Here is a 57,671-nt window from a genome sequence, read left to right as displayed (position 1 = left end):
ATGGCCATTGGTATCATAATTGGTGCAGCCTTCAATAAAGTCATAGACGTTTTGGCAAAGCAGGTGATTTTACCTCCATTGTCTTTGTTAACTGATGGAGTTAATTTTGGTGATAAAAAATTGGTATTACGTGAAGCGATAGCTGATGCATCTGGAACCATAACGACGACTGAAGTTGCGGTGGCCTATGGGAAATTATCAGAAGTATTTTTAGATTTTTTAATTATAGGTTTTACAGTATTTATTATTGTTAAATTTATGAATAGACTTCGGGATAAGGCTCAAGATACTAAAGATGAAACAGTGGTAACTCCAAAGGATATTCAGTTGTTATCCGATTTAAAAGAATTAATGGCTGAGCAGAATAAATTGCTTAAATCAAATATGAAAAGTTAAATCGTTTCTTACGTTCAATTTTAACATGTTTTAGCACTTAATCTAAAACTCTTAATAATTAAAAAAACATATCTTTGCACAGCTTAAAAAGCCTATAGCTATGCAAAAGAAAATCGCTAATTTCCTATTCTCTACAAAACTTACTGCGTTCTTATTTATTGCCTTTGCCGTTGCCATGGCAGTTGGGACTATTTTAGATCGGAATATGGAAACCTCACCAACCCCATACACAAGAACATTAATATATAATGCTTGGTGGTTTGAAGCCATAATGGTGTTTTTTGTGATCAATTTTGTTGGTAATATCTATAGGTTCAGACTTTATAAAAAAGAGAAATGGGCAACCTTAATACTGCACCTATCTTTTATCCTTATTCTTCTTGGAGCGTTTATAACGCGCTATGTTGGTTTTGAAGGCATGATGCCAATAAGAGAAGGAGATACTGAAAGCGAATTTTTTTCCCAGAAAACTTATATTGGTGGTCGTATTATTGGTGATTATACAGTTAATGGTCAATTACAGCAACGTAGAATAGAGGAGCATGTCGATTTTTCTCCGCGATTAGATAATGAATTTGATGAAACGTTCGATTATGGAGATACGGAAGTTAGCATTAAACTTGAAGAGTTTATTGAAGGAGCAGAAGAAGATATTATTCCTGGAGACACTGGGAAACGTTATTTAAAAATCGTTGAAGCTGGAGAAAGTGGACCACATAATCACTTTTTAGAAGATGGATCAGTGGCTAATCTTCATAATGTGTTGGTGTCTTTAAATAAATTTCAAGAAGGTGCGATTAATATTATGGAGACAGAAAATGGTCTGTCTATTAACTCTCCTTATGATGGGGAGTACATGACCATGGCCACACGTGCGACAGGTAAGTTAATTAAGGACAGTCTGCAACCCTTAATCTTAAGGTCTAGATATATTATTGGGAACATGCAGCTTGTAATGCCAAAACCGATTGTTAAAGGTGATTTTGGAATTGTTAAAAAACCAGAGCTTTTAAAAACTAAGGCAGATCCAGACGGACTCGTCTTAAGTGTAACAGCAAATGGAGAGACTAAAAAAGTAGGTATTATTGGAGGACCTGGTAATTACACAGCCTTAAAGGAATTTGAGGTTGGTGGCTTAGATATGGCATTACAATACGGTCCTAAATTATTAAAGTTACCTTTCGAAATTAAACTCAATGATTTTATAGCTGAAAAATATCCAGGTACGGAAAAAGCGTATTCGTCTTACGAAAGTAAAATCACAGTATTTGATAAAGAAGACGGTGATTTTGATTATCGTGTATATATGAATCATGTTTTAGATCATAAAGGTTATCGTTTTTTTCAAGCCAGTTTCCATCCAGATGAAAAAGGAACAGTTCTTTCTGTAAATCATGATTTCTGGGGAACCTACATTACTTATGCTGGTTATATCCTTTTATACTTATCAATGCTTGCTATTCTATTTGTGAAAAACACACGCTTTGATGATATACGAAAAAGGTTGGCTAAAATAAAGGAGAAGAAAGCCAAGATGATGACTATGATCTTGCTTCTTATTAGTTTGTCAGGCTTTTCACAAGGGCATTCAGAAGATGATGGTCATAATCATCAACAGAAAACAGAAAAAGAGCAAATTGATTCTATTCTAAGCGTTCATATAACACCAAAAGAACACGCCCGAAAGTTTTCTAAAATGGTGATTCAGGATTATAGCGGTCGTATGATGCCAATGCATACATATGCTTCTGAGATGCTTCGTAAATTAAGTAAAAGTGATGTTTATGAAGATTTTGATGCTGATCAGGTATTTCTTTCTATTCAAGAAAGTCCAATGCTATGGTACAATGTGCCAATCATTTATTTAAAACCTAGAAAAGCAGATTCTATAAGAGATATTATAGGTGTCGGTTATGACGAAAAATACTCGAGACTTGTAGATTATTTTACACCAGAAGGGCGTTACAAATTAGCACCTTATTTGGAGGAAGCTTATAGAGTGCAGGTGCCTAATGGATTTCAAAAAGAAGTTAAGGAAGCAGATTCTAGAGTAAATTTGTTATACAATGCTATTGAAGGCCGCTCTATTAAAATTTTTCCGGTTCCTAATGATGAAAATAACAAATGGATCTCATCACTAGACTTTAGAGAACAAGATTATAGAGAAAAAATAGAGGATAGTTTATATGGTAATTTCATAAATAATGGATTTAGTGCGTATTTAGTCACTTTAAACAATGCCAAACAGACTGGTAATTTTTCAAAAGCTGAAGAACTGCTTGAAGGGATAAAAAAGACACAACAACGTTTTGGAAGTGAAGTCATGTTGAGTGATGACAAAATTAATTCCGAAATTCTATACAACGATTACGATATTTTTAAGCGTTTGTTTAGCTGGTATATGTATGCTGCGACGCTGTTGTTTGTTTTAATTATTATTCAAATTTTCAACTATAAAAGCACAGGGCTTAAGATGGCAATCAATGGATTATTAGGTGTTGTTGCTTTATTATTTGTCCTGCACACCTTAGGTTTAATTTGGAGATGGTATTTATCTGGTCATGCACCATGGAGTGATGCTTATGAATCAATGATTTATGTGGCTTGGTCCACCATGCTTTTTGGTTTTATTGTGGGCGTAACTAAAAGAAAAGAAAAGATTCATAAAAAAGATATTTCAGGAATTGTAATGGCAATTTTGGGTAAAACGAGCACATCAAGTTTAACAGTGGCTGCAGGTGCTTTTGTAACGTCTATGATTTTAATGATCGCCCATTGGAATTGGATGGATCCTGCCATAGCAAACCTTCAACCTGTTTTACAAGGCTATTGGTTAATGATACATGTGTCTGTAATTGTAGCGAGTTATGGTCCCTTTACCTTAGGTATGATTTTGGGTGTGGTGTCATTATTGTTAATGATTTTCACGAACAAAGAGAATAAAGAGCGCATGCTCATTAATATTAAAGAATTAGCCATTATAAACGAAATGGCATTAACTGTTGGTTTGGTTATGTTAACTATAGGAAACTTCCTTGGTGGTATGTGGGCAAATGAAAGTTGGGGTCGCTATTGGGGTTGGGACCCAAAAGAAACTTGGGCACTAATCAGTATTATGATTTATGCGTTCGTTATACACATGCGTTTAGTCCCTGGATTACGAGGGAAATGGATTTATAACCTCATGTCAATTATAGCTTTTGGAAGTATTTTAATGACATATTTTGGCGTGAATTTCTATCTCGCAGGATTGCATTCTTATGCAAGTGGTGATCAAATATTGAGTTTTCAGTTTATCGCAATAACCCTTGTTATCATTACATTATTAGGTGTCTTTTCTTATATAAAATATAAAAAGCATTACAAATAATAAGTTAAGACTTTAAAAAATTAGTCTAAAATTGGTTGATGAATATGCGTATTTATCACCCAATTTTTGTTTTAGGTTTCTGATAAGTTGCAGCCATTTTTAGTAAATTTACAACTCTTAAAATTCTATTATGAGCAATAAAAATTTAGGTTTAAATACCATTTGTACACATATTGGCGAAGTAAAAGATGAACAATTTAAAGGTGCCGTGTCGCCAATGTATTTAAGCTCGTCTTACGAGTTTTTAGATGTTGATGTAAAACGATACCCGCGTTATTTTAACACGCCAAATCAAGAACATTTATCTAAAAAAATTGCCGCTTTAGAACACACGGACGCTGCATTGATTTTCGGTTCGGGTATGGCGGCAATAAGCACCATGTTTTTAGCATTTTTAAAACAAGGCGATCATTTAGTGGTTCAAAACACCTTGTATGGTGGTACCTTAAATTTTATTAAAGAAGAATTTCCAAAATACGGCATTGAGTACACCTTTACCAATGGTTATAACGTTGAGGATTTTGAAGCTGCAATTCAACCCAATACAAAATTGATTCATATTGAAACACCTTCAAACCCATTATTAACAATTACAGATATAAATGCCATTGCTCAACTGGGAAAATCGAAAGGTATATTAACGTCAATCGATAATACGTTTGCTTCACCTGTAAATCAGAACCCAATGGACTTAGGTATTGATATGGTGATGCATTCTGCTACAAAATATTTTGGTGGTCATAGTGATATTTTAGCTGGTGCTGTGGCAAGTTCTAATGAACATATAGAACGTATTTGGAATGTTGGTAAAAATCTAGGAGGAAACCTAAGTGATATGACGGTTTGGATGTTAGAACGTAGCATGAAAACTTTAGGCTTGCGTGTAAAAGCACAAACTAAAAATGCCATGAAGTTGGCCAAATGGTTAGAGAAGCATCCTAAAGTTTCTAAAGTATACTATCCAGGTTTAAAGTCGCATCCCGATTATAAATTAGCTAAATCTCAAATGCGTGGATTTGGTGCGATGCTATCTTTTGAATTAACGGACGATATAGATGCACTTCAGTTTCAAAAACAATTAAAATTGATTAAATCATCTATGAGTTTAGCGGGAGTAGAAAGCACCATGCTATCTCCATATTTAACTTCGCATGCTTTACTCACACAAGACGAGCGTGATGCTGTTGGAATCACCAATCAATTAATTCGTTTTTCAGTGGGGATAGAAGAAACTAAGGATTTAAAACGCGATATTAATCAGGCTATAAAGGCGTTGAAATAGTCTTAGGTGGTTTTGAGTTAGTGTTGATAGTGATACTTATCTGTATACGATTAAGATTGTTTTTATTAATGTGATGCTTAAAGTAATCAACTTCAAGTTGCGTGTTTTTTAAGATATGGATTCCGACTCCTATAAAAAAACGATTTTCATGAAATACTTGATCCTGAAAGTTTACAAACGGCTCATCTTTTAAAGCTAAAAATAAAGTCGTGTTAATTGGATATTCTAGACCCAATCGATAACGCAATCTATTCTGCATGTTATGTTGGTCTGCTAATTTTAAAAAGCGCTGCTCCAATCTAAAACGATGTTGAATACTAAACCTTCCTGTTTTGTGTAGGTAACTATATTGCTCATAGATGCGGTTTTCTTTGGTGTTGGGTTGGTTGTCTTCATCTATAACGCTATCAATATCTAAAAAAGCGTAAGCAATACTTATAGTTTGGTTAGGTTTAAAATGATAATTTCCTGAAAGACTAGCAAAGGTTAAATTATAATTTGAAGCGGTTTCATAAAGATGTAATTCTGCATAAGGAGTGATACTGAAGTGTTCCGTAAATTTATGGTTAATACCCAAAGTATACCAAGCCCCTAAATAATCTTCAGCTGTATTTTGGGCAGTTAGTTGAGTTTGCGTTAAAAGCAAAATGAGAATAATAGATAAGAGGGTTTTCATATGTATGTGAATAAAAAAAGAGCCCTAATTAGGGCTCTTTTTCAGTCATGGAAATATTAAATGTGATCGTGTAAATGATGGTGCTCATCAATTAATGGACCTCCTTCAATAATTTGTTCTGAAGCTTCGCTTGCAAATTTTTCAAAATTCAAGTGGAATGAATGTGCTAATTGAATGGATTTGCTGATGTATTGCGCTTTATTTTCCCATGTATTCATTGGGTCTAGTATCTCTTGAGGAACATTAGGACATGATTTTGGCATAAATAATCCGAAGATTGGATGTTGCTCAAATTCAACATTGTCTAATTGTCCATCTAAAATAGCGGTAATCATAGCTCTTGTATATTTTAATTTTATACGAGATCCCACTCCGTAAGGTCCTGCACTCCAGCCTGTATTTATTAACCAAACATTTACACCTGCATCTTGCATTTTTTTACTTAACATCTCAGCATAAACTGTTGGGTGTAATGGCATAAATGGTTCACCAAAACATGCAGAGAATGATGGAACTGGTTCAGTAATACCTGCTTCTGTACCTGCTACTTTAGCGGTGTAACCAGAAATAAAGTGGTAAGCTGCTTGTCCTGGTGTTAACTTAGACACTGGAGGTAATACACCAAATGCATCTGCAGTTAAGAAGAAAATATTTTTTGGGTTACCAGCATAAGATGGTTCCTGAATATTATCAATATGATAAATAGGGTAACTTACACGTGTATTTTGTGTAATACTACTGTCTAAATAATCAACTTCACCGTTGTCTTTAAAAACGACGTTCTCTAAGATAGCACCTGGTCTAACCGCTCTAAAAATGTCTGGTTCTTTTTCTTCTGATAAGTCAATAACTTTTGCATAACAACCCCCTTCAAAATTAAAGATGTTGTTTTCTGCTGTCCAACCGTGTTCATCATCACCAATTAACTTACGTTTAGGGTCGGCAGATAACGTTGTTTTTCCAGTTCCTGATAATCCAAAGAAAATAGCAGTATCACCATCTTCACCAACATTGGCTGAACAGTGCATTGGTAAAACATCTCTTTCAACAGGAAGAATAAAGTTTAATGAAGAGAAAATTCCTTTTTTAATTTCACCTGTATAAGCAGAACCTCCGACTAAAGCAATTTTCTTAGTAAAGTTTAAGATAGAGAAGTTTCCTTGGCGTAAACCAACAGCTTTTGGATCTGGTGCTTCATAGCCTGGCGCACAAAGTACTAACCAATCTTCTTTAAAATTTTCTAATTCAGATTCATCAGATCTTAAAAACATATTGTAAGTAAACATGTTTGACCATGGTAATTCAGTAACCGTTCTAACATTGGTTTTGTATTCAGGATCAGCACAAACGTAAGCATCTCTAACATAGATTTCTTTGTTGCTTAGATATTTGGTGATTTCTTCTTGTAATTTATCAAAATTATCAGGAGAAATAGCTTTATTGGTTTTACCCCACCATACTTTATTTGCTGTGTAATCGTCTTTTACTATAAAACGGTCTTGAGGTGAACGTCCAGTATATTTACCTGTATTGACAGCAAGTGTACCATTAGCTGTTTCTTTCCCCATGCCTTTTTCAACAGTAATACGTTGTAATTCTTCAGGTGAAAGATTCCAATGGGCTTTGGTGTCTTTCAGTCCGTACTTTGTTAGGTCTCTAGTTTTCATAATTGAATTGTTTAATAACGTTTCCATGATTTAAATAGTTTTTAATTCCAAATTGTTTTTTAATATGGCCATTTTAATGGCACTATTATTTAGTATGATTTTTTCGTTTAATAGTCCTAAAAAAAGTAAATTAAAAAAGACGTTAATTGCAATACTGCCTGTTATAAATTGTCTCATATTAAATAGAGGAGTCGTAATAATTATTTCAGGTAACATTAAGGTCATAAGGACTTTATCATTTTTTGATACTGTAAAGTTATAGTCTATATAGGGTGTTTTTTATGACGAAAGTCATACTTTGGAAGTATTGAGGATTTTTCAATTATGACTACTCATTTTTGAATAAAAAATGGATTAATTCAATCGAAACCGTTTGCGAATTAAAAAGAACGTGATATTCTATCTTCTTTTTAATATTTTTGATATCTAGAAATGAATAAAATGAGCATAAAACATCTCTAATTGAGATTGTCTGTCAGAATATAAAGACGATTTTGATGTTCTTTGACCTTATTTAAATACTATACATATGCAGATTAAATTAGATATACTAGCTATTGGTGCACATCCAGACGATGTTGAATTAGGCTGCGGTGCAACATTAGCAAAAGAAGTTTCAAAAGGAAAGAAAGTAGGAATTATAGATTTAACGAGAGGAGAACTAGGAACAAGAGGAACAGCTGAAACACGTGATGAAGAAGCTTTCAATGCGGCTAAAATTTTAGGGGTTCATTCTAGAATTAATATGCGGTTTGCGGATGGTTTCTTTATGAATGATAAAACGCATCAACTCGAAATTATAAAGATGATTCGCTTTTACCAACCCGAAATAGTTATTTGTAATGCCATTGACGATAGACATATTGATCACCCAAAAGGAAGTCAATTAGTGAGTGATGCTTGTTTTTTAAGTGGCTTAAAAAAAATTGAAACCTTTTATGGTGATGACAATCAATCACAAGCACAATGGAGACCTAAAGTCGTTTATCATTATATACAATGGAAAGATATTGAACCAGATGTCGTTGTAGACGTCTCTGGTTTTATGGATAAGAAGGTAGCATCTGTCTTAGCTTATCAAACCCAATTTTTTGATCCCAATAGTAAAGAGCCTGAAACTCCGATTTCTAGCAAGAATTTCACAGACAGCGTTGATTACCGCGCAAGAAATTTAGGGAGATTAATTGGTGTGGAACATGCTGAGGGTTATACTGTTGAGCGATTTGTAGCAGTAGAATCGTTATTTGATTTAAAATAATTTCAAAAACTATTTGCAAGAGATAACAAATAAATTATCTTTGCAATCCAATTTAAAATGGTGGTTGTAGCTCAGCTGGTTAGAGCGTCGGTTTGTGGTACCGAAAGTCGCCGGTTCGAACCCGGTCTTCCACCCAGAATACAAAGCTTCTCTGAAAAGAGAAGCTTTTTTTGTACAATGAAATATAATGATTTAAAATAGGGTGAGAGGTTTATACTGAGTGCAGTTGAACTAAACCTGGTCTTCTACCCAAATTACGAAGCTTCTCTCAACAGAGGAACTTTGTTTATATACTTAAAAGTAAAAAAGGTCCCCCAATTAGATGAAGGACCTTTTTTTGTATTTGGTGGCGTTTATTTATTCCGTAACTGCTTTATCAACCACTAGTCGTTGGTCTCTATTAGCCACTTCCCAGGCTGTGTAGAAAACGAGTTTTGCTCTGGTTTCTAATAAATCATATTCAATTTTATCTGGTGTATCAGAAGGTTTATGGTAATCAGCGTGAGTGCCATTAAAATAAAATATAACCGGAATATTATTTTTAGCAAAGTTGTAATGATCCGATCTGTAATAAAAACGATTAGGATCATCTTCAGCATTGAATTTATAATCCAATTCCAAATTTGTATACTTGCTATTTACATCTTCAGATAGGTTATGTAAATCGGTACTAAGTTTATCACTACCTATTAAATATACATAATTTCTTGTTCCAATAGTACGCTCAGGATCGGTTCTTCCAATCATATCAATATTTAGGTCGGCTACGGTATCTTCCAAAGGAAAAATGGGGTCATTATCGGTGTAGTGTCTCGATCCTAAAAGCCCTTTTTCTTCGCCGGTAACGTGTAAAAATAAAATAGAGCGTTTTGGTCCATGTCCTGCTTTTTCTGCGGCTTTAAAAGCCTGTGCAATTTCTAAAATCGCTACAGTGCCAGAACCATCGTCGTCTGCGCCGTTATAAATTTCTCCATTTTTTATGCCTTCGTGATCTAAATGAGCTGATAACACAACGATTTCATCTGGCCTTTCAGAACCTTTTATATAGGCTACAACATTCTCTGAAGTGATTGATTCAGATTTGTTTTCAATCTCTAAGGTAACATTTGTTTCTATTTCTTTAGGAGTAGATTCTTCAATAATTGACGCATGTAGCGCTTTACCTAAGGTTTCATTTATCATGAGCATAATAAGTCCGTTGTCATTGGTTTTTAAGGACAAACGACCTGCTACTCCTGATTCTGCTTGACGTTGATAAAAATTAGAATATCTTGAAAATAAATCACCATCCATATAAATGAGTCCTAGAGCTCCATTGGCTATGGCAGCTTCTCGTTTACTAGATAAGGATTGACGTCCATTAGTCCATTTTGTAGCGTCGGTTGTACCAGAAGTAACAAAATTACCTCCAGTGTCTTTAGGCTCTCCTGATTTAGCAAGAACATATTTTCCTTTAACATCAATAGTTTTATAATCTGAATAGTTCTCATCGTCGATACCGTAACCTACGTAAACGATATTCTTTATAGTCGTATCAACATCATTAGAAACCATTAAAACAATCTGATCTTCGAAACTCTTAAAAACATCTCCGTTAACGGTTAATTTAGCTTTAGCAACCTTCTGTTTTTCTAATGGCACTTCTTGAAAATAATCATCACCACCTAATGGAGTAGGGATGTTCATATCAATATACTTCTGCTTTAAGTACTCTACAGCCATTTTTTGTCCTTTTGCACCTGTATCTCTACCTTCAAATTCATCTGAAGCGTACTTGTATAACATGGTTTTTAATTCAGCCGAAGTTATTGTAGAAGCATATACAGAAGGATCTATTTGTTCTGATATATTCGTTTGAGTTGTGTTTGCACTGCTTTTTGAAGAGGTGCCACAACTTGTTACTATTGCGAATGCAACACCTAATAGTAGCGATTTTTTCATGTAAAGAAAGTTATTGGATAGTTAGTGTGAAAGGAAGGTAATTTCAATGATACCTTCAAATAAAATTAGCTTTAAAATTACAAAAATAGAATAGGCTTTATGTTTGGTCTAGTTTCTTTTAACAAATTTTAACATCAGATAATTTCTTTCTTTAGTCGTGTGTCAGAATTGGCTAAATACCAAGCTGTAGCAAATATTAATTTGGTGCGCTTTGCTAATAACGGATAATTAATTTTTTCTGCAGTATCTGTGGGTTTTGTATAATCTTCGTGTTCACCATTAAAAAAGAAAATGACAGGGATGTCTTTTAATGCAAAATTGTAGTGGTCTGACCGATAATAATATTTATTAGGATCGCTATCCTCATTATATTTATAATCGAGATGAAGATCGGTAAACGTCGTGTTCGCTTGTTCTGCAATATAATAGAGTTCAGAGCTCATTCTATCTGATCCAATGAGATAGATGTAGTTTTCATTGTCGTTATGTCTTTTGTCAATACGACCAATCATATCTATATTTAAAGTAGCTACTGCGTTTTCCAAAGGAAATATTGGGTATTCTGTATAGAATCTAGAACCATATAAACCAACTTCTTCTGCTGTAACATGAAGAAAAACAATGCTTCGTTTAGGAGGATGACCATCTTTGGTCGCTTGTATAAAAGCCTCTGCAATTTCTAAAACGGCAGCAGTACCAGAACCATTGTCATCGGCCCCATTATAAATTTCACCGTTTTTAATGCCTTCGTGATCTGAATGAGCAGTAATATAAACATATTCGTCTGGAAATATAGATCCTTCAATATAGGCTATAACGTTTTGTGAATCATTTAAATTATCCGGTAAATTCTCTTTGGGCACCATTTGAAAATAATCAGGATTAGATTTTGGGGCACTAATACTATCCGTTTTGTACTGTGCTCTGATGTAATTGCATACTAAATTATGACCTTCTTCTCCTGTCTTCCTACCATTATACTTATCTGAAGAGACTTCTACGACATGCGTTTTTAATTCTTCGGATGTAATGGTATTTAAATACGATGTAACAACAGTTTTATCTTTAAAAGAAATGCTGTTTTTGAGGTTATTAATTTTCTCACTATGTCTAATTGTGGCACAAGAACCAACAAAAAGCAGAACAGAAGCATAAAATACTTTCATGTAACTAATTGATTTCAGCAAAAATAAGACAATTTGCTGAAAATTTTTCTTAGAAATTTTTAAAAGTCTTCATCAATTTCAAGATCTTCAAGAATTTCTTTTGAATCTTCAAGGTTTTCTTCATCTCTTTGCTCTAATTGTTCTGTATCACCTACTTCTGCAGTATTGACAACACCTTTATATATTGTTAAGCTCAAAGAAATAATAACGAGTAAAAATATATATTGAATAGTTTTAGGTTTGGACGACTCATTTTTTGACAAATAAATTAGAAATAAACCACTCAAGAACGCAACTATAATTGGTGCAAATGCTAAGTTATATAAAGGTGTTACTGAGATTATAACAGCAACTATTGCGCAAATAAAACCTAAAATGATGATTGCTTTTTTCATTTTCTTTTAATTTTTTAAACCCGTTGCAGAAAGAATATTTAATTCGCCATTACCTATAGGAATTTTAAATTTAGCATAAACAGGAATTTTGTTTGCATCGGCGGTTAGCCATAAGAGATTAGAATTGTCCCCTTTTAATAAATTATGGTCCTTTAAAGCTATAGCTAATTTATAACATTCCTTACTACCTATTTTGGTTTGAATTGTTTCTTTACTAATATATTTTACGATTAAGATTATTTCTTTATTATCAAATAAAATTGAAAACTCTTGTTGATCGCCAGGCTTAGCTTTGTGAATATCTAAGTTTCTTATACTGTATAGTGTACTAATTATATCTTTAGTCGAAGCACCGATTTTTACCGTTTTATTTTCTTCCCTAAAGGTATCATCACTATTTTTCTTTCGTTTTAGACTTGATACAAGTTTTGAGGAGTGTTTGTACTTATACTGCATAAATTTATAGTAACCTCCTTCATTAATATCTCGCTTATATAAATAAGGTGTTAATGTTTTAGGATTTACATAGCTTTCATACAAATCTCTGATTTTAAAAAAATCATCCCAATCTTTATAAGATGTTGCTGTACATTTTAAGCGTAGCAATGTACTTTTGGATGTTGTAACCTCACTAGTTTCCATTTTGACTTCAGCAATATCGGTTAATAGGCCTGACATATTATAAGATGCGCTAAAAACAAGTTTTTCGCCAGCTGCAATGGTTGTATTCTGTGCATTACTTTGTAATGAAAAAAGGAATATAAATAGAACTATAAGAGGCTTCATAACGTTATTATTTAGGTGTGAAATTTGCTTTATGCCATTAAGACATCGAATGTACAATGCTTTCTTAAATCTTGCAATACTGATGGTTAAATCTATCAATTAAATTTTTTTAAAAAAACTATGCAAAAACCTTTGTGTAGAACAAAAAGGATTTTATATTTGCACCCGCATTCAGGGAATACCTGATGAGACACTTGGAGAAATGGCAGAGTGGTCGAATGCGGCAGTCTTGAAAACTGTTGAGGGTCACACCTCCGGGGGTTCGAATCCCTCTTTCTCCGCAAAAAAAACCCATAACTTATGTTGTGGGTTTTTTATTTTTAATACTTTCCCTCTTCAAGAAATAGTATGAATATCATATAAAGTTTTGTATTGGTTTGATTTTAATTGTATTACCCTTAGTTAAAACACCAACGGATTTGTTTCATACTTCTTTAAAACAGATTGTAAATCTACTAACGGAACTTCTATAGAATAGGTGCCTGTATATGATGGACAAACCACACAATCATCAAAATAGAATTCAACATAAGTTTGATTAAGTACAAAGTTGTTTTTATTTGCAATGAAATCATCTGTTGAAAGCTCCCAACATTCGTAATATAAATCCCCTTTTCCTATTTTCTTAGTGATATTTTCGTTAAGAATGACTACTAATTCCGGTTCTGAATCTTGATTAAAAAAATCCTCGTAAGTCATAAATACTCCTCGGTTTAAATCAAAATTAAATCCATCAAAAGAATAGCTAGGATGTACGGCACCAGAATAAAAATTTTCTTTGTAAAACAACACGCTTATCAGTTGATCGTTAAGATTATAAATTTTATAATCTATATAGCGTTCTTCTCTAAACGTTTTGGCTTCAATACTATCGCATAACAATTTGCTTTCTAATATATCTTGCTCTGTTTTTGAAATGTTGATATAATAGTCATTAATAAAATCGTTGAAATTGCTATGCGTAGTTTTAAAAGAGGTGTTTAGTAAAGGATATTTAAAATTCATGGTGTAATCAGTCTTTTCAACACTATAAGTTTTATCGATGATTAATTCTTGGAGTTCATCACTTTCATCTTTTTTCTCAATCAGTTGCTTTTGTTTAAGTTCAATTGCAATGGACTTGTTAAATGTTTCTATCTCAGAATCATCAAATCTTAATGTATCCACAACTGCTGGCATAACAACTTCAAAAACATCGCTATTGCTATTGCTGTCTTCTTGCTTATCATTTTTACAATTTGAAAACAGTAAGATGAAGATGAAAAGATATAGAGATTTCATAGCGTTTAATTTTTTCAGTTTTGTCATCAATTTTAGGTTTAAGAATAATTCTAAAGGGATTTTCATGATTTTATAGCATCATCCCGTTTAATTTTTAAATCGGGAATCTTAATTAATTCAACAGTAGTAGAGGCTAATATAATTTTACCGTTGGTTTTTTCAATTTCCGTCAGAATTTTTTCATTCAATATATGTTTTGTGAGGCGTCGTTTTTTAAAATCCACGATGTATCTCAAATTGAATTGAATCCAGTTATCAGTCAATGAAATCGCTAATGTAGGATCTACTTGAGCATCTTCAATATAAAATTTATTAACCACGGCCTCCCATTGGGTCTTTGAGTTTGTTGTGTATTCAGAAAGTGTTTCAGAAGCTATTGTAATGATAATTGATTTTGCTAATTCAATATCAGAATCATAACGAATAGGCAAATTAAACTCATCCCATATAAATGGAAAATCTTGAGAGTAATTATAAATAGGGCCTTTAAAGACAAACGCGTTACTCAATTTTACAATGCGTCCGCTATAATTATCGCTACTTACCCATTGACCAATTTCCATCATAGTAGTATAAATACTATCTACATCAATCACATCTCCTTTAATCCCGTTAATCTCAATGCGATCTCCAGGCTTATAGACTTTGACGAGAAAGATATAAATTGAACCTGCAATACTAAGAATCAATTCTTGTAAGGTAAAAGCCAATCCTGCAGTAAATAAACCAATAATGATAGAGAAGTCTTTAATGGAGCCAGAGAAATAAACGATAGCTAAAAAAAATAAGAGCGCATAGCCAACGAGCTCAATTCCTTTTTGAGCTTTGTAACGGATTGCAGTACTCGATATTTTCTTTTTTAAATACCGTCTTATCCAGTGAATCGCAATTAAAATAAGAGCTAGTATAATTATAAATTTAATAATACTAACCCATAAGGGATTCGTGTTAATCCACTCGTTTATGACTTTTAAGTCTATCATTAAAAATTGATTTAAGCACCTAATTACAGTTATTGTTTGTTATGAGTTTTGGTGTATTGTTTAAGCATTTGCTTCAGCGTTTCTAGATACTCTTCCATAATAGTTACCGTCATATCTGGATGCGCTGATGAAGGAACAGTAATAGGACTTTCATCTAAGGTTTTGTATAATTCGGGATAATTAACCTCAATACTCGTCGTCAATCTTATAATTTGGTTTTCTATGGTTTGTAAGGTCTTCATGATTTTATAATTTAATGAATACAAACTAAAGGTAGCTATTATACGACTGGTTTAATATGATAAATATCAGTGCTTAAGGATGAGTTATACTATTATTTTTCCATCTTCCATTTGAATAATTCGATCGGTTTTTTTTGCAAAATCTTCATCGTGGGTGACTATGAGTAGTGACAAATTTTCTTCTTCACTTAATTGTTTAAAAATGTTAAATACATTTTCTGCATTATGACTGTCAAGATTTCCTGTAGGTTCATCTCCCATAATAATTGATGGGTTATTAATTAAGGCACGGGCAATAGCAACCCGCTGTTTTTCACCACCTGAAACACGAGAGGCACGTTTTGGTGCTAAATGTTCAATATTCAACATTTTTAATTTTTCCATAGCATCATGCTCAATTTCTTGATTTGATTTTTCTCCTAATTTTTTAGCTGGAAGCATCACGTTTTCCAAAATTGTAAACTCAGTGAGTAAGTAATGAAACTGAAATACAAATCCAATGTGCTTATTTCGCATATAGGATAGATGCTTGTTGTCGCTTCCGGTTATGAGGTTATTATCTAAATATAATTCGCCATCATAATCAGTATCCATGGTAGAAAGAATATAAAGCAATGTCGATTTTCCACAACCCGATTTTCCCATAATGGAGGCAAATTCCCCTTTTTTAACCTCAAAGTTGATGTCTTTTAGAACATGAAATAATACTGGATTTTTAAAGTATTTATTAATATGTTTTGCTTCTAGTACAGTATTCATGTTATAGGCCTCTAATAATAGTTACAGGATCAATTTTTTTAGCTTTTCTTGAAGGTAAATAACCCGCAAGAAACGTGGAAAGCATCGCAAATGTAAATCCAATGATAAAGAATGAAGGTTGAATATCTATTGGGTAGGTTTCTACAGTAGGCATCGCTTCAGTTTCAAATGGAATTGTAGCAATTAAGCTAGATAATCCGTAGCCAATTAGTAAACCTAAAACACCGCCAACAAAGCCAATAATCATTGCTTGACTCATAAAAATGAGCTGCACATCTTTTCCTGAAAAGCCAATAGCTTTCAGTATGGCGATGTCATTCATTTTTTCGTAAATAAGCATGTTTAAAATATTATAAATGCCAAAACCTGCAACAATTAATAGGGTTACAGAGACCGCGTAAGTAATTAGATTTCTAATATCGGTTCCTGTTTCAAATTGCGCATTAGCTGTTTTAATATCCACTGCTTTTAAATTGAATTGTTGCTGAATATCTTGAGCAAGCGTCATTGCATTTTCGATATCATAAAGTTTAACATTAACATCGGTAATGTAATTATTAGCTTCACCCAAAATACGTTGTACTGTTTTTATATTACTAAAACTTTGAACAGCATCTAATTCACTAATGCCACTCTGATAAAAACCTACAATTTTTAAAGGAAATACACCACCATTAATGGGGCTAACTTGTATGCGATCGCCTACTTTTAAAGCCATTTTTTTTGCTATTTCAATACCTAATAGAATACTATTATCTGTATTTTGTAAAGCTTCCGCAGAACCGTCAACAATATAATCTCCTAAATTGAAAAATTCGACTTCATCTAATGGATTAATACCTGTTAAATTCCCTGCTAATTCTATGGAACCAGCCATATAGAAAATTTGAGTCTTAACTTGTGGAAGTGCGCCTTTAACCTCCTTATTTTGTTCTAAATATTTTATAATTGGTAAGCCATTATGAATTTTTTTCTGACTCAATTTTGGCTTAATAGAATGAACAATAGTAAAATTATCTTTTAATTTATCGTATAAAGAAATAGGTTGTGTTTCGGAAGGCTCTATTTTATTGTAGATATGAATGTGAGGTGTTTGGTTTAGAATTAAATCATCTAACATGGTATTTAAGCCTGTCATAAAAGACACTAACGTAATGTAAGAGCCAATGCCAAAAGTTACACCAAGTGCAGCAATAGAAGTTTGCTTTATTTTAGTGAGCAAATGCGTTTTTGCAATATTTAATATAATGCTCCAGTTTACCATCAGTTTTGTTTATAAACATAAGTGTCTTTACTAATTCCGGATATAATTTCGATGTCATCCATATTTTCTAAACCGGTGGTTATAATTACAATGCCTTCGTCTGTTTTAACCTTGTTCCCCTCTATGATATAAGCTTTAGGCAAGGTTAATACCTTTTCCTTTTTAGCAATAATGATACTGGCTTCTCCTGAAAGTCCAGGATACAATACTTTGGGTTGTGCTTCAAAAATAGCTTCCACTGTAAACGTTTGGTTACGTTCATCTTTTTTAGGGTATATCTTTGAAATTTTACCTTTAAAAATCTGCTTTTCATAAGCATCTAAATTGAGAATTACTTCTTGGTTCACTGAGATTTTAACAATATCAACCTCATCAACTAAAAGTTCAATTACAAATCGATGCGCACTGCCAATACTAGCTAAAGGTTCCATGGTAGTTACAATTTCACCAGGTGCTTTGTACAAAGCATAAACTTTACCATTAATCTTGCTTTCTACAGTAAAATCTTTGTTCACAATTGATGAGGATTGGTAATTATTTTGAGCTTGTTTTAAGGCTGTATTTAGCTCATTTTTTGTTCTGTTATATTTATTCTGTAATAGTTTTAATTGATTTAATGCCAACTCATAATTTAATTTTTTGGTATCGTATTGCACTTTAGATCCAATATGCTGATCCCATAAGTTTTTTTGTCTGTAAAAATTTATAGAATCATTTTTATAAGTCAATTTTGCGGCTGTTATTTCATCCTCTATACTGCTTAAAATTGCGGCATTACCAGCGTAATTTTCTTGAGCTAAATTGAGTGCTAGTTTCGCATTGTCACTATTTATTTTTGGTGTGCTATTACTAATTTGAATTAGCGGCTCATTCTTTAAAACCAAGTCGCCTTCTTCAACTAAATTAGCATCTAATATTCCAGAAACAATAGCATAAACTTGATATAAACTATCAGGTTGAATAATCGCTGAAGCATACACAGCCTCAGTTAATGTACGTTCTTCTGGTAGAATTTTATTCTGTTTATGTTTGCATGAGATAAAGATTACTAAGACAAATAAGACAGTATTAAATTTCATAAAACGTAGTTTTTACTTTATTCTTTTTTTAATTCTAAATCAAGTTTAGCGAGTTGTATAAGTTCTGATTTATTCTGCCCAGAAAAACTCGTTGTAATAGCATTTGCTGTTTTTAGAATTTTTGAATTGAGTGTGGCATTGAACAGTTCACTATGGGTTCTTTTAAAACTCACAAAGCGTTTAAAACAACGCTCGGAATTTGAATGTTCATCTTCCCATAGTTCCTTAAACGTCTCTAAAATAGAGGCTGCATTCTTATTTATGGGCAGCCAATCTTTGTTAATAATACGTTCAAGAGTCTTAATTTCTTCATCTTTTACACAATTGTCTGTTGCAGCAATGGCATAAAATAGTTGACCTAAATTCTGATCAAATTCTATGTTCGTATGGCGTTCCAAGATTTAGCATTTTATACACTAAAATTAAGCGATTTTAGGTATTCATTCTATGATATTAATCAGTTCAAAAAGGTCTTGTATAAACTTTAGTATTCTTGTATTAATATTTATCTTAGTCGCATTAAAATGAGCAACCATGTTTGAACAAGATCAGAATATTTTTAACGTCCTTTTAGATTCCATTTCAGAAGGTGTTGTTGTGGTTGATGAGCATCAAAAAATTGTACAGGTTAATAAGGCAGGGGAACAGATGTTTGGCTACGGTGACAATGAACTTACTAGCCAACCCTTAAATGTGTTGATTCCAAAAAATTACCATGCTAATCATGGCGCTCATTTTAAAGGTTTTGTTCAAGAACATGAGCGGCGTAGTATGGGGCATGGTCGCGATATTTATGGTGCAAAAAAAGATGGAAATATTTTTCCTATTGAAGCGAGTTTAAATCCGTTTAGCTTTCATGGTAAAAATTATATCATGGCATTAGTCATTGATATCACGGAACGGAAAAAATTAGAGCAAGAAAAAAATCATTTAGCTAAAATATTTCTTGAATCGCTAAACGAAATATACGTGTTTGATGCCAAGACTTTAACCTTTGTGAATGCGAATCAAGGAGCTCAAAACAACATAGGCTATAGTTTAAAAGAACTGCAGTCTATGACACCTTTGGATATTAAACCCAGTTATACGGAGGCTGAATTTAGAAAGGAAATCGAAGCACTTAATAACGATACTATTGAAAAAATAGAATTTGAAGCTGTACATCAACGAAAATCAGGGAGTACCTATCCCGTTAGTATTCATTTACAACGTTCTAAATTGGGGAATAGAGATGTATATGTCGCGATTATTTTAGATATAACAGAGCAAAAAAGTTATACCGAAAGATTAGAAAAAACTGTTGCGATTAGAACGGATGAATTAAAAACGGCTTTAGCAGCAGAAAAAGAACTCAACGATTTAAAAACGAAGTTCTTATCTATGGTGTCTCACGAATTTAAAACACCATTGAGTGGCATTTTAACATCAACAATGCTGTTGAGTAAATACAAGCTCACCGAGCAACAAGATAAACGCGAAAAACATATTTCAACTATTACAGACAAAGTGCAATATCTTAACGTTATTCTTAATGATTTTCTGTCTGTAGAAAAACTCGAGAAAGGAAAGATTAACTATAAATTTTCAAACTTTAAAATAAGTAAAGTTTTAAACGAAGTGATTTATAATGCCAACATGTTATTAAAAGGCGGTCAGCATATCAACTACCCAGAAAACATCGATGATTTATCACTGTTTCAAGATGAAAAAATTGTAGAATTAGCTTTATCTAATTTAATATACAATGCTATTAAATATTCATCTGAAAACACAATTATAGATATTGAAATTTCTCAGAATGAGTTGACCACCATTTTTAAAATCAAGGATAATGGTATCGGTATTCCTAAGAAAGATCAAAAAAACATATTCCATCGCTATTTTAGAGCCGAGAATGCATTACTCATGCAAGGCACAGGTATAGGGTTGAATATTGTTAAAGACCATTTAGAAAATCTTAATGGTAATATTACATTTACAAGTACTGAGCACAAAGGCTCAACGTTCATTATTGAACTTCCAAACAAAGCACAACTATGAAAAAAGTATTACTTATAGAGGACGACACCGTATTAAGAGAAAATACAGCTGAATTACTTGAACTTTCTAATTACGAAGTTCTTACAGCCGTTAATGGAGAAATGGGTCTCGAAATGGCAAAAGTTAATAAACCAGACATTATTGTTTGCGATATTATGATGCCTATTCTCGATGGTTATGGTGTTTTGGAAGGCTTATCGAAACATACGGACACAAAGTTTATCCCGTTTATATTTTTATCTGCTAAGACTGAACGTCAGGATGTAAGGAAAGGTATGGAATTAGGGGCAGATGACTATATTACCAAACCGTTTACGGAAGAGGAGATTATAAATGCTATTGAAAGTAGAATTGCAAAAGTTGCCCTATTAAAAGAAGAGCAGGAACATTTTCAAAATACCATTGAGCCCAAAGATGATGAACTAAGAACCTTGAGTGACTTAAAAAACTTCTTTGATGATAATGGTAAAATTTTTAGTCTTTCTAAAAATGACATTATATACAAAGAAGGCCATAACTCCAATTATATTTATTTAATTCTTAGAGGAGTGGTGAAATGTTATAAATTTGATGATAACGGAAAGGAATTGACTACTGCGCTCCATTCTGAAGATGATCTTTTTGGTTACACGTCCTTTACTCAAAATATTCCTTACCGCGAGACAGCAATTGCCATGAAAGATGTTGAATTGGCTGGTGTTTCTAAAGCGGAATTGACTGATGTTTTAGAAAATAACCATAAACTAACGTTAGAAGTTATTCAATTATTAACAGAGGATATTACTGGTATTAAGGATCAATTACTACAGATGGCTTACAGTTCAGTGCAGCGTAAAACAGCCGCTACAATTTTGAGATTTGCTGAAAAGTTAAATGTAAAACCAGGAGATCCCATTGTAATCTCTAGGAATGATTTGGCAAGTGTTGCTGGTATTGCGACCGAAACATTGATAAGAACAATGTCCGATTTTAAGAAAAAAAGCCTCATAAAAATGGAAGGCAGAAATGTTAAAATTTTGGACATTGAAGGACTGCAAGAGATCGCATAAATTTCAGCTTATTTTTTTTTAAAATCCGTTCGCTTTATTTGTTGTAATGATTTAAAAAGGTCAAATGTGTTTAATATGACCGATATCATATTTTAGTAAGCACCATCGATTTAGATTTGTATATCCTAAGAAATTTAAACGATGAATATTTTACTACCAACAGATTTTTCTGAAAACTCGTGGAATGCGATTTCTTATGCTATTGACTTATTTGAGCCGGTAGTGTGTAATTTTTATCTCCTTCATGTCAATAGAGCGGATACTTTTATGGCAGGTGATAGTGGCTATGTGCCAACTGCAGATCAAATAGAGGAGATATATGTTAAACCTTCTAAGCAAAAATTAAGAACCTTACTCAACGACATTCAAGACCATCATAAACCCAACAACAATCATAAGTTTTACGCCTTAAGTGATTATGGGTTTTTTATAGAGTCCATTAGAAAGTATGTTACTAAGAAAAAGATAGACTTATTAGTCATGGGTACAAAAGGTGCTTCAGGACTTAAAGAATATATTGTGGGGAGTAATACAGGAGATATCATTACAAAAGTAAAATGTACCACTTTAGTTGTACCAGAAGATGCTAAGTATAATACAATTAAAGAAATAGCGTTTCCAACAGATTACAACCTGTCTTATGATTTAATGGCTCTTCAACCATTTACGGATATCCTAAAAATGGTAAACGCGAGTTTACGTGTTGTACACATACAAAAAACAGGTGCGGAATTAAATACAGAACAACTTGAAAATAAAGATGTTTTAAACGATTATTTTGAAGAATTTAAGCCTAGTTATCACTTTCTAACGAATGCTAAAGTTGAAGATGCCATACAGTGCTTTGTGGAGAGTAGAGATATTAATATGATTGCTATGGTGGCTAAGAATCTCAATTATTTTCAGAGTATATTATTTCATTCTAACGTAGAAAAAATCACCTATCACACCAATATACCGTTTTTGGTATTACATGAATAAAACAGTTTGATTATGGACAATTCAATTTTTTTAGCAAAGTTTTGGGGTTGGTACCTTATTATTTTCTTTTTAATTCTTAGTCTGAATCCAAAACGTATTAAACAAATTTTTAGCGATCTTAAAGATGAAAAATTTCTAATCATTTTTTCGTTTGTAGCTATAATTATTGGCCTTTTAAACACACTATTCCATAATATTTGGGAGCCTAATTATAAGCTCATCATAACGCTTATAGGTTGGTCTGCTTTATTTTTTGGGTTAGCACTCTTTATGTTCCCAAAACCAACTGTGTATTGGCTAGAAATTATTAATATTAAAATGGTTCAAGTTATATATACCTTATTATTTTTAATGGGTATCTTTTTACTGAACATAGCTTACAATATTGTGCCTATTTAAAATTGGCATTTAAGCCAAACTGATTATGAATTTAAGGCCCAATTAATTTCCTTACGCATCGGGTTTTAGTTGAGGTGCATGACAATTGTATTCATAATACATAGTGATTTCAAAATTTAAGTAATCATATTTTAGTGGTATATTTTTTCTATAGTGATCACATCTGACATATATCATTGTTTTTTGTTTTTCAAGATCTTAACTTTAGTTAAGTAATTTTAAAACAAGCGTTATGTTCTCTGTTCTACTTCCCACCGATTTTTCCGAAAATTCTCGGAATGCAATTGATTATGCTGTACAATTGTTACAACATGAAGAATGCACATTTTACGTGTTCAATGCGTATACCCCTGTAATTTATCACGTGGAATATGTTTTGGGCTATCCGGCTCAATTTGGCTTAGCAGATGCTGTTAGAAATACATCACAGAATAATCTGAATGAGCTCGTAACATCCCTTACGGATACGTACAATAATCCGCACCATAAATTTGAGACCTTTGCGAGATTTGATACGCTAGTGTTTGGTATTAAAGAATTTGTTGATGAGCATAAAATTGACTTTGTTGTTATGGGAACTAAAGGAGCAACAGGCGCAAAAGAAGTGCTATTTGGTTCTAATACGGTACACGTTTTTAAAGAAGTCAAATGTCCGGTATTGGCTGTGCCGTCAGACTTCGCTTTTGAAGCACCTCACGAAATTTTATTTCCTACCGATTTGGACGTCTCATATGATGATTCAAATCTTAAAATCCTTAAAGAATTAGTAGCCTCAAATCACGCCAGATTAAATGCTTTGCATGTGTCAACGGGTTATGAGCTTACAGAGAAGCAAAAAGGTCATAAAGAAAAATTAGAATTCTTATTTAAGGACTTTGCATTTCTGTATCATGAAGTTAAAACTACAGAAATTCCTAAGGCTATACATGAATTTCAAATTAAGCATAAAATTAACCTCTTAGTAATGATAAACAATAAGCATTCCTTCTTTGAGAATTTGTTCTTTAAAAAAACAATTAATCAGATCGGTTTTCATCTTAATGTTCCCTTTATGGTAATACCTTCAGAGGTGTAAGTTGACTCTGAATGAAATCAATTTGCTAATAATAAATTCGATACAGTCATGACAAAACACATACTATTACCCACGGATTTTTCAGATAATGCATGGAGTGCAGCTGTTTACGCCATAAAACTATATGCTAAGGTTGAGTGTAAATTTTATTTCTTACACGCTTGGTCAGTAGCCAACCATATCGCCAGAACTTATATTACAACAAATTATGTAGAGTCTGTAAAAGGCGAAGCATTACGGCAATTGGTAGAGTTAAAACAAATGTCTATGAATGCTGATCGTAACGCAAATCATAGTTTTGAAATTATCCTAAGCAAAGATAAATTGCAGAAAGCTATAGCTACAGCCGTTGAAAAGTATAAGATAGATATGGTGGTTATGGGTACAAACGGAGCTTCAGGAACTAAAGCGTTATTCTTTGGAAGCAATACCGTGAACATTATAAAAACAAAAGTGTGTCCAATTTTGATTGTTCCTGATGAGTTCGATTTTATTGCGCCCAAACAAATTGCATTTCCTACAGATTTTAATCGGTTTTACGGTGAAGAATTACAACCATTAAAAGACTTAGCGGATTTAAATGATTCAAAAGTTAGAGTTGTTTATATTACTAAAAATAATAAGCTATCAAGTATACAAGATTATAATTTGTCTATGCTAAAAATGTATTTGGAAAACCATCCGCACACCTTTCATTGGATGCCAGATTACGCGAAAAAACATGAAGAAATAAATGATTTTATTGACGAGTTAGATATTGATATTCTAGTAATGATAAACTACGAACATAGTGTAATTGAAAATATAATGAACGAACCTGTAATACCTAAAATAGGGTTTAACCCCAAAATCCCATTTTTGGTAATTCCTTGTACAGTTTGATGTATCCGCGATTGATGACTCTATAGGTAATGATACTTTTAAAACTTAAATTATGAATGTTGAAGCTATAGATATTATTAAATACTCAGGTGAAAAAGTAAAATTTTCACTGGATAAATTACGGACGTCTTTAAAAAGGACTGGAGCTGACGATGACATCATTAATCCCGTTTTAGATAAAGTACGAGATGAATTATATCAAGGTATTTCAACTAAAGAAATCTACAATAGGGCATTTGCATTGTTGAAAAAAAATAAAACTCATTTTGCTTCAAAATATAAACTGAAAAGAGCGATTTATGAATTAGGACCGACAGGTTTTCCATTTGAACGTTTTGTCAGTGCAGTTTTGAAGTATTCAGGTTACAAGACAGAGGTTGGTAAAACGTTACAAGGCAAATGTGTCTCTCATGAAATCGATTTCATCGCTCATAAAAATGCTGAATCAACCATTGTTGAATGTAAATTTCATGGTGAGCAAGGGCTTAAATGTAATGTGAAAATTCCTTTATATATTAATTCAAGATTTCAGGATGTAAAAGCCAACTGGAATAAAAACTCTAAAAATAAAGTATCACTTACACAAGGTTGGGTGGTGACCAACACAAGGTTTACAAAAGATGCCTTGCAATATGGTAAGTGTTGTGGATTGTATTTATTGAGTTGGGATTATCCACCAAATAACGGTTTAAAAGATAGGATAGACCGATTAGGGTTGTACCCAATAACCGTTTCGACATTGCTAAGTCAAAGAGAAAAACAATTTCTACTTAGTCGATCTGTAGTATTGTGTAGAGATTTAATAAATGACAAGTTTTATTTAGACCATCTTGGAGTTTCCGAGACGCGGAAAAAGAAAATTCTAAGTGAGATTTCTCAATTGTGTGGTTAATTAAATAATTGAATCATGGAAAAATTTGTAAAAATCAATTTCTTGGGTGCAGCAGGAGTTGTGACGGGATCAAAATTTTTAATTGAAACGTCAGAACAAAACATACTGATTGATTGCGGTATGTTTCAAGGTCTAAAAGTATTAAGAGAACTCAATTGGGAGGATTTACCTATTGATGTGTCTTCTATTGATGTGGTGTTGTTAACGCATGGGCATTTAGATCATGTTGGTTATTTACCTCGCTTATTACAACAAGGATTTAAAGGTAAAATTAAAGGGACAGCACCAACACTCGCTATAGCAGAAATTATTTTAAGAGACAGCGCTAAAATTCACGAAGAAGAAGCTGATAAAGCCAATAAAGAAAAATTGAGTACGCACATTCCTGCGTTACCATTTTATACCATTAAGGATGCTGAAAACACCTTAAAACAATTTGAGATGGTGCCAGAAGATAAATGGATTCAGTTATCAGAGCATATGTCATGTCGTTTTCAATATAATGGTCATATTATAGGTTCTACATTCATAGATCTAGACATCAATGGCAAACGATTTGTATTTTCTGGTGATATAGGAAGACCCAATGATTATTTACTTCATAAGCCCAAAAAACCAGAGTGGGCCGATTTTCTATTTATGGAAAGTACCTACGGTAATAAATTACATCCAAAAGACAATATTGAAGATGTTTTAACAAATATTGTTTTAGAAACCTTGCATAAAAAAGGTAATCTTATAATTCCAAGTTTTGCCGTAGAGCGATTACAAACGCTCATGTATATCCTTTGGAAGCTGTATGAGCAACATAGAATTCCTAATATCCCCATTTTTGTAGATAGTCCAATGGGTAATAATGTGTTGGATGTTTTTAAACGTTTTCCTAAATGGCATAAATTATCGGTGCAAGATTATAATGCCATGTGCAATCATGTCAATATTATTCAATTGTATAAAGAAACCTGGGAAACCATTGACGATAAGCGATCTAAAATTATTATTGCTGGTAGTGGTATGGTTACGGGAGGACGCGTACTTACATATTTGCAGCAACTGATAGATGAGCCCACAACGACAGTAGTGTTGGTTGGTTATCAGGCAGAAGGAACACGTGGTAGACAATTGTTAGAAGGTGCACACGAGATTCGCTTTTTTGGTAAATACTATCCTGTAAAAGCAACTATAAAAAGTATTGAAAGTTTATCCGCTCACGGAGACCAGAAAGATTTATTAGATTGGGTAAGCAATATTAAAAATATACCCGAACATGTCTATTTAATTCATGGAGAACCCACAGCACTCGATGCGTTTAGAGTAAAATTAAAAGATGAATATCATTGGAACGTTACTATTCCAAAATTGTCAGATGTTCAAAAAGTTATACTTTAAATGAAATTGTAAATAATTAATTGAAAAGCTGACAATTGTCATGGAAGTTTTTAGATATAGACAGTAACTTAGTAGTGGAATTTTTTAACCTTAAACTCTTAAAAGTCATGAAAACTTCACAAAAACAATTACGCTACGCAGAATGGTTAAGTGCAGAAGAAATGCATTTAGACTCTAAAGAATGGTTGTCCGAATTGAATTTTACAAAAGATGAACATTTGTTTTTTGAAGATTTAGTCACACAATTTACATCGCAATTAATTGCATCCGAGAAGTTTTCTGATAGCATAGAGCTCGTAGACGCCATTAATAAATCAGAAAAGTATAACAATGAACTTATTGAGGCTGTTAACAATCACGAAAATGAATTGCAAATAATGTTGGATGGCATTGATCAAAAAAAAGAAGAGAAAGCCTATACTAAAGCACACCTGGATTTAATTGTTTCTATTACAGCATTCTTAAAAGAGTATAAGTCATTAAAAATGCAACTTTTTGAAATTATAAAAAACATTATAAAAGAAGAAAAAGTAAGTCATTTGTTAGATAGGGAATAAACTTTTGAAAATTAAGCTTCTATTAATTGTATGACGTTACCTCACAAACGTTTTTAGTCCCAAAAATAAATGGCATATTTCTGTTATATATTTTCATTATAGACGACATGGAATACTATGTTGTAACGACTTCCTGTATACCTTAAAAATTTCGATGGTCTAAACCGAACATAGAGCAAATCAACGAAAATTAATTCGTTATGATTTAAATTGTTTAGCCCACTTCATTAGGTCTAAATTATTTGAATATTAAATTTTAAAATATTCAAATAGCATCAAAAAAGAAACTATTTCTCAATATTCTCTAAGTTTTAGGGAATGTTTCCTGTTTTATTGTAATCTATTCATTTTTAGTGTTTTGTGGTTGTTTTATAGTTTCAAATTTCCGTAAATACCAAATATAGAATCTTTTTTAGCGCACGTTCTTATTATATATTAGAGCTCAGAAGAGTTGTATTCCCATAGAATATAATTAATACTAACTAATTATTTAAATCCTAAATTCAATGAAAAAAATTACACTTTATTTTGTGATGCTGTTTAGTATCTCAGCATTCTCACAAGTTGAGATTGTTGACAATTTTAATAGTGAATCTAACAACGCTGTACCATCAAACTGGACTGGTGACATGCTTGCCGGTTCTAGTTTTATTTGTGATGGAGAAGGTCTTAGTGCTTGGACGTTCTTACCAGCAGGACAATCAGCTTCATTAGTATCGCAAAATTATACAGGAATATCTAATGGTACAAATCTTACAGCTAATTTTACGTATAACATTTTTGAGAGATCGAGTCAGTTTCCAGGAGCATTGAGTACTGCGCCTGCTGCGGATTGGGGAAGTTTAGTGTTAGAGTATTCCACTGATGGTGGTACAAATTGGATATCTATTTCTACTATAGACGATTCTAATTATACGTTTAGTGATGCAGCGACATGTCAGAGTATTAGTATTTCCGCCGGTACAATTGCAGATGGAAGTGACGTTCAAATAAGGTTTGTGGCAGATATTGTAAATGTTGCGGGATTTAGAACGGTTGTGCTTATAGATAATGTATCAATTACTCAAGAGGCTGACGCAATCCCTAATTGTGACGCGACGTTAACATCACCTTTAAGTGGAGCGACAGACGCCGATGTTGATATGGCTTTAACTTGGCAAGCAGCTACAGGATTAGCAACAGGTTATACAGTATCGGTTGGTACAACTTCCGGTGGTACAGATATCGTTAATGCACAAACAACTACAGAAACGAGTTACCCATTAACAGGTTTAGATTACGTTACAGAATATTTTGTAAACATCGTACCGTTTAATGGTATTGGTGATGCTACAGGTTGTACGGAAGAAAGTTTTACAACACGTACTGCGCCTTTAGCAGGTGCGACATGTGGTAGTCCAATAGAAGTGTCTTCATATCCCTTTGTAGTAGCTTCTGGAAATACTGCAGATTATGAGAATAATATTGATGATAACCCATGTAGTTCATCTTATATGAACGGGAACGATGTCTTTTATAGAATTTCACCGACAACAGATGTTTCTGTAAATATTGAAGTCAACGGAATTATTCCAGCTACAAGTAATAGAGCTGGTTTAATGGTGTTTCAAGACTGTCCAGATGTGGCAACAGAATGTATAGCTGATAACACCTCGTACTCAGGAGATTCAAGAAGTTTGACAGACGTAGTGCTATTAGCAGGTAATACCTATTTTGTAGTACTGAGTACGTCAAACGCCAATAATACATTTGAATACACTTTAATTATTACAGAAAACAGTTGTATTAATCCAACAATCGATTCATTAACTACTGTGTCAGATTGCGATAATGGACAGTTTACAGTAGCTGTAGATGTGTCTTACTTAGGGAGTGCAACATCTCTAACTTTAACTGATGATGATGCCACTTCAGCAGATGTTACTGGCATTACTACTACAGGTCTTTACACAGCTGGGCCTTACGCATCAGGAACAATAGTTAATTTCTCATTAACGAATGATGATGATAGTTCATGTTCTTACGCGGATTCAACTTATTTCTATTGTCCACCGACTAATGATGAGTGTGGAGCTCCAATTAGCTTAACTGTTAATACCGATGATACTTGTACAATATTTACAAGTGCCACTAATGCAGGTGCAACCCAATCCACAGCAGATCCAGATACATGTGGGTTAGCAACGAATAATACTAACGACGTTTGGTTTAGTTTTGTGGCAGCGAGTGAAACGACCATTTTAGAATATTTAAATATAGAATCGACGCCTGGTTATAATACAGGTGGAACTATACAAGCTACTGAATTATTAGAAGGAAGTTGTGGAGCGTTAACAAGTATTAGTTGTTACATTACAAACTATGTTACGTTTACTGGTTTAACTATTGGAAACACCTATTACATCCGTAACAACACTAGATTATCTGGAGAATATGCTCAGAACTATGATATCTGCTTAAGAAACGCTCCTGCACCACCCGCTAACGATGCGTGTGCAAGTGCAGCTGTATTAACGGCATCAACTGATGATATGTGTAATAATGCTGTCTCTGGTACTACAGTCGGAGCAACATTATCTTCAGACAACTCTTGTAATACAGAAGGCTATGGTGATGTTTGGTATGTGTTTAATCCTACAACTACAGCGAATTACGAATTTCTTTTAACAAGAGGTGCTACTTCACCTTCTACGTACTATTCAATTTATGAAGGAACTTGTGGATCTTTTACAGAAGTAACGACATCTTGTAATACTAATTCAGAACAAATTGTATTGTTAGATAGTAGCTCAACTTATTATGTAATGGTTCAATCTAGCCAAGTAGGTGAAGGTATAACTTTTGATTTATGTGTTACGGAATTACCTCCTGCGCAAGCTAATAGTGATTGTTCTGGAGCTATATCATTTAATGAATCTCCAGATTCAGCAGGTGCGAACAGAATTTCAGGAAATTTAGATAATGCTTATTATTCACCAGAAGGGGCTTGTAGTAGTTCTTACGCATCTCTATGGTACGAGTTTACTCCTAGTATAACAGGTGTTTATAATTTTGAATTAATTAGAACGTCAGGATCAGCGTATTATACGGTATATGATTCTAATGTATGTTCAACGGATTTAGATTATTTAGGTGGTGATATAAACAGTTGTTTTGAATCTGGAACTGATTCAGGTCCTGTTGAAGCAGGAACAACTTACTTAGTGAGTATTCAAGCAAGTAGTGCAGCTGAATTTGAGTTCTTTGCGTATCCAGATCCAGCCTTAAGCTTAGCTTCCAATGAAGTAGATTCATTTAAGTATTACCCAAATCCGGTAAAGAATGAATTAACTGTTGAAGCAAAAACGTCAATATCTCAAATAAGCATTCATAATATTGTAGGTCAAAAAGTTAAGGGAATGACCCCAAATAGCTTAACGACAACAGTGGATATGAATGAATTGAATACAGGTGTTTATTTTGTAACCGTACAAATTAATAGTTCTGTAAAAACATTTAGGGTTATTAAAGAATAATCTTGAATATAGTGATTAATAGCAGAAAAGGGCAACATGAAAATGTTGCTCTTTTTTTTATTCCTAAAAAATAAGAATTATAGAATATTTAAAAATTTTACGATTTTAAATGTCATAAAAAGATTTTAAGCAATGTTATGATGTTTTATTTAAGAGTATCAAATATTTAAGCGATTTACACCGCTGTTTCATGCAAGCTGGATAAGGTTGGCTATGGTTATCCTATAAGAAAGTTTAGTATATTTACTATCTCACAATAGTTAAATGAACCTTATTTTTAGTTTAATTATTGTTAATCTTTGAGTTAAGAAGACAGTTTTTGACGAACTAAAAATGAAACAAAAAGACTCCTCTTGTTGCAAAATAATTCGTTCAATTATTGTTTGGGCTGGTCTTTTATTGGTCTGTTTTAGCCATGCACAAGACAACAAGCTTATCACTAAAGCGCAAGAATTGGTGTTTTCAAATCCAGATGAATCACTCAAAATAGCAGAACATATATTAACGACAAGTCAAAAACCAGAACACATAGCTAACTCTAATCTGTTAATTGCTAAAGCTCAAATTGTGAAAGGTGATTATAACGAAGCAGTGATTCACGCTTTTGATAAAAATAATCTTGTAAAATCCATTAGTAAGCACACACAATTAGAATTAAACCTACTCAAAGCGCAACTGTTACGACGTGTTTATTTAGATAAGCAAGCTCAAGAATTTATAGAAAAGAGTAGCACACTGAGTGAGAACTTACCTCAAAGTTCATATAAAGATTCCATACAATGTTTAATAAAATTAGAGCAAATCTATACGTATAATACAAGGAGAAATAGTGATAAAGCGATACACTTAATTGAAAACACAGAACGTCAATTCAATACATTTTTAAAAACAAATACTATTGAAAAACGGGCTTTATATCTCGCTAAAGAAAGAGCTTTTAATAATTTATCTCAGTATGATTCAGCTGTAGTTTATATAGAAAAAACTTTAGATTTATTAAACGTATCCGAATTCAACGACCTTTACCAAAAAGCTTTAATATATAAAGAATTAGGGTATTTATATTTACAGAAAAAAGAATTTAGCAAAAGTGAAGAATCGCTTTCAATTGCCTCAAGATTTGCAGAGATAATTAATAATCCAATACTCTTAATGGAGATAAATAGAGATTTGTCTATTAGTTATTTAGCTTCAAATCAAAATGCGAAACATAAGATTTTTAATGAGAAATATTTGAGTTTAAATGCTGAAGTTGAAAGGACAGAACAAATGGCTGTAAATTCATTATACACACTACTTTCAGATCAAGATAAGGATTACTATAGCTCTCAAAAAGAAACCCATAATAATTATTTATATCTATTAATTGCTGGTTTACTTGGAGCGATAGTTATAGGTGGTTATTTGGTTTTAAAAGGTCAAGCAGTAAAAAAACGACGTAAAGAAATTATTAAGTACTTAGAAATTGTTAGAAATAAGGATATTAAAAGTAAGCCTGTAAAAAAAGCAAAACCAAAGCGCATTCCAATTCCAGAAGAAACAGAACAGTTAATTTTGTCTAAACTGAAACGGTTTGAAGCTTCAAAAAAATTTTTAAACAAAGATATTTCACTAGCTGTATTGGCAGGACAGTTTGATACCAACACTAAATACTTGTCTGGTGTAATTAATAAACACTACGATGATAATTTTAACACCTTTATAAACAAGCTCCGTGTTAATTACGTCATCGATAAATTAAAAAATGACCCACATTACATAAATTATAAAATTAGTTTTCTTGCAGAAGAAAGTGGGTATTCCTCTCATAGTAGTTTTGCAACTGTCTTTAAGTCAATTGTTGGGATGTCTCCGGTAACATTTATTAAGTTGATTCAAAAAGAACGCGCAGCATTAAAAAAGAATACGACTAGTTAAGTGAAAAAAAGTAGATTGCATATTAGTCTTATTTTGGTACTTAGTGTACCCTTCTTTTCATTCGCAATGTTATCTCATCCGCAAGCTAAAGAAATAGATAGTATTCTAGAATACAGTTATCAGAAGGTGTATGATAATCCTAATGAGTCCATTGATTTAGCGCTTTCGGTTTATGAAAATCCAGATTATTCCGCAAAAACTAAGGTGAAGGCTTTAATGCTTTTGTCATTTGCTTATACTTCTAAACGAAATTATCAAAAAGCGCTAGAATATATTATAAAAGCAGATGAATTTTCTAAACCACTTAATGATAAAGTACTTCAAATAGAAATCTTATTTAAAACAGGAATCCTTTACCAACAGCTCAAAATCTTTGATAAATCAATTGAGTATTTGGAGAAAACCGAACAAATGGCGTTGTTGTACCCAGATCGTGAAGCGGTAAGTAAATACATTGCTAATAGTTATTCCGTGAAAGGTTTTATTTATAAGGATAATCTCAATTGTGATATTGCTTTAGAATTTTTTGATAGAGGTATTGCAGAATATCAAAATGTTAAAAATGAAGAAGTAAATACCAACCTAAGTATAGTTTATTACAACAAAGGTAACTGCTATACCTTGCTATCTGAGTATGGTAAAGCTAAAAACAGTTTTAATAGAGCTATTGCCTTAGCCGAATTATCTAAAGCCAATAGTCTCATTGCATTTGCTAAAAAAGGCTTGGCAGCTGTGTCAACGGCACAAGGTGATTATCAGAATGCGATTAATTACTTAGAAGATGCCCTAGAACAATCTAAGAATGTTGGTGATATTGTGCTCAATTCAAGTATTTACAATGGTTTGTTGGAGAACCATTTGGCGTTAAATCAGTGGGAAGACTATCAGAAGTATTACGACCTTTATACTAACAGCCAATTACAGATTAAAATAGCAGAACGTAACTCAATAAGTGATTCATTAGGTGATAACGCCAAACGTAAAAATGAAAATGTTTCCGACCTTGAGAAACAGACTTCAAACCGATTAAAAATCTTCCTTTTATTAGTTGTTCTTATTTTTTTAAGTGTCTTCTTTATTGTAAAAAAGAACAGAAAAACGATTGCTGCATTGCAAAAACGAATAGAAATACTTCAAAATCTGAAATCGGGTTCTTAAACGCTGAATAACTTCTTTTTAGTTCTTAATTACCTGTTTTATAGTTGTTTGTCGGGCTTTTTAAACTTTCAAATTTCCGTAATTATCAAATGTATAGTCTTTATATACACTAAACCTGTTTGTATATTTATAAAAATTCAACTAGAAAATATTACAGCATGAAAACTGAGTTACATCCCGAGATAATGAATAATCATTTTTTTTCGTTATTTCAATCTAACAATCACGACAAGCTTAAGCTAAGTTTTAAAAGCACTAAATCAAGACTGATTTTAATGCTTTTTTTCATGTTACTTTATTCAAGTTATAGTTTCGCACAATTAGCAGAAAACTTTGATAGTGGCATTCCAACAAACCCAGGAGAATGGACCATTATTAATAATGGAGTAGGTACTCTAGATTGGTCTTCAACAACAGACGGGTATTTAAGTACAAATGGAGCTTCTATAAATCCAAGTGCAGAAAATATTGGCGACCAAAATACGGCTCAGTATTTTTTAGTAACGCCTCAAGTTACCGTTCCCGAAAATGGTGAAATTCAATTTTACACCAAACAAGGTAGTGAAGCTGATAATGGTTCACAATATGAAATAAGGCTTTCTACGGCAGCCCAACCAGACGTCAATGGGTTTAACATTACAATTCAATCGTATACCGAAGCGAATCTAAATGTTGGAGCTCAAACCAATTATGAAAAAAAGGTCATAGAGATCCCTACTTCAATTCCAGCAGGATTAAATATTTATATAGCATTTGTAGCTATAAATACTCAAAATGGAGCAACACCTACTGGTGATGAATGGTTTGTAGATAGCGTTTCTATTTTAGAAGGTTGTGCAGAAATTGAGGATGCAGATGTTACCATTAGTGATATTACAGTTGATGGTGCAGAAGTCACATGGTCACATCCTACAGCTTCAAATTTTGAAATTCAAATTTTACCTGTTGGTGGAGTTCCTGCAGATAGTGGTATTCCCGTAACAGGTACATCTTATGCTCTGAACAATTTAGATGAAGATACAGAATTTGATATTTACTTATCTGCCGTATGTGATAATGATACACAAAGTGCTTTTACAGGGCCTTATACGTTTAAAACATTAAAATTTGGTTTGTCTTGCGAGGCACCAATTGAAATTGGAGATATTTCCACAACTCCTTATGTGCTAATAGATAATTTGGATAATTGGAGCAATCCAGATGTAACGTATACAACTCAAGGAAATAATTGTGTAGCAGGTTCTACAACAACGAATTATTTAAATGGGAATAAGATATTCTTATCTTATACACCAACTCAAGATGGTTTATTAAGCTTAACACAAGAAACAGGAACTGACGGTGGAGCAAATGGTAACAATTGCTATAATAGTAGAAGTTCGTTATTTGTTTATGACAGTTGTGCAGATGTTGGTGTAAATTGTACTGCAGGTGTTATAACGACTAGTGCTTTCGATCCTAAAACCATATCTAATCTATATGTAGAAGCAGGACAAACTTATATAATTGTTGTGTCATCCGAGTTAACAACGACTGCAGGAATCTGTTTTGAACTTGAAATATCGGCGCCTACATGTGCACCTCCAGGCGATATTGCGTACAATAGTCTAACCGAAGATAGTGTTAACTTTTCATGGAGTAATATTGGCGGATTTTCAGATTCTTGGGAATATGCAATTGTGTCAACAGGTGCAGGTGAGCCAACTGGTTCAGGTACTGCTACAATATCAAATACAGATAACCTAATTAATTCAGGATTAACACCAGCAACTACTTACGATTTTTATGTAAGATCTGTTTGTAGTGGTACACCTGGTGTTTGGAGCACTCCAATAACTTTTACAACGCAATGTACTGTATTTGATACTCCATATTTTACCGATTTTGCTTCTGCTACAAATGCAACTCCAGAGCCTTGTTGGACAACTATTGATGCCAACGGCGATGGTACTCAATGGGCTTTTATTGGTGGTTATGCAACTTTGCAAACAAGGGTGAATAATGTCAATGGAATAAGTACTGACTATTATGTCTCTCCTCAAATTAATTTCGATGGAGTTCAAAAAAGAATACGTTATAAGCATAGAACAACTCAAGGCACTTCAACGTATACTATAAAATTATCCTCAACGGGTGTTGGAGTGGATGACTTTACTACAGTTGTTTTACCTGAAACCTCTATAAACAATACAGGGTTTATTGAAAATATCGTTGATATTCCTGACGGTATTACGGGTAATGTAAATATTGCATTTGTTATTGAGCCTAATACATCAGAAACGGCTTTAAGGCTGTCTATCGATGATGTATATATCGAAGATAAACCGACCTGTCCAGATCCTTTGAATCCATTTGTTTTACCATCACAAATAACCACCAATTCAGCTTGGTTATTTTGGTCAGCTGGTGATGGGGAAACGCAGTGGGAAGTAGCGATACAAGATTTAGGTTCTGGAGTGCCAACAACAAGTGGCATATTGGTAGATAGTAATTTACCTTATATTGCAACGGACTTAGATTCAGGAAAACGATACGAGTTTTACGTAAGAGCGTATTGTGGAGAGGATGATCAAAGTCAGTGGGTTGGACCTGTTGCGTTTACAACTTTATGTGAATCTTATGATACTCCGTTCGTTGAAAGTTTCAATGATGACGATTCAGAAACCCAAAAGTTTTGTTGGAATACAGACAATGGTTCTTGGATAATTGACGAAACAGATGCTTACATCAATGCAGCAACGGATTATGATGATTATTTAATTTCACCTGCCATTGTTTTAGACGGAACACCAAAACTTTTAAAATATAAGTATAGATCTGAATTTTCATTCTTTACTGGGTCTCCACGATTTGGGCTTCAGGTACTCATGTCAACAACCAATTCCAATCCAACAAGTTTTACTGAAATTTTACCTTTAGAAGTTTTTACAAATCCTAATTATATTGAAAACTCTGTTGTTATAGAAGGTACAGGTACTGTTTATATTGCGTTTAGAGTGCCACCAGAATTTACAGGTGCTGCTTCTATTCTAAGTATAGATGACGTAAGTATTACTGATGCTCCATCTTGTCCAAATCCTACAGATTTATTGGTTGATGGATTGTATACTACAAGTGCAGATTTATCATGGACTGCTGGATATGACGAAGCCGATTGGAATATTGTTGTGCAACCACAAGGCACTGGTGTTCCAACGGATTCTGGAGTGGCAGTAACTACAGCAAGTTATACAGCAGACAATTTATCTGCGGACACAACTTACGAATTTTATGTCATGGCCGATTGTGGTGATGGTACCAGTGAATGGGTGGGGCCAGTGATCTTTACAACGCTATGTAACCCGCTCACATCTCCATTTGTTGAAACCTTTAATTCTGATTCGGAATCTGAAAGTTGTTGGAGAGTTGTAAATAATAATAATGATAACGAGACATGGGAATTAAATACGACAGGCTTTACCTATGAAGGAGACCAAGCTGCTGTAATGTTCACAGGTACAAATGGTCTAAATGACGATTATCTTATTTCACCAACCATTACTATTACAGAAAATCAACGACTACGATATTATTATAGAGTAAATGATAGCTTCTTTACTGAAGATTTAGACGTGCTTCTTTCAACTAATGGTGCGGCTTTAGATCAATTTACAACCGTACTTTACGATTCTGATGCGGATCCTGTCCTCATAAACAATGTTGAATATAAGGTGAAGATTGTTAATTTCCCTGCAGGTATTTCGGGGGATATTAACATTGCATTCCATGTGCCATTTTTTGCAAGTACAAATACATACAGAGGACAAACATTAGCAATAGATAATATAAATATTGAAGACGTACCAGAGTGTGCCGAACCAACTAATGTATTTATTGATAATATTACGGATACTCAAGTGCAGGTCCATTGGGAAGCTAATGGTTCTGAAACCGCATGGGAAATATCAGTGCAACCAACCGGAACTTCAGCTCCAATTGGAGATACAGATCCTGAGTATTTGTATAATGCCACTACAAATCCTTTTACCGTAACCGGGTTAGAGGCTTCAACAATGTACGATGTCTATGTAAGAGCAGTTTGTGACGGCAATGATGGTGAATGGACAGGTCCAATAGTAGTTACTACCAAATGTAGTTTCGAAAACTTATGTCAATATACATTTTTATTGACCAGTGAAACAGATGTGTCTGCAACCTTAGATATTACTCAAAATAATCAAGTCGTACAATCATTGCCATTCGAAGGAAATGATGCAGAATCATTTACGGTATTTTTATGTTCTGGTGCGGAGTTTTCAGCATATTTTGATACCATAGGAAGTAATCAAGATCAATACTCTAGTTATCAGTTTGATGTGTTAGATAGTGATGGTGTATTAGTGTATTCTAGTCCAGAAGGTATTGCTTTAAGGACAACCGTTTATACCGGTACTTCAATATGTGGAACGATTACTTGTCCACAACCAACGGATTTATCAATCGATGACCAATCCGTATTCTCATGGACCGCAGGTGGCTCTGAAACGCAATGGGAAGTAGCGATACAGCCAATTCAAAATGGTACAATTCCACAATCAGGAACTATTGTGTCAACAAACTCCTTTACGCCATCTGACGCTGATTTCAATGATCCAAATGCAGCGACATATGAATACTTTGTGAGAGCAGTTTGTGGTACAGATGATGAAAGTTTTTGGTCTGGTCCTTTCGGGTTTATTAGAAATGATGATATTTCTAATGCCATTGCGATTCCAATTAATGACAATGAAATTTGTAACGAAGCTATTGTTGAAGCTTCCTTTATCGGAGCTACAGTGTCATCGGAAACTATGAGTTGCGATGGTACAAATGGAGGTGATGTTTGGTTCGAGTTTACAGCGGAATCTTTAATCCATACTATAGAAGTTAATAATTATAGCGGTGGCTTTAGAGATAGTAATGGAGATCCGTTATATCCGGAACTTACAATGACCTTATATAAAGATAATGGTGGCGGTAATCTTGAAGAATTAGCGTGTACATACGACAACCTCTTAGTCGCTATGTATGCTTCTGAATTAGTTGTAGGTGAGAATTATAAATTAAGATTAACCCTAAATAGTAGTAACCCTACCGCTTATAGATTTAGCGTATGCCTTAAAACACCAGACGATTTATGTAATGGAAGTACGATAAATGGTGGTTTTGAAGAGCCTAATCTAACCGGTTTAAGTGGTGTTACTACCATTATTTCTATGAATACGGTTCCAGGATGGCGTTCTAATTTAGATTCTTCTAATGATATTTTTTATTGGGAATCTTTAAACGCACCAGGTTTTCAGCCGTACGAAGGTGGACAGTGTGTACAACTATTATCAGATCAAGGTGTCGCTATTGATCCTAATGATACTGTAAATGTTAAAGGATTTTATAGAGATTTTGATACGTCTGAAATTAGCTTAATGGATTTCAGTTATGCGCATTTGGCAAGATTTGATGATAATTCAATTGAGTTATTCGCTGGTCCAATTGATGGTCCTTACACATTGGTAAACGAACACCTTGGGGCAACCTTAGCATGGGATGTAGTTACAGGTGAATATAGTGTGCCAGCCGGACAAGAAATAACACGATTTATATTTAGATCAAAAGATAACGCCATAGGTAACGTCATAGATGCCGTTCACATCGTTGCTAATAATGAAATTGTAACAACATCTTTCACTGTTGATTGTACCGATGCCTCTGCTACACTTATGGCAAATGGAACAGGCACATGGATTGCTGGTGAAAACAACCCTGGTCCAGTAACTATTGTTGACTCTAATAATAGTACAACTGATGTTATTAATTTTGTGCAAAATGGTACTTATATATTCACTTGGCAGGCTGGTTACTGTTTTTACGACATCGAAATCACGTACAACGGCATTTCAGACACACCAGAAGTGACGAGTCCAGTAGAATATTGTCTAGGAGATGCAGCATCACAACTGACAGCAACATCATCAGATACCTACAGTTTAATGTGGTTCACCCAAACTGTAGGAGGCACAGGTGCTGCCACCGCACCAACACCAGATACCTCAGTAGTAAGCACAATTACATATTATGCTGCTTATGTAGATGCCGAAGGCTGTGAAGGCCCACGCGCAGAAATAGAAGTGGTTGTGAGTGAATCCTTCACACCAGAACTGACATTTACCTATGATACAACCTGTGTAGTTTCAACAGTAAACCCAACACCAAGTTTGATAACTGATTTTGCAACAGGAGGTACCTTTACATCCACAACGTTAACAGTAGATGCCACAACGGGAGCTGTAGATATGACTTCAGCTAGTGTAGGACAACACGATGTGACTTACACTTACGAAGGAGATGAAGATACCTGTACATCATCAGGTTCCTATGCAGCGACAATAGAGTTTACAGCAGCCTCAGTACCAGTCACAGGATTCAATTACGGCACCACAGCGTACTGTGTATTATCAAGTACAGTGATAACACCAATACTAGATCCAAGCTTTACAACAGGAGGTACGTTTAGTGCCACAAGTTTAACGGTTGATGCCACTACCGGAGCTATTGATTTAGCTACAGCCACAGCCGGAAGTCACGAGGTAACTTACACGGTTGAAGCCGATGAGACCAACTGTTCAGGTTCAGGTATGTTCACAGCAACCATTGAAATTACAGCAAGCACCACACCATTAACAGACTTCAGTTATGTAGAAGATATTTACTGTGCTGATAGTAGCTCTATTTTGCCAGAACTATCTGCTGGCTTTACCACAGGAGGAACGTTTAGTGCAGAAAGTGGTTTGTCTATCAACGCAACAACAGGAGAAATTAATGTTTCATCAAGTACTTTAGGGAATTATAATGTTTCCTATGAAATTTCAGAAGATATTTCAAACTGTATTGAAAATAACACAAGCACCTTTAACATCACCATCCTCGATGCGATCGAAGTCGGAGTAGAAGGTGAGTGTAACGATTCAGACTATATCCTTACCGCTTCACCATTAAATGGTTCATTTGAAAGTAATGAAGCCACTTATACCTGGATGGATGCCAACGGTACTATTGTTGGTGAGAATTCAGAAACGTTTAATGTTTCGGATTATGCAAGTCAAAACACTGATGTAACAGTGCCTTTACAATTTTCAGTCACTATAGACTTCGGAGGTTGTTCTGTAACCACGAGCTACACCACCGAACGATTATCTTGTCGTGATATCCCAAGAGGAATCTCACCAGATGGAAACGGTAAAAACGACGACTTCGATTTATCAGGCTATGGAGTTAAAGAACTCAACATCTTTAACCGTCATGGAGTCAAGGTTTATAACTTTAATGGTACATATACCAACCAATGGTACGGACAAACCAACAACGGAGACGACTTACCAGATGGCACGTATTTCTATACGATTCATAAAGAGGATGGCAGTTCATTAACCGGATGGGTATTTATAAACAGAGCACAGTAATCATAAATGAAAACACAGCAATATAAAATACAAATGGAAAAAGTATATTTTACACTCGCCTTTACACTTATAATCTTAGTGAGTGCCAACGCACAGCAAGACCCTCAGTACACGCAGTACATGTATAATATGAATGTTGTAAATCCGGCGTATGCAGGTTCTAATGAAGCTTTGTCCATAGGATTACTGTACCGCTCACAATGGGTTGGTATTACAGATGCACCAAAAACAGCAACCCTTTCGCTGCACAGTCCAGTAGGTAAAAATGTAGGATTGGGATTATCGGTCATTTCAGATAAAATAGGACCCGTAGAAGAGAATAACGTGTATGCCGATTTCTCATATACCTTAAATTTAGGAGGAGAGCATAAATTAGCCTTCGGAATAAAAGGAGGAGCCACATTCCAAAATATCGGTTTGTTTAGTGATATCGGTAATGGCTATGTACCAGATGCAGGTGATGAAGCCTTTAGCGAAAACACGAGCAATACCTATTTAAACATTGGAGCAGGAGCCTTTTATTATACAGACAATTACTATGTGTCTTTATCTGTACCAAACATGTTAAAGAGTACCTATTTAGATGTGACTAATAACGGTCAGCAATATGAATACGGATCAGAAGTCTTACACTATTTTTTATCCGCAGGTTATGTGTTTGATCTATCAGCCAATACAAAATTTAAACCGTCGTTCTTAGTGAAATCAGCATTTGAAGCACCTACCTCATTAGACGTATCGGCTAACTTTTTGTTTCATGACAAGTTTGAAGTGGGAGCGACCTATCGCTTAGACGACTCAGTAGGAGCAATGGCCAATTTTGCGGTCACCCCAGAGATTAGAATCGGCTATGCTTATGATTACACGACCTCAGATTTAAATATAAAGTCTTCAGGTTCCCATGAGATTATGTTGTTATTCGACCTAAATTTCTCTAAAAAAGTATCCATTTCACCAAGATTTTTCTAACAAAATAAACGTTTTAAAATGAAAAAAATATACAGTCTTTTCAGCCTTTTTTTACTTGTAACTTTAGGCTACGGACAAAATAAACAAACCGAAAAAGCGGATAAGCTTTACCAAGGCTATCAATATGTAGATGCGATAGATGCGTATCTCGAAGTGGTTGACGATAATGAAGCAGATGCTTATGTGTATAAGCAACTCGCTGATAGTTATTACCATTTGTTTAACATCAAGGAAGCCTCAATTTGGTATAAAAAAGCTTTAGAAACGACACAAGATGCGGAAACGTATTTTCGATATGCACAAGTTTTAAAGTCAGAAGGGAAATATGATCAGGCAAATGCACAAATGGATAAATTTGCAGAATTGGCACCAAACGATCAACGCGCTAAAGCGCATTTAGCAAACCCGAACTACATTCCAGAATTAGCAGATATCACCAAAACTTTTGAAGTAGAGGGTGTTTCTATTAATGATGAAGCCCAAAGTGATTTTGGAGCGGTATTATCAAATGATAATATCTTATACTTTGTAAGTACAAGAAAAACGTCTGGCAAAGAAGATGCGTGGACCAACCAACCGTACTTAGATATTTATCAATCCACTAGAGATGAAAACGGTGATTTATCAGCACCAGAAGAAGTCAGTGAGTTAAATACAATCTACCACGATGGTCCTTTAACGATAAGTGCTGATGGCAAAACGATGTACTTCTCACGAGATGGTCATAGTGATGGTACCTTTAAAAAGCTAAAAAGCAAACGCGTCAAAGTCGCTCAGCAAGGTATTTATAAAGCGACGCTAGTTGATGGAAAATGGGGCAACATCGAAGCCTTACCAATCAATAGTATAGACTATACAGTCAGTCACCCAAGTATTAGTAGTGATGGAAAGACGTTGTATTTTGCCTCTAATATGCCTAATGGACTAGGAGACTCAGACATTTGGAAGATCAGTATAAATGGTAACAGCTATGGAGACCCAGTGAATTTAGGCCCCAAAGTGAATACTTCAGGCAAAGAAGGTTTTCCTTATATCAGTGAAGATAATATATTATATTTTGCATCAAGCGGAAGACAAGGTTTTGGAGGCTTGGACATTTTTAAATACGATTTAAAAATCAATGAGACTTCCGTAAACTTGGGAAACGCAATTAACACTACTAGAGACGATTTTGCTTTTAGTGTTAATACCACTTTAAAAATCGGCTATTTTACATCAAATAAAACAGGAGTAGATCAAATTTATCAGGCCATTCCTATATGCCAGTTTAAAGCCATCGCGCTTGTAAAAGACCAAATTACAAATACGATACTTTCAGGAGCTCAAGTTACCATTTCAGATGCGCAGTTAAATGAAATAGCAGCACAAGCAACGGATATAAAAGGAAACACAAGTTTTAATGTGGGCTGTGAGAACACGTATACCATAAACGTATCAATGGATGGCTATGAAACGGCATCGTTTAAAGTTGCAGCTTCAGAAGGTGAGGATGTTACGGTTCATGCGGATTTAAAACCTATAAATGAGATGATTACAGAGACTGAAGTCAAGTTAAACAACATTTATTTTGAGTTCAATAAGAGTAATATTACCAATCAAGGAGCCTTAGAGTTAGATAAATTGGTAGAAATAATGAAGGATTATCCAGAGATGAAAATCATGGTGAGATCACATACAGATTCAAAAGGTCAAGCAGATTACAATTTAAAATTGTCCGAAAGACGTGCCCAATCTACGATGCAGTATGTGATATCAAAAGGCATCAGTAAAGATAGATTATCAGCAAAAGGTATGGGAGCAACAGCACCAAAAATCGATTGTAAATCTAACTGCACAGAAGATGAAGACGCACAAAACAGACGCTCTGAGTTTTTGATTGTGAAGGGTTAAAAGTCATTTGTTATAAGTATAGTATTGAATTATTTATAAAAAATGCTTTAGGTAGATGTACTTAAAGCATTTTTTTTTGTTAAAAATTCACGTCTATTGTCATGATAAATTGATGCTGTCGTTAAAATTTTTTCTATCTAATCCTTGTGTATTTATGGACTATTTCAATAAAATTTCAAGATTTAGCTTAGTTTGTGTCTAAAGTAATATAAAAACTTAATTTTTATTTAAACCATTGTTTGTTAGGTTTTTATGTGTGGTTTTTGTTTTTAATATTTCGGGAAATATTACAAACAATCACTTTATATAATGTATTTCTAGTTCTATATTAGAGTTTTGAAAGATTAACCTAATAATAATCACACTATTAATTAAAATCCTAAAAACCAATGAAAAAAATTACTTTGTACTTTATGATGCTCTTAAGCATTACAGCATTCTCTCAAGTAGAGATTGTTGAAAATTTTAATAATGTTCCAGACTTTGAGCTTCCGACAGATTGGACTCAAACAGGGGATTTTTTCACTACAGCTGGTTTTGTATGTGATGGATCAGGTAAGGGGCTAGTTGCAGGTTTTGAATTTGCGGGGTCAGCAACTGTTACAACTCAAAACTACACTGCTATAACTAATGATACAGACCTTACTATTAGTTTTTCTGTAAATATATTAGAACAAGCTACATTTTGGCCACCTATTACATATAGTGCACCAGCAGAAGGTTGGGGCAGTGTCGTTCTTGAGTATTCATTAGATGGCGGTGTCAATTGGATTACTGCATATACTGTAGATGATTCAAATTACACCTTTAGCGGAGTTGATAATTGTTATTCAATACCAGTGACTAATTTAGGCGTACTTACTGCAGGTAGTGATTTTCAAGCGCGATTTGTGGCAACGGCAACTACAATTGCAACGGCTAAATTATTTGTGGTAATAGATAATATTTCAATGACGCAAATAGCAACTGAAGTGCCAAATTGCGATACAGTATTATTAAATCCTTTAAATGGATCTGCAAGTGCTGATTTAAATACCGTTTTAACTTGGGAAGCTGCTACAGGTTTACCAACAGGCTATTCGGTTTCTGTCGGTACGACTTCAGGGGGAAATGAAATTGTGGATGCTGTTACTACAGCAACTACAAGTTATTCATTAGATGGCTTAGGCTTGGTTTATGAGACAGAATATTTTGTAAATATTGTACCATTTAATGGTATTGGTAGTGCAACAGGTTGTACAGAAGAAAGTTTTACGACACGTTTAACACCAATAGCAGGAGCAACATGTTCTAGCCCAATAGATATAGCTACACTTCCATACATTGTTGCAAATGACGACACTGCTAACTATGAAAATAATATTAATATAGGACCTTGTGGTGGTTATCCTGAAGCGTTTATGACAGGTAATGATGTATTCTATCAAATTACACCTGATGCAGATATGTCAATAGATATTAGTCTTGCCAATGTATCTGAATATGCAGCTGCCATTCACGTTATGGAAGGGTGTCCGGATACGTCTTCAAATTGTGTTGCAACCTTAGGAGATAGTTATGCATCTGCGCCACCTTATACAATGGAACTTACAGATGTTGTTTTATTAGCTGGTCATTCTTATTTTATTGTATTGAGTCGTGCAAGTTATGACGGTACATTTTCTTATTCTATGATTATTACTCAGAATGATTGTATTAATCCTGAATTTACGGTTACTCCAGTTGCTGAATGTGATTCAGGTGAGTTTTCTGTGGATGTTGATGTTAATTATTTAGGTGATGCATCAGGGGTGACTTTAACGGATAATTTTGGTTATTCAAACGATGCTATTGCTTCTACAGGAATCGTAAATGTTGGTCCTTATGCTACTGGAACTACAGTTGAGTTTACATTAACTAACAATGATAATAGTGACTGTTCTTATTCAGACTCAACGTACTTTTATTGTCCACCATCAAATGACGATTGTGTAAATAGTACGGTTTTAACAATTAATACAGATGATACTTGTACGATTTTCACTAGCGCAACTAATGCTGGAGCTACAGAATCTACTAGTAACCCTATAAATTGTGATTATACAAATAATAACGATGTTTGGTTTAGCTTTGAGGCTACTCAAGAAACGATTATATTAGAATACTCAAATGTTGTTGCGGCAATTGGTGATGGGGGTATAATTCAGGCGACTGAATTATTAGAAGGTAGCTGTGGTTCTTTTACAAGTTTGGCTTGTGTAACATCATTTAGCAACTACATTACATTAAATAATTTAACTGTAGGTAACACGTATTACTTAAGAAATAGCGCGAGTACAGATGGAGAATATGCTCAAAATTTTGACATCTGTTTAAAAGAGGCACCTGCAGCACCAATTAATGATGAGTGTGCTAATGCTACAGTATTAAACGTGTCAACTGATGAAAGTTGTGATAACCAGATTACTGGAACTACAGTAGGAGCAACAATTTCGGATGATAATAGCTGTAACGCTGATTTTACAGCGTTTTATAAAGACGTATGGTATGTTTTTACAGCACCTGAAACTGGTTTATACAAGCTTTCTTTCGAAAGAACGCAGTATGATACAAGTTCATATTTCTCTGTTTATTCAGGAACTTGTGGAGCTTTAGTTGAAGAAAGTACAAATTGTTACAATACGGATCCTTATGTGCTTTCAGCGACTAGTGGTGAAAGCTATTATGTAATGGTGAGATCTGGAGATGATGGACCTGGTATTGACTTCGATTTATGTATATTTAAATTGCCACCTCCTGCTGAAAATGATAGTTGTGCTACACCAACAATCTTATCTGAATCTACAGATGCAACAGGTGATAATTTGATTTCAGGTGATTTTGCTAACGCTTATTCTTCTTCTGAGTCTTGTGCATCATCAGCTAAAACTATTTGGTATAGCTTTACACCTAGCTACACTGGTACTTATCACTTTAACCTTACAAATACTGTAGGTTATCCTAATTACACAATATTCAATACAGATGATTGTTCATTAACAGCTAATAATTATGTTGCCGAAACCTATTGTTATAATTCAGGTGAACGCTCTGTAGAATTAGTTGGAGGAAACACGTATTTAATATCAGTTTTTAGTTTTGACAGTAATATTATTGAATCTTTTGATTTATTAGTTTATCCAGACGCGACCTTAAGTACAGCATCAAATACTTTAGACACATTTAAATACTATCCAAACCCTATAATAAATACTTTAACGATTGAAGCGAAAAGCACAATCTCAAATGTAAGTGTGCACAACATTGTTGGTCAAAAAGTGCAGGTGGCTAATCCTAATAGCCTAGAGACAATAATTAATATGGAGAATTTAAATAGTGGTGTGTACTTTGTTACCATAACTACTAATGATTCTCAAAATACGATTAAAGTTGTTAAAAAATAATCTGTAGTGACCTCAATTAATTAATAGCAAATTAAGTACATGGGTTGTATGTAAATTATAACCCATGTTTAAAACAACATTGTTTTTTAGAAAAAGCAGCCTTAAGGCTGCTTTTTTTTTATGCGTTTTTTAAAAATTTTAGAGCGTAAAAAAAAATCTATATTTATATTGTGACGTTGTATAGATATAGTTTAATACATTTATGGCTATATTATGGTGCTACAAAGTAGTTCTAACTGAAAGCTAATTCATTTTCTAATCATTATAGGCTTGAAAACTATATTTGTATTATAGTTATTACATGAAATTAAATTTAATAAATATAAAGTCATTTTATCATAGTAACGGATTTCCGCTAAGAAAAATTTGTGGATTTGTAATGCTTAGCTTGCTATGGTCAATACATGTGCATACCCAGCAAAATGATTTGGTTTTAAAGGCAGAGGAGCTTGTTTATTCTAATCCGGTTGAAGCTATTAAAATAGCAGACCATATCTCAAATATTAGTCAAGGACCAAATGAGACTGCAACTGCAAATTTGCTATTGGCCAAAAGTTTTTTAGCTAAAGGAGATTATGATAATGCTATTATTTTTGCTTTTGATGATATCAACCAATCCAAAGAAGTCGATGTACAGACGCAAATAGAAAATAATATATTAAAGGCGACATTGTTACGAAAACTCTATTTAGATACCCAATCTATAGAATGCCTTAATATAGCGAGGACTTTAAACTCTGAAAATTTAATTGATAAAGAAACTTTTGAATTTAATATTTTTTTAGAGCATATAAATATGCTGTTAGATCGGCTAAATATTGATGAAGCCATAGCAGAGGTAAAAGCGTCAGAAATTCAATTTAACAGTTTTTTAAATAACAATGTAAATAAAAAAAGAGCCCATTATTTAGTAACTGCAAAAGCTTATAATAGTTTAACTCAATACGATTCTGCTTTTGCATATATCGATAAAACATTTGAGTTATTAAACACCACTCAAAATAATAATTTGTACGAAAAAGCCCTGATTTATAAGGAGTCAGGATTATTGTTTCTTCAAAATAAAGAGTTTAAAAAAAGTAAAGAAACCTTATTTATTGCGTTACAGTTTGCTGAAATTTTAGATAATCCATTTTTATTAGAGCAGATTCATAGAGGGTTGGCAATTAATTATTTAGCTTCAAATCAGAATAATCAACATAATGTTTATTATAAAAAATTTTTAAATCTAAATACGACAATTGAGGAGATTGAACAGCAATCGGTTAATACCTATTTCAATATTATTAGTAGTCAAGAAGAAAGTCAATTGGATCGTTATAATTCAAAATACAATCAGTACTTATTCTTTTCATTTGCAGTAGCCATATTCATTGTCATTATTGGGATTTTAATTCTAATAAAAAGTGAAAATAGAAAAAAGCGTAGACGAGAGATTATTAATTATTTAGAGGTAAGCCGTAATATTGTTACAACGGTTAAGCCAACACAAACAGTACAAAGGCAAACCAATAAACGTTTAGTAATACCAGAAGAAACAGAGCAAAATATACTCCTAAAATTACAGCGATTTGAAAGATCTTTAAAGTACTTAAGCAAAGACATGTCGCTTGCCTTATTAGCCGGACAATTTGAAACCAATACCAAATATCTTTCTGAAATTATCAACAAAAACTATAACGATAATTTTAACACCTTTATAAACAAGCTTAGAATTAATTATATAATTGAGAAATTAAAAAACGATACCAATTATATTAATTATAAGATTAGCTTTTTAGCGGATGAAAGTGGTTTTTCTTCTCACAGTAATTTTACAACGGTTTTCAAGGGAATCGTTGGGATGTCGCCAGCGACATTCATCAATTTATTAAAAATAGAACGAGAAGAAATTATAAATAATAAGAAAACTTAATGTATCTAAAATTAAAATATAGCCTTCTGTTGTGCGTGTTACTCTTTGTTACATCGTCTCTCTTCGCTATGCAAATTGTAGACAAAGAAGGAGATAGTTTGGTTATTGAAGCAACAAAGGCAGTATTTAAGGATCCTAATAAAGCAATTTCATCAGCTTTAGCTATATATGATAATAGCTCTTTTTCTAAAGAAATAAGAACTAATGCGTTAATGATCGTTTCTACGGCGTATACATCAAAAAGAGATTATCAAAAAGCTTTAGATTATATCGTTAAAGCTAGTGAGTTTTCTAGTCAAATAGATAATAAAAAACTACAAATCGAAATTTTATTTAGAACCGGTATTTTATACCAACAAATGAAAATTTATGATAAGTCGATAGAATATATGGAGGAAGTTGAAAAGAGATGTTTCAATTACCCTGATAGAGATGCTATTGGAGGAACCTTGGCATCCAGCTATTTAGTAAAAGGCTTTGTTTATAAAGATAATTTAAATTGTGATATTGCTGTAGAGTTTTTCAAAAAAGGATTAAAGGAATACGAAAGACTTGGTAGACATCATCATAATAGAAGTATAGGACATTATAATATAGGAAATTGCCAGATATTGCTTTCAGAATATGCAAATGCAAAAGAGAGTTTTAATAAATCTAGAGAATTAGCAAATCTAGAAAATGCGAGTAGCTTAGTTTCTTTTGCGGAAAAAGGCATGGCAGAAGTACAGACGCTCGAAGGTAGATACCAGGAGTCTGTTTTACTTCTGCAATCGGCATTAGAAGAATCTAAAAATGTAGGGGATTTAGTTTTAAATTTAGGAATATATAAGGGGTTATTTGAAAATTATCTAGCCCTAAATAATTGGAGTCAATATCAAAAATACTATGAACTCTTTCTAAAAACTCAACTAGAAATTAAAAAATCTGAACGTAACTCTGTTAGTATATCGATTACTGAAAATTCTAAAAAATTAGATGATGACCTCAATGGTATTCAATCGAAATTTAAGAATAGAATTTTCATTTTAATTGCTCTAGTATTAATCTTCATTAGTGTTGTGTTTTTTATTGAAATAAAAAATATTAAAGCGATAAAAGCACTTCAGCAAAAAATAGAAAGCACTCAAAACATAAAACCTTCCATTAAAATCAATTAAGATCTATTTTGGTATTATTTTGTTGTCAGTCAGTGTTTTGAGTGTTGGTTTTGACTGTTAGATTTCGGGAAAAAATAAAGACTTAAGCTATATATATAGATGATATAGATATATATTTAGCAGTAAATTATTAATTCTGAAATTGATCCACATGAGACACAAGTTACAAAAATCGGTAGCAAAACAATCCCGTTTTTCTTCGATTATAATGTTTAAAGACTTAAAAATTTGTTTTGCCTTAACGCTTTTTTTATTTATTTCACTCAAAGGATTTGCACAATTAGATGAAAGTTTTGATAGTGGTATTCCAACAAACCCATCAGAATGGACGCTTATAAATAATGGTATCGGTTCTCAAAATTGGTCGTCTACTACAGATGGGTATTTAGGTACAAGTGGAGCTTCTATAAATCCATCTGCAGATAATATAGGTGATCAAAATACTGCTCAGTATTTCTTAGTCACTCCGCAAATTGAGGTGCCAGAAAATGGTGAAATTCAGTTTTATACTAAACAAGCAAGCGCTATTGATAATGGAGCGCAATACGAAATTAGACTTTCTACGGCTGCGCAGCCAGATGTGAATGGCTTTAATATTACGATTCAGTCGTATACAGAATCAAATTTAAATGTAGGTGATCAAACAGAATATGAAAAGAAGGTGATTGAGATTCCTACTTCAATTCCAGCAGGACTAAATATATATATTGCATTTGTAGCTGTAAATACGCAAAACGGAGCAACACCGACAGGCGATGAATGGTTTGTAGATAGCGTTTCTATTTTAGAGGGCTGTACTGAAATTGACGATAGTACGGTTACCATAAGCGATATAACGGTAGATACTGCAGAAGTCACATGGTCGCATCCAACTGCTAATGATTTTGAAATCCAAATAATTCCTCAAGGTAGTGTACCTGCTGAGAGTGGTATTGCAGTGTCAGGCACAAGTTATATCTTAATGAATCTTGACCCTGAAACAGCCTTTGATATCTATTTGGCTGCAATCTGTGACAACGAAACACAGAGTGCCTTCACGGGACCATACACGTTTGAAACTTTAAAATATGGATTGTCTTGTGAAACTCCTATTAGTATTACTGATGTTTCATCAACGCCTTATGTATTTGCAGATAATTTAGCTAATTGGGCAAATCCAGCTGTTAGTTATACCACTCAAGGAACCAACTGTATTTCAGGTGCGGATGGAACTAACTATTTAAATGGAGATAAAGTGTTTTTTACATACACTCCAACGCAAGACGAGTTAATATCCCTAAAACAAACTACATTTGATGGAGGTGATCAATCTGATAACTGCTATAATGCGCTTAGTACCCTTCTGGTATATGATAGTTGCTCTTCTGTTGGTGTCAACTGTATTGCAGGTGTAAATACGACTAATGGTTTCGAATCAAAATATATAAATAATTTATTTGTAGAAGCAGGTGAAACCTATGTTATCGTAGTCTCTACTTTATTTTCATCTGGAGCAGGTATGTGTTTTGAATTAGAAATTTCTGGCGGAACATGTGCTCCACCAGCTGATTTTACTTATAACGGTTTAACAGAGAACAGTGTAGAGTTTTCTTGGGATAATATTGGTGGTTTTGCAGATACTTGGGAGTATGTTGTTGTTCCTACAGGTGCTGGTGAACCAACAGGTGCTGGTATAACGACAAATACAAATATTGGAAACGTTATTAATACAGGATTGACAACTGCTACAACCTACGATTTGTATGTAAGATCTATATGTGATGGTTCACCTGGTAGCTGGAGTAATCCTTCAACCTTTACAACACAATGTACATCATTTGACACACCATATTTTACTGATTTTAATAATGCTACAAACGAAAATCCAGAACCATGTTGGACAACCATTGATGGTAATGGTGATGATGTGACATGGAATTTTATTGGAGGATGGGCAACTGTAAGAACATCAACCGCGCGCTATGAGAATAATGATTTTTATGTGTCACCGCGTATTAATTTCGATGGCACACCAAAACGTATTCGCTATAAGCATAGCTCAACTCAAGGAGCGTCAACATATACCGTAAAATTGTCAACCACAGGTGTTGGTATTGATGATTTTTCAACTGTCGTTTTACCAGCAACCACAATTAATAATACAAGTTTTCAAGAAATCATTGTGGATTTGCCAGAAGATATCGTTGGTGAGGTTAATATCGCATGGATTGTAGAACCAAATACGACGGAAACGGCGTTAAGGGTTTCTATAGATGATGTTTACATCGAAGACAAACCAACGTGTCCGGATCCATTAAATCCATTCGTACTTCAAATTACAGACGATTCTGCGTGGTTATTCTGGACTCCTGGTGATGTAGAAACAGAATGGGAATTAGCGATTCAAGATTTAAATTCAGGTTTGCCTACTGAACCAGGGATTATTACTTCTAGTAATTTTCCATATATGGCAAATGATTTAGAGTCTGGTAATAGATATGAATTTTATGTAAGAGCAGTTTGTGCAGAAGATGACCAAAGTCAGTGGGTTGGTCCCATAGAATTTACCACCTTGTGTACGTCCTACGACACTCCATTTTATGAAAGTTTTGATGATGAAGATTCAGATACTCAAAAATTTTGTTGGAAAACTACAGACGCAAACAATGATGGAACAACTTGGATTATTGATGATTACCATGCCTTGTTGCAAACATCCATATTTACACCTCCTACAGGTTTTAATGATTATTTAATTTCACCAGCTATAAATTTAGATGGGACTCCTAAAGCTTTAAAATTTAATGTTAGAGCAGATTTTTCATTATTTTCTAGTGCCACACGTTTTGGTTTAGAAGTGTTAATGTCTACAACTAATACGAATCCTGGTAGCTTTTCTGTGATTTCACCATTAGAAATTATATCGAATAGTACGTATGAAGAAAAAACGATAATAGTAGAAGGTACAGGAACGGTTTACTTCGCGTTTAGAGTGCCACCAGAATTTACAGGTACGTGGTCAATATTAAGTATTGATGATGTGAGGATTACCGATGCTCCTACATGTCCTAATCCATCTGACTTAGTGGTAAATACTACGACTGAAACTACAGCCGATGTAACTTGGTCTGCTGGATATGACGAAGAAGATTGGAATATTGTTGTGCAACCTGCAGGATCTGGTGTGCCAACTGAAGATGGAACAGCTGTTGAAACAACTAGTTATTTGGCAACCGATTTATTACCAGATACGGAATATGAATTTTACGTTATGGCTAATTGTGGTGATGGTACTAGCGAATGGATTGGCCCTATGCAGTTTAGAACATTGTGTGCATCATTTACAAGCCCTTTTGTTGAAACTTTTAATACAGATTCTGAGTCTGCTGACTGTTGGCAGATCGTTAATAACAATGAAGATTATTACTTCTGGAATTTAGATAGTGCGATTGAGCCATACGAAGGAGATCAATCCGCAGGTATTCCTACAACCACCAATGGAAATAGTGACGATTGGTTGATTTCTCCAACAATTACGATTACAGAAAATCAACGTGTACGTTTTTATTACAGCGCATATAGCGGTTATTATATAGAAGATTTAGAAGTGCTATTATCAACCAACGGAAGTGGTTTAGATCAGTTTACAACGGTTTTATACGATTCAGATGAAGATCCTGTGACCATTAATAATGCAGAATACAAGGTGAAAGTATTAAATTTTCCTCCAGGTATTTCTGGTGATATCAATATTGCGTTTCACATCCCTTATTTTCCACCGAGCCCTGAAGGTTATAGAGGTCAAGTATTTTTCTTAGATAATGTAAATATTGAAGATGTGCCAGAATGTGCACAACCGACTAATATTACCATTAACAATATTACCGATACTGAAGTCGATTTGGGCTGGGAAGTAAATGGAACTGAAACAGAATGGGAGATTTCAGTACAGCCATCAGGAACTCCGGCACCAGTAGGTGATACAGATCCGGCTTATTTATATAATGCTTCAACAAATCCATATACAATTACAGGATTAGAGCCTTCAACAATGTATGATATTTATATTAGAGCTATCTGTGATGGCAGTAATGCAGAGTGGACAGAACCAGAGGTCGTTACAACTAAATGTAGTTTCGATAATTTATGCCAATATACGTTTATACTAACTAGTGATTGGAGTATATCTGCATCACTAGATATCACTCAAAATAATCAAGTAACACAATCATTGCCATTCAATGGAGAAGATGCTGAAGAGTTTACGGTCTTTTTATGTTCAGGTGTCGAATTTTCTGTATTCTTTGCGACTTTAGGTAGTGCTCAATCACAATATGAAAATTACCAATTTGAAATTCTAAATAGTGAAGGAGTTTCAGTGTACTTAAGTCCTTTAAATATTCCTTTAAGAAGAACCGTTTATGAAGGCACTGCCATTTGTGGCGAAATTTCTTGTCCGCAACCTACGGATTTAGCTATTAGTGATACCAATGTAATGTCATGGACGCCGGGCGGAAGTGAAACGGAGTGGGAAGTTGCTATTCAACCGATTGAAAATGGAACTCTTCCAGAATCAGGAACCATTGTTTCAACTAATTCATATACACCAACTGCGGCAGATTTTAATGATCCTTATGCAGCGACCTATGAGTATTTTGTAAGAGCCGTTTGTAGTGCTGATGGCGAAAGCTATTGGTCTGGTCCTTTCGATTTTGTAAGAAATGATGATGTGACAACCGCTTTAACCCTTCCTATAAATGCAGATGAATCTTGTGATCTTAAAGTCACAGAAGTTTCATTCGTAGATGCAACAGTTTCTGCTGAAGCTCTAAGTTGTGATGGTGAAAATGCTGGTGATGTATGGTTCGATTTTACGGCCGAATCATTAGTGCATATTATTGAAATCAACGGTTTTACAGGTAGTTTTTATGATACAAGTGGAGATATGCCCTATCCTGACATTACTATGACACTTTACAAAGACAATGGAGGTAGTCTTCAAGAAATAGCTTGTACTTATGATAAAGTGTTAGTGGCAATGTATGCTTCAGAGTTAGTTGTTGGTGACAACTATAAATTAAGATTAACATTAAATAGTTCAGAGCCTAATGATCGTAGATTTCAAGTGTGTTTAAGAACTCCTTTAGATTTATGTGATGTTGAAACGGTTAATGGAGGTTTTGAAGAGCCTGGTTTAGATTATTTAAGTGGTATTACTTCAATAGCTGCTATTCAGCCGATGCCAGGTTGGAGATCTAATTTAGATTGGCAAGCTATTTTTATATGGGAAGGAATAAATGCACCTGGCTTTGATGCTTATGAGGGCACACAATGTGTTCAATTACTATCCGATGAAAACGAACCGATAGATCCTGAAGATCCAAACGTCAAAGGGTATTATAGAGATTTTGATACTTCTGAAATAACGTTATATGATTTTAGTTATGCACACCTTGCAAGAGCTGAAGAAAATATTATACAATTATTAGCAGGTTCTCCAGGTGGACCTTACACGGTCATCAGTCAAAATTTAGCAGAGGTACAAGCTTGGACATTAATATCAGGTGAATACCAAATTCCTGAAGGGCAGTCCGTGACGAGGTTTATTTTTAGAGCTGTTGGTGACAATGTCATTGGAAATATTATAGATGCGGTTGAATTTTCTCCGAATAACACTATTGTAACAGAGCCATTTACAGTAGATTGTGATAATACAATTGCCAATATAGAAGCTAATGGATCTGGTATATGGATGCCAAGTGATTCTAATCCAGGGGCAGTTACAATAGCCGATGCTACTAGTAATACAACAACTATTACTAATTTTGTACAACCAGGAGTTTACACTTTTACATGGCAAACGTCGTATTGTTCATATGACATCGAAATCACGTACAACGGTATTTCAGACACACCAGAAGTGACGAGTCCAGTAGAATATTGTCTAGGAGATGCAGCATCACAACTGACAGCAACATCATCAGATACCTACAGTTTAATGTGGTTCACCCAAGCTGTAGGAGGCACAGGCGCTGCCACCGCACCAACACCAGATACCTCAGTAGTAAGCACAATTACATATTATGCTGCTTATGTAGATGCCGAAGGCTGTGAAGGCCCACGCGCAGAAATAGAAGTGGTTGTAAGTGAATCCTTCACACCAGAACTGACATTTACCTATGATACAACCTGTGTAGTTTCAACAGTAAACCCAACACCAAGTTTGATAACTGATTTTGCAACAGGAGGTACCTTTACATCCACAACGTTAACGGTAGATGCCACAACGGGAGCTGTAGATATGACTTCAGCTAGTGTAGGACAACACGATGTGACTTACACTTACGAAGGAGATGAAGATACCTGTACATCATCAGGTTCCTATGCAGCGACAATAGAGTTTACAGCAGCCTCAGTACCAGTCACAGGATTCAATTACGGCACCACAGCGTACTGTGTATTATC

Annotated in this window: 36 protein-coding genes and 2 tRNA genes (1 of these 38 running past the window's edge); 25 read left to right on the top strand and 13 right to left on the bottom strand. The window is 33.9% G+C overall.

Translation table 11 applies throughout. From position 1 onward, the window contains the following. The 3 genes from mscL to KO515_RS10410 form a co-directional block, all read left to right on the top strand. Positions 1-396, top strand: the 3' portion of a protein-coding gene (mscL, locus tag KO515_RS10420; RefSeq protein WP_215936301.1) for a large conductance mechanosensitive channel protein MscL. 54 nt of this gene lie to the left of the window's left edge; the window shows 396 of its 450 coding nt (coding positions 55-450); the start codon falls outside the window, past its left edge; it ends in the stop codon at positions 394-396. Positions 397-496: 100 nt separating this feature from the next. Then, the gene (gene ccsA / locus KO515_RS10415; protein ID WP_215936300.1) at positions 497-3,766 is read left to right on the top strand and encodes a cytochrome c biogenesis protein CcsA; all 3,270 of its coding nucleotides are present in this window, start codon (positions 497-499) and stop codon (positions 3,764-3,766) included. Between the two features lie 130 nt (positions 3,767-3,896). Further along, positions 3,897-5,048, top strand: coding sequence for a trans-sulfuration enzyme family protein (locus tag KO515_RS10410; protein WP_215936299.1), 1,152 nt, complete (start codon positions 3,897-3,899; stop codon positions 5,046-5,048). Here KO515_RS10410 and KO515_RS10405 read toward each other — a convergent pair. Beyond that, positions 5,029-5,724, bottom strand: coding sequence for a DUF2490 domain-containing protein (locus KO515_RS10405; protein WP_215936298.1), 696 nt, complete (start codon positions 5,722-5,724; stop codon positions 5,029-5,031). The genes KO515_RS10410 and KO515_RS10405 overlap by 20 nt on opposite strands. A gap of 56 nt (positions 5,725-5,780) precedes the next feature. After that, positions 5,781-7,391, bottom strand: coding sequence for a phosphoenolpyruvate carboxykinase (ATP) (gene pckA / locus KO515_RS10400; protein ID WP_252723842.1), 1,611 nt, complete (start codon positions 7,389-7,391; stop codon positions 5,781-5,783). A 535-nt stretch (positions 7,392-7,926) separates the two neighbouring features. Here pckA and bshB1 point away from each other — a divergent pair. Both bshB1 and KO515_RS10385 read left to right on the top strand, forming a co-directional pair. Next, the gene (bshB1, locus tag KO515_RS10390; RefSeq protein ID WP_215936346.1) at positions 7,927-8,649 is read left to right on the top strand and encodes a bacillithiol biosynthesis deacetylase BshB1; all 723 of its coding nucleotides are present in this window, start codon (positions 7,927-7,929) and stop codon (positions 8,647-8,649) included. Between the two features lie 59 nt (positions 8,650-8,708). After that, positions 8,709-8,784 (top strand) — tRNA-His (locus KO515_RS10385). A 222-nt stretch (positions 8,785-9,006) separates the two neighbouring features. On the opposite strand, the gene KO515_RS10380 is transcribed toward KO515_RS10385, so the two are convergent. The 4 genes from KO515_RS10380 to KO515_RS10365 form a co-directional block, all read right to left on the bottom strand. Continuing rightward, positions 9,007-10,590 (bottom strand): M28 family peptidase, encoded by a 1,584-nt coding sequence (locus tag KO515_RS10380; RefSeq protein WP_215936295.1) that lies wholly within the window; start codon positions 10,588-10,590, stop codon positions 9,007-9,009. A gap of 134 nt (positions 10,591-10,724) precedes the next feature. Continuing rightward, on the bottom strand, positions 10,725-11,756 hold the full coding sequence (locus KO515_RS10375; protein WP_215936294.1) for a M28 family metallopeptidase: 1,032 nt from the start codon (positions 11,754-11,756) through the stop codon (positions 10,725-10,727). Positions 11,757-11,815: 59 nt separating this feature from the next. Then, complete coding sequence (locus tag KO515_RS10370; RefSeq protein WP_215936293.1) at positions 11,816-12,151, bottom strand: FUSC family protein; 336 nt, start codon at positions 12,149-12,151, stop codon at positions 11,816-11,818. Between the two features lie 6 nt (positions 12,152-12,157). Next, a complete protein-coding gene (locus KO515_RS10365) occupies positions 12,158-13,036 on the bottom strand; it encodes a DUF3108 domain-containing protein (protein WP_252723840.1) in 879 nt (292 codons plus the stop codon). Positions 13,037-13,133: 97 nt separating this feature from the next. Here KO515_RS10365 and KO515_RS10360 point away from each other — a divergent pair. Then, positions 13,134-13,218 (top strand) — tRNA-Ser (locus KO515_RS10360). A 121-nt stretch (positions 13,219-13,339) separates the two neighbouring features. On the opposite strand, the gene KO515_RS10355 is transcribed toward KO515_RS10360, so the two are convergent. The 7 genes from KO515_RS10355 to KO515_RS10325 all read right to left on the bottom strand — a co-directional run bounded on the left by KO515_RS10355 (position 13,340) and on the right by KO515_RS10325 (position 18,943). After that, positions 13,340-14,245 (bottom strand): RsiV family protein, encoded by a 906-nt coding sequence (locus tag KO515_RS10355; RefSeq protein WP_215936292.1) that lies wholly within the window; start codon positions 14,243-14,245, stop codon positions 13,340-13,342. Positions 14,246-14,280: 35 nt separating this feature from the next. Next, on the bottom strand, positions 14,281-15,201 hold the full coding sequence (locus KO515_RS10350; protein ID WP_215936291.1) for a mechanosensitive ion channel family protein: 921 nt from the start codon (positions 15,199-15,201) through the stop codon (positions 14,281-14,283). Between the two features lie 29 nt (positions 15,202-15,230). Then, entirely contained in the window at positions 15,231-15,443 is a 213-nt protein-coding gene (locus KO515_RS10345) for a hypothetical protein (RefSeq protein ID WP_215936290.1), read from the bottom strand. 84 nt (positions 15,444-15,527) lie between these two features. Further along, positions 15,528-16,202, bottom strand: a complete 675-nt coding sequence (locus tag KO515_RS10340; protein ID WP_215936289.1) for an ABC transporter ATP-binding protein — start codon at positions 16,200-16,202, stop codon at positions 15,528-15,530. 1 nt (position 16,203) lies between these two features. After that, the gene (locus KO515_RS10335) at positions 16,204-17,466 is read right to left on the bottom strand and encodes an ABC transporter permease (protein ID WP_215936288.1); all 1,263 of its coding nucleotides are present in this window, start codon (positions 17,464-17,466) and stop codon (positions 16,204-16,206) included. Beyond that, the gene (locus KO515_RS10330) at positions 17,466-18,545 is read right to left on the bottom strand and encodes an efflux RND transporter periplasmic adaptor subunit (protein WP_215936287.1); all 1,080 of its coding nucleotides are present in this window, start codon (positions 18,543-18,545) and stop codon (positions 17,466-17,468) included. Before KO515_RS10330 ends, KO515_RS10335 begins: the two co-directional genes overlap by 1 nt. A gap of 17 nt (positions 18,546-18,562) precedes the next feature. Then, positions 18,563-18,943 (bottom strand): hypothetical protein, encoded by a 381-nt coding sequence (locus KO515_RS10325; protein WP_252723839.1) that lies wholly within the window; start codon positions 18,941-18,943, stop codon positions 18,563-18,565. 136 nt (positions 18,944-19,079) lie between these two features. On the opposite strand from KO515_RS10325, the gene KO515_RS10320 reads away from it, so the two are divergent. The 19 genes from KO515_RS10320 to KO515_RS10230 form a co-directional block, all read left to right on the top strand. Beyond that, entirely contained in the window at positions 19,080-20,585 is a 1,506-nt protein-coding gene (locus KO515_RS10320; protein WP_215936286.1) for a sensor histidine kinase, read from the top strand. Further along, positions 20,582-21,634, top strand: coding sequence for a response regulator (locus KO515_RS10315; protein ID WP_215936285.1), 1,053 nt, complete (start codon positions 20,582-20,584; stop codon positions 21,632-21,634). Before KO515_RS10320 ends, KO515_RS10315 begins: the two co-directional genes overlap by 4 nt. A gap of 141 nt (positions 21,635-21,775) precedes the next feature. Further along, positions 21,776-22,615 carry a universal stress protein gene (locus tag KO515_RS10310; protein ID WP_215936284.1) on the top strand — a complete coding sequence of 280 codons (840 nt, stop codon included), beginning with the start codon at positions 21,776-21,778 and terminating at the stop codon, positions 22,613-22,615. A 12-nt stretch (positions 22,616-22,627) separates the two neighbouring features. Then, a complete protein-coding gene (locus KO515_RS10305; RefSeq protein ID WP_215936283.1) occupies positions 22,628-23,014 on the top strand; it encodes a hypothetical protein in 387 nt (128 codons plus the stop codon). A 232-nt stretch (positions 23,015-23,246) separates the two neighbouring features. After that, a complete protein-coding gene (locus tag KO515_RS10300) occupies positions 23,247-24,089 on the top strand; it encodes a universal stress protein (RefSeq protein ID WP_215936282.1) in 843 nt (280 codons plus the stop codon). Positions 24,090-24,137: 48 nt separating this feature from the next. Continuing rightward, entirely contained in the window at positions 24,138-24,971 is an 834-nt protein-coding gene (locus KO515_RS10295; protein ID WP_215936281.1) for a universal stress protein, read from the top strand. Between the two features lie 52 nt (positions 24,972-25,023). Beyond that, positions 25,024-25,863: an ATP cone domain-containing protein gene (locus KO515_RS10290; RefSeq protein ID WP_215936280.1), complete on the top strand. Its 840-nt coding sequence runs from the start codon at positions 25,024-25,026 to the stop codon at positions 25,861-25,863. A gap of 15 nt (positions 25,864-25,878) precedes the next feature. Beyond that, positions 25,879-27,252, top strand: coding sequence for an MBL fold metallo-hydrolase RNA specificity domain-containing protein (locus KO515_RS10285; RefSeq protein WP_215936279.1), 1,374 nt, complete (start codon positions 25,879-25,881; stop codon positions 27,250-27,252). A gap of 107 nt (positions 27,253-27,359) precedes the next feature. Beyond that, positions 27,360-27,809 carry a hypothetical protein gene (locus tag KO515_RS10280; protein WP_215936278.1) on the top strand — a complete coding sequence of 150 codons (450 nt, stop codon included), beginning with the start codon at positions 27,360-27,362 and terminating at the stop codon, positions 27,807-27,809. A gap of 506 nt (positions 27,810-28,315) precedes the next feature. Continuing rightward, complete coding sequence (locus tag KO515_RS10275; RefSeq protein ID WP_215936277.1) at positions 28,316-31,324, top strand: T9SS type A sorting domain-containing protein; 3,009 nt, start codon at positions 28,316-28,318, stop codon at positions 31,322-31,324. A gap of 333 nt (positions 31,325-31,657) precedes the next feature. Then, positions 31,658-33,241, top strand: a complete 1,584-nt coding sequence (locus KO515_RS10270; RefSeq protein WP_215936276.1) for a helix-turn-helix domain-containing protein — start codon at positions 31,658-31,660, stop codon at positions 33,239-33,241. Continuing rightward, positions 33,242-34,399, top strand: coding sequence for a tetratricopeptide repeat protein (locus KO515_RS18930; protein WP_215936275.1), 1,158 nt, complete (start codon positions 33,242-33,244; stop codon positions 34,397-34,399). A 287-nt stretch (positions 34,400-34,686) separates the two neighbouring features. Continuing rightward, on the top strand, positions 34,687-41,874 hold the full coding sequence (locus KO515_RS10260) for a choice-of-anchor J domain-containing protein (protein WP_215936274.1): 7,188 nt from the start codon (positions 34,687-34,689) through the stop codon (positions 41,872-41,874). 33 nt (positions 41,875-41,907) lie between these two features. Further along, complete coding sequence (locus KO515_RS10255; RefSeq protein WP_215936273.1) at positions 41,908-42,843, top strand: PorP/SprF family type IX secretion system membrane protein; 936 nt, start codon at positions 41,908-41,910, stop codon at positions 42,841-42,843. A gap of 18 nt (positions 42,844-42,861) precedes the next feature. After that, positions 42,862-44,733: an OmpA family protein gene (locus KO515_RS10250; RefSeq protein ID WP_215936272.1), complete on the top strand. Its 1,872-nt coding sequence runs from the start codon at positions 42,862-42,864 to the stop codon at positions 44,731-44,733. Positions 44,734-45,122: 389 nt separating this feature from the next. Further along, a complete protein-coding gene (locus KO515_RS10245) occupies positions 45,123-48,155 on the top strand; it encodes a T9SS type A sorting domain-containing protein (RefSeq protein ID WP_215936271.1) in 3,033 nt (1,010 codons plus the stop codon). 301 nt (positions 48,156-48,456) lie between these two features. Then, positions 48,457-50,070, top strand: a complete 1,614-nt coding sequence (locus KO515_RS10240) for a helix-turn-helix domain-containing protein (RefSeq protein ID WP_215936270.1) — start codon at positions 48,457-48,459, stop codon at positions 50,068-50,070. A gap of 68 nt (positions 50,071-50,138) precedes the next feature. Next, positions 50,139-51,227 (top strand): tetratricopeptide repeat protein, encoded by a 1,089-nt coding sequence (locus KO515_RS10235; RefSeq protein WP_215936269.1) that lies wholly within the window; start codon positions 50,139-50,141, stop codon positions 51,225-51,227. A gap of 151 nt (positions 51,228-51,378) precedes the next feature. Next, positions 51,379-57,671: choice-of-anchor J domain-containing protein (locus KO515_RS10230; protein ID WP_215936268.1), on the top strand; the 6,293-nt coding region annotated here is incomplete at its 3' end.

The organism is Winogradskyella psychrotolerans (assembly GCF_018860545.1).
Classification (GTDB): domain Bacteria; phylum Bacteroidota; class Bacteroidia; order Flavobacteriales; family Flavobacteriaceae; genus Winogradskyella; species Winogradskyella psychrotolerans_A.
The sequence above is the reverse complement of the archived record's forward strand: the minus strand, read 5'-3'. Positions and strand labels throughout refer to the sequence as shown.

Excerpts from the sequence above, each read along its gene's own strand:
- KO515_RS10340 (WP_215936289.1), bottom strand. The coding sequence starts at position 16,202 with ATGAATACTGTACTAGAAGCAAAACATATTAATAAATACTTTAAAAAT.
- KO515_RS10335 (WP_215936288.1), bottom strand. The coding sequence starts at position 17,466 with ATGGTAAACTGGAGCATTATATTAAATATTGCAAAAACGCATTTGCTC.
- KO515_RS10310 (WP_215936284.1), top strand. The coding sequence starts at position 21,776 with ATGAATATTTTACTACCAACAGATTTTTCTGAAAACTCGTGGAATGCG.
- KO515_RS10295 (WP_215936281.1), top strand. The coding sequence starts at position 24,138 with ATGACAAAACACATACTATTACCCACGGATTTTTCAGATAATGCATGG.
- pckA (WP_252723842.1), bottom strand. The coding sequence starts at position 7,391 with ATGAAAACTAGAGACCTAACAAAGTACGGACTGAAAGACACCAAAGCC.
- KO515_RS10380 (WP_215936295.1), bottom strand. The coding sequence starts at position 10,590 with ATGAAAAAATCGCTACTATTAGGTGTTGCATTCGCAATAGTAACAAGT.
- KO515_RS10240 (WP_215936270.1), top strand. The coding sequence starts at position 48,457 with ATGAAATTAAATTTAATAAATATAAAGTCATTTTATCATAGTAACGGA.
- KO515_RS10355 (WP_215936292.1), bottom strand. The coding sequence starts at position 14,245 with ATGACAAAACTGAAAAAATTAAACGCTATGAAATCTCTATATCTTTTC.
- KO515_RS10235 (WP_215936269.1), top strand. The coding sequence starts at position 50,139 with ATGCAAATTGTAGACAAAGAAGGAGATAGTTTGGTTATTGAAGCAACA.
- KO515_RS10270 (WP_215936276.1), top strand. The coding sequence starts at position 31,658 with ATGAAACAAAAAGACTCCTCTTGTTGCAAAATAATTCGTTCAATTATT.
- KO515_RS10410 (WP_215936299.1), top strand. The coding sequence starts at position 3,897 with ATGAGCAATAAAAATTTAGGTTTAAATACCATTTGTACACATATTGGC.
- KO515_RS10285 (WP_215936279.1), top strand. The coding sequence starts at position 25,879 with ATGGAAAAATTTGTAAAAATCAATTTCTTGGGTGCAGCAGGAGTTGTG.
- ccsA (WP_215936300.1), top strand. The coding sequence starts at position 497 with ATGCAAAAGAAAATCGCTAATTTCCTATTCTCTACAAAACTTACTGCG.
- KO515_RS10250 (WP_215936272.1), top strand. The coding sequence starts at position 42,862 with ATGAAAAAAATATACAGTCTTTTCAGCCTTTTTTTACTTGTAACTTTA.
- KO515_RS10275 (WP_215936277.1), top strand. The coding sequence starts at position 28,316 with ATGAAAAAAATTACACTTTATTTTGTGATGCTGTTTAGTATCTCAGCA.
- KO515_RS10255 (WP_215936273.1), top strand. The coding sequence starts at position 41,908 with ATGGAAAAAGTATATTTTACACTCGCCTTTACACTTATAATCTTAGTG.
- KO515_RS10375 (WP_215936294.1), bottom strand. The coding sequence starts at position 11,756 with ATGAAAGTATTTTATGCTTCTGTTCTGCTTTTTGTTGGTTCTTGTGCC.
- KO515_RS10405 (WP_215936298.1), bottom strand. The coding sequence starts at position 5,724 with ATGAAAACCCTCTTATCTATTATTCTCATTTTGCTTTTAACGCAAACT.
- KO515_RS10260 (WP_215936274.1), top strand. The coding sequence starts at position 34,687 with ATGTTACTTTATTCAAGTTATAGTTTCGCACAATTAGCAGAAAACTTT.
- KO515_RS10320 (WP_215936286.1), top strand. The coding sequence starts at position 19,080 with ATGTTTGAACAAGATCAGAATATTTTTAACGTCCTTTTAGATTCCATT.
- KO515_RS10305 (WP_215936283.1), top strand. The coding sequence starts at position 22,628 with ATGGACAATTCAATTTTTTTAGCAAAGTTTTGGGGTTGGTACCTTATT.
- KO515_RS10315 (WP_215936285.1), top strand. The coding sequence starts at position 20,582 with ATGAAAAAAGTATTACTTATAGAGGACGACACCGTATTAAGAGAAAAT.
- KO515_RS10330 (WP_215936287.1), bottom strand. The coding sequence starts at position 18,545 with ATGAAATTTAATACTGTCTTATTTGTCTTAGTAATCTTTATCTCATGC.
- KO515_RS10350 (WP_215936291.1), bottom strand. The coding sequence starts at position 15,201 with ATGATAGACTTAAAAGTCATAAACGAGTGGATTAACACGAATCCCTTA.
- KO515_RS10370 (WP_215936293.1), bottom strand. The coding sequence starts at position 12,151 with ATGAAAAAAGCAATCATCATTTTAGGTTTTATTTGCGCAATAGTTGCT.
- KO515_RS10280 (WP_215936278.1), top strand. The coding sequence starts at position 27,360 with ATGAAAACTTCACAAAAACAATTACGCTACGCAGAATGGTTAAGTGCA.
- KO515_RS10300 (WP_215936282.1), top strand. The coding sequence starts at position 23,247 with ATGTTCTCTGTTCTACTTCCCACCGATTTTTCCGAAAATTCTCGGAAT.
- KO515_RS10245 (WP_215936271.1), top strand. The coding sequence starts at position 45,123 with ATGAAAAAAATTACTTTGTACTTTATGATGCTCTTAAGCATTACAGCA.
- KO515_RS10290 (WP_215936280.1), top strand. The coding sequence starts at position 25,024 with ATGAATGTTGAAGCTATAGATATTATTAAATACTCAGGTGAAAAAGTA.
- KO515_RS10345 (WP_215936290.1), bottom strand. The coding sequence starts at position 15,443 with ATGAAGACCTTACAAACCATAGAAAACCAAATTATAAGATTGACGACG.